Annotated in this window: 50 protein-coding genes, 2 tRNA genes, 1 other RNA gene and 1 pseudogene; 16 read left to right on the top strand and 38 right to left on the bottom strand. The window is 44.7% G+C overall.

Features of this window, described 5'->3' with window-relative positions:
• The 8 genes and pseudogenes from ABIL00_02685 to ABIL00_02650 all read right to left on the bottom strand — a co-directional run.
• Positions 1–395: DUF366 family protein (locus ABIL00_02685; protein ID MEO0109675.1), on the bottom strand; the 395-nt coding region annotated here is incomplete at its 3' end.
• Positions 396–440: 45 nt separating this feature from the next.
• Positions 441–953, bottom strand: coding sequence for a DUF4416 family protein (locus ABIL00_02680; GenBank protein ID MEO0109674.1), 513 nt, complete (start codon positions 951–953; stop codon positions 441–443).
• Complete coding sequence (scpB, locus tag ABIL00_02675; protein ID MEO0109673.1) at positions 931–1,572, bottom strand: SMC-Scp complex subunit ScpB; 642 nt, start codon at positions 1,570–1,572, stop codon at positions 931–933. Before scpB ends, ABIL00_02680 begins: the two co-directional genes overlap by 23 nt.
• Positions 1,569–2,777: an aspartate kinase gene (locus ABIL00_02670; GenBank protein ID MEO0109672.1), complete on the bottom strand. Its 1,209-nt coding sequence runs from the start codon at positions 2,775–2,777 to the stop codon at positions 1,569–1,571. The genes scpB and ABIL00_02670 overlap by 4 nt, the downstream gene beginning before the upstream one ends.
• Positions 2,774–3,910 carry an aminotransferase class I/II-fold pyridoxal phosphate-dependent enzyme gene (locus tag ABIL00_02665; GenBank protein MEO0109671.1) on the bottom strand — a complete coding sequence of 379 codons (1,137 nt, stop codon included), beginning with the start codon at positions 3,908–3,910 and terminating at the stop codon, positions 2,774–2,776. The genes ABIL00_02670 and ABIL00_02665 overlap by 4 nt, the downstream gene beginning before the upstream one ends.
• A gap of 196 nt (positions 3,911–4,106) precedes the next feature.
• A tRNA-OTHER gene (locus ABIL00_02660) sits at positions 4,107–4,188 on the bottom strand.
• A 38-nt stretch (positions 4,189–4,226) separates the two neighbouring features.
• Positions 4,227–4,316 (bottom strand) — tRNA-Ser (locus ABIL00_02655).
• Positions 4,317–4,368: 52 nt separating this feature from the next.
• Positions 4,369–4,557 (bottom strand): annotated as a pseudogene (locus ABIL00_02650) (GIY-YIG nuclease family protein).
• A 232-nt stretch (positions 4,558–4,789) separates the two neighbouring features.
• Between ABIL00_02650 and ABIL00_02645 the strand changes: the two are divergent.
• Positions 4,790–7,819, top strand: coding sequence for a M14 family zinc carboxypeptidase (locus ABIL00_02645; GenBank protein MEO0109670.1), 3,030 nt, complete (start codon positions 4,790–4,792; stop codon positions 7,817–7,819).
• Between the two features lie 35 nt (positions 7,820–7,854).
• Here ABIL00_02645 and ABIL00_02640 read toward each other — a convergent pair whose 3' ends face one another.
• From ABIL00_02640 to ABIL00_02615, 6 genes are all read right to left on the bottom strand, one after another.
• Positions 7,855–9,258: an ATP-binding protein gene (locus ABIL00_02640; GenBank protein MEO0109669.1), complete on the bottom strand. Its 1,404-nt coding sequence runs from the start codon at positions 9,256–9,258 to the stop codon at positions 7,855–7,857.
• A 187-nt stretch (positions 9,259–9,445) separates the two neighbouring features.
• Positions 9,446–10,027 carry a recombination mediator RecR gene (recR, locus tag ABIL00_02635; GenBank protein ID MEO0109668.1) on the bottom strand — a complete coding sequence of 194 codons (582 nt, stop codon included), beginning with the start codon at positions 10,025–10,027 and terminating at the stop codon, positions 9,446–9,448.
• A complete protein-coding gene (dnaX, locus tag ABIL00_02630) occupies positions 10,027–11,115 on the bottom strand; it encodes a DNA polymerase III subunit gamma/tau (GenBank protein MEO0109667.1) in 1,089 nt (362 codons plus the stop codon). The genes recR and dnaX overlap by 1 nt, the downstream gene beginning before the upstream one ends.
• A gap of 23 nt (positions 11,116–11,138) precedes the next feature.
• Positions 11,139–11,399: signal recognition particle sRNA large type (ffs, locus tag ABIL00_02625), an RNA gene on the bottom strand.
• Between the two features lie 7 nt (positions 11,400–11,406).
• Positions 11,407–12,384, bottom strand: coding sequence for an ABC transporter substrate-binding protein (locus ABIL00_02620; GenBank protein MEO0109666.1), 978 nt, complete (start codon positions 12,382–12,384; stop codon positions 11,407–11,409).
• The gene (locus ABIL00_02615) at positions 12,381–13,853 is read right to left on the bottom strand and encodes a tetratricopeptide repeat protein (protein MEO0109665.1); all 1,473 of its coding nucleotides are present in this window, start codon (positions 13,851–13,853) and stop codon (positions 12,381–12,383) included. The genes ABIL00_02620 and ABIL00_02615 overlap by 4 nt, the downstream gene beginning before the upstream one ends.
• A gap of 102 nt (positions 13,854–13,955) precedes the next feature.
• Here ABIL00_02615 and ABIL00_02610 point away from each other — a divergent pair, with 102 nt between their 5' ends.
• Both ABIL00_02610 and ABIL00_02605 read left to right on the top strand, forming a co-directional pair.
• Positions 13,956–14,432, top strand: coding sequence for a hypothetical protein (locus tag ABIL00_02610; GenBank protein MEO0109664.1), 477 nt, complete (start codon positions 13,956–13,958; stop codon positions 14,430–14,432).
• Positions 14,314–15,171, top strand: coding sequence for a hypothetical protein (locus tag ABIL00_02605; protein MEO0109663.1), 858 nt, complete (start codon positions 14,314–14,316; stop codon positions 15,169–15,171). The genes ABIL00_02610 and ABIL00_02605 overlap by 119 nt, the downstream gene beginning before the upstream one ends.
• Before the next feature lie 413 nt (positions 15,172–15,584).
• On the opposite strand, the gene ABIL00_02600 is transcribed toward ABIL00_02605, so the two are convergent.
• The gene (locus tag ABIL00_02600; protein ID MEO0109662.1) at positions 15,585–16,028 is read right to left on the bottom strand and encodes a T9SS type A sorting domain-containing protein; all 444 of its coding nucleotides are present in this window, start codon (positions 16,026–16,028) and stop codon (positions 15,585–15,587) included.
• A gap of 145 nt (positions 16,029–16,173) precedes the next feature.
• Here ABIL00_02600 and ABIL00_02595 point away from each other — a divergent pair, with 145 nt between their 5' ends.
• The 3 genes from ABIL00_02595 to ABIL00_02585 all read left to right on the top strand — a co-directional run bounded on the left by ABIL00_02595 (position 16,174) and on the right by ABIL00_02585 (position 21,547).
• Complete coding sequence (locus ABIL00_02595; protein MEO0109661.1) at positions 16,174–19,170, top strand: M14 family zinc carboxypeptidase; 2,997 nt, start codon at positions 16,174–16,176, stop codon at positions 19,168–19,170.
• Positions 19,171–19,400: 230 nt separating this feature from the next.
• Positions 19,401–20,912, top strand: a complete 1,512-nt coding sequence (locus ABIL00_02590; GenBank protein MEO0109660.1) for a tetratricopeptide repeat protein — start codon at positions 19,401–19,403, stop codon at positions 20,910–20,912.
• A complete protein-coding gene (locus ABIL00_02585; GenBank protein MEO0109659.1) occupies positions 20,909–21,547 on the top strand; it encodes a prolyl oligopeptidase family serine peptidase in 639 nt (212 codons plus the stop codon). Before ABIL00_02590 ends, ABIL00_02585 begins: the two co-directional genes overlap by 4 nt.
• A 42-nt stretch (positions 21,548–21,589) precedes the next feature.
• On the opposite strand, the gene ABIL00_02580 is transcribed toward ABIL00_02585, so the two are convergent.
• The 8 genes from ABIL00_02580 to ABIL00_02545 are packed head-to-tail and all read right to left on the bottom strand — an operon-like array spanning position 21,590 to position 30,142.
• Positions 21,590–22,360 carry a class I SAM-dependent methyltransferase gene (locus ABIL00_02580; protein MEO0109658.1) on the bottom strand — a complete coding sequence of 257 codons (771 nt, stop codon included), beginning with the start codon at positions 22,358–22,360 and terminating at the stop codon, positions 21,590–21,592.
• A 3-nt stretch (positions 22,361–22,363) separates the two neighbouring features.
• Positions 22,364–23,722 (bottom strand): MFS transporter, encoded by a 1,359-nt coding sequence (locus tag ABIL00_02575; GenBank protein ID MEO0109657.1) that lies wholly within the window; start codon positions 23,720–23,722, stop codon positions 22,364–22,366.
• 10 nt (positions 23,723–23,732) lie between these two features.
• Positions 23,733–24,860: a glycosyltransferase family 4 protein gene (locus ABIL00_02570; protein MEO0109656.1), complete on the bottom strand. Its 1,128-nt coding sequence runs from the start codon at positions 24,858–24,860 to the stop codon at positions 23,733–23,735.
• A gap of 16 nt (positions 24,861–24,876) precedes the next feature.
• Positions 24,877–25,863: an alanine dehydrogenase gene (gene ala / locus ABIL00_02565; protein ID MEO0109655.1), complete on the bottom strand. Its 987-nt coding sequence runs from the start codon at positions 25,861–25,863 to the stop codon at positions 24,877–24,879.
• Between the two features lie 19 nt (positions 25,864–25,882).
• Entirely contained in the window at positions 25,883–27,127 is a 1,245-nt protein-coding gene (locus ABIL00_02560) for a pitrilysin family protein (protein MEO0109654.1), read from the bottom strand.
• On the bottom strand, positions 27,124–29,214 hold the full coding sequence (pnp, locus tag ABIL00_02555) for a polyribonucleotide nucleotidyltransferase (protein ID MEO0109653.1): 2,091 nt from the start codon (positions 29,212–29,214) through the stop codon (positions 27,124–27,126). The genes ABIL00_02560 and pnp overlap by 4 nt, the downstream gene beginning before the upstream one ends.
• 13 nt (positions 29,215–29,227) lie before the next feature.
• The gene (gene rpsO, locus ABIL00_02550) at positions 29,228–29,497 is read right to left on the bottom strand and encodes a 30S ribosomal protein S15 (GenBank protein MEO0109652.1); all 270 of its coding nucleotides are present in this window, start codon (positions 29,495–29,497) and stop codon (positions 29,228–29,230) included.
• Positions 29,498–30,142, bottom strand: a complete 645-nt coding sequence (locus ABIL00_02545) for a hypothetical protein (protein ID MEO0109651.1) — start codon at positions 30,140–30,142, stop codon at positions 29,498–29,500.
• 76 nt (positions 30,143–30,218) lie between these two features.
• On the opposite strand from ABIL00_02545, the gene mnmA reads away from it, so the two are divergent.
• A complete protein-coding gene (gene mnmA, locus ABIL00_02540) occupies positions 30,219–31,289 on the top strand; it encodes a tRNA 2-thiouridine(34) synthase MnmA (protein ID MEO0109650.1) in 1,071 nt (356 codons plus the stop codon).
• Here mnmA and ABIL00_02535 read toward each other — a convergent pair.
• Positions 31,280–31,489: a hypothetical protein gene (locus tag ABIL00_02535; GenBank protein MEO0109649.1), complete on the bottom strand. Its 210-nt coding sequence runs from the start codon at positions 31,487–31,489 to the stop codon at positions 31,280–31,282. The two genes, mnmA and ABIL00_02535, sit on opposite strands and share 10 nt — an antisense overlap.
• 382 nt (positions 31,490–31,871) lie before the next feature.
• Here ABIL00_02535 and ABIL00_02530 point away from each other — a divergent pair, with 382 nt between their 5' ends.
• Positions 31,872–33,086, top strand: a complete 1,215-nt coding sequence (locus tag ABIL00_02530; GenBank protein ID MEO0109648.1) for an MFS transporter — start codon at positions 31,872–31,874, stop codon at positions 33,084–33,086.
• On the opposite strand, the gene ABIL00_02525 is transcribed toward ABIL00_02530, so the two are convergent.
• From ABIL00_02525 to ABIL00_02480, 10 genes are all read right to left on the bottom strand, one after another.
• Entirely contained in the window at positions 33,083–35,116 is a 2,034-nt protein-coding gene (locus tag ABIL00_02525; GenBank protein MEO0109647.1) for a clostripain-related cysteine peptidase, read from the bottom strand. The genes ABIL00_02530 and ABIL00_02525 overlap by 4 nt on opposite strands.
• Positions 35,117–35,170: 54 nt before the next feature.
• Positions 35,171–36,229: a PorV/PorQ family protein gene (locus ABIL00_02520; GenBank protein ID MEO0109646.1), complete on the bottom strand. Its 1,059-nt coding sequence runs from the start codon at positions 36,227–36,229 to the stop codon at positions 35,171–35,173.
• A 10-nt stretch (positions 36,230–36,239) separates the two neighbouring features.
• A complete protein-coding gene (locus ABIL00_02515; protein MEO0109645.1) occupies positions 36,240–39,191 on the bottom strand; it encodes a hypothetical protein in 2,952 nt (983 codons plus the stop codon).
• Between the two features lie 8 nt (positions 39,192–39,199).
• On the bottom strand, positions 39,200–41,947 hold the full coding sequence (locus tag ABIL00_02510; protein ID MEO0109644.1) for a TonB-dependent receptor: 2,748 nt from the start codon (positions 41,945–41,947) through the stop codon (positions 39,200–39,202).
• A gap of 8 nt (positions 41,948–41,955) precedes the next feature.
• Positions 41,956–42,945 (bottom strand): hypothetical protein, encoded by a 990-nt coding sequence (locus ABIL00_02505; protein ID MEO0109643.1) that lies wholly within the window; start codon positions 42,943–42,945, stop codon positions 41,956–41,958.
• A 96-nt stretch (positions 42,946–43,041) separates the two neighbouring features.
• Positions 43,042–44,310 (bottom strand): aspartate--tRNA(Asn) ligase, encoded by a 1,269-nt coding sequence (aspS, locus tag ABIL00_02500; protein ID MEO0109642.1) that lies wholly within the window; start codon positions 44,308–44,310, stop codon positions 43,042–43,044.
• Positions 44,295–44,792 carry a hypothetical protein gene (locus ABIL00_02495; GenBank protein MEO0109641.1) on the bottom strand — a complete coding sequence of 166 codons (498 nt, stop codon included), beginning with the start codon at positions 44,790–44,792 and terminating at the stop codon, positions 44,295–44,297. Before ABIL00_02495 ends, aspS begins: the two co-directional genes overlap by 16 nt.
• The gene (proS, locus tag ABIL00_02490) at positions 44,776–46,203 is read right to left on the bottom strand and encodes a proline--tRNA ligase (protein MEO0109640.1); all 1,428 of its coding nucleotides are present in this window, start codon (positions 46,201–46,203) and stop codon (positions 44,776–44,778) included. Before proS ends, ABIL00_02495 begins: the two co-directional genes overlap by 17 nt.
• Before the next feature lie 31 nt (positions 46,204–46,234).
• The gene (locus ABIL00_02485; protein MEO0109639.1) at positions 46,235–46,897 is read right to left on the bottom strand and encodes a DUF4159 domain-containing protein; all 663 of its coding nucleotides are present in this window, start codon (positions 46,895–46,897) and stop codon (positions 46,235–46,237) included.
• Positions 46,890–47,828 (bottom strand): GTPase, encoded by a 939-nt coding sequence (locus ABIL00_02480; protein MEO0109638.1) that lies wholly within the window; start codon positions 47,826–47,828, stop codon positions 46,890–46,892. The genes ABIL00_02485 and ABIL00_02480 overlap by 8 nt, the downstream gene beginning before the upstream one ends.
• A gap of 75 nt (positions 47,829–47,903) precedes the next feature.
• On the opposite strand from ABIL00_02480, the gene ABIL00_02475 reads away from it, so the two are divergent.
• Together ABIL00_02475 and ABIL00_02470 are read left to right on the top strand one after the other, a co-directional pair.
• Complete coding sequence (locus ABIL00_02475; protein MEO0109637.1) at positions 47,904–48,896, top strand: MoxR family ATPase; 993 nt, start codon at positions 47,904–47,906, stop codon at positions 48,894–48,896.
• Positions 48,893–49,321, top strand: a complete 429-nt coding sequence (locus ABIL00_02470) for a DUF177 domain-containing protein (protein ID MEO0109636.1) — start codon at positions 48,893–48,895, stop codon at positions 49,319–49,321. The genes ABIL00_02475 and ABIL00_02470 overlap by 4 nt, the downstream gene beginning before the upstream one ends.
• Here ABIL00_02470 and hisS read toward each other — a convergent pair.
• The 3 genes from hisS to ABIL00_02455 are packed head-to-tail and all read right to left on the bottom strand — an operon-like array spanning position 49,272 to position 51,456.
• Positions 49,272–50,540 carry a histidine--tRNA ligase gene (gene hisS, locus ABIL00_02465; protein ID MEO0109635.1) on the bottom strand — a complete coding sequence of 423 codons (1,269 nt, stop codon included), beginning with the start codon at positions 50,538–50,540 and terminating at the stop codon, positions 49,272–49,274. The genes ABIL00_02470 and hisS overlap by 50 nt on opposite strands.
• Entirely contained in the window at positions 50,537–50,851 is a 315-nt protein-coding gene (locus ABIL00_02460; GenBank protein ID MEO0109634.1) for a hypothetical protein, read from the bottom strand. The genes hisS and ABIL00_02460 overlap by 4 nt, the downstream gene beginning before the upstream one ends.
• Positions 50,848–51,456 (bottom strand): V-type ATP synthase subunit D, encoded by a 609-nt coding sequence (locus ABIL00_02455; GenBank protein MEO0109633.1) that lies wholly within the window; start codon positions 51,454–51,456, stop codon positions 50,848–50,850. The genes ABIL00_02460 and ABIL00_02455 overlap by 4 nt, the downstream gene beginning before the upstream one ends.
• Before the next feature lie 69 nt (positions 51,457–51,525).
• Here ABIL00_02455 and ABIL00_02450 point away from each other — a divergent pair, with 69 nt between their 5' ends.
• From ABIL00_02450 to ABIL00_02425, 6 genes are all read left to right on the top strand, one after another.
• The gene (locus ABIL00_02450; protein MEO0109632.1) at positions 51,526–51,819 is read left to right on the top strand and encodes a DUF3467 domain-containing protein; all 294 of its coding nucleotides are present in this window, start codon (positions 51,526–51,528) and stop codon (positions 51,817–51,819) included.
• Between the two features lie 33 nt (positions 51,820–51,852).
• Complete coding sequence (locus ABIL00_02445; GenBank protein ID MEO0109631.1) at positions 51,853–52,383, top strand: sigma-70 family RNA polymerase sigma factor; 531 nt, start codon at positions 51,853–51,855, stop codon at positions 52,381–52,383.
• Positions 52,380–52,907: a hypothetical protein gene (locus ABIL00_02440; GenBank protein MEO0109630.1), complete on the top strand. Its 528-nt coding sequence runs from the start codon at positions 52,380–52,382 to the stop codon at positions 52,905–52,907. Before ABIL00_02445 ends, ABIL00_02440 begins: the two co-directional genes overlap by 4 nt.
• Positions 52,904–53,410: a hypothetical protein gene (locus ABIL00_02435; GenBank protein MEO0109629.1), complete on the top strand. Its 507-nt coding sequence runs from the start codon at positions 52,904–52,906 to the stop codon at positions 53,408–53,410. The genes ABIL00_02440 and ABIL00_02435 overlap by 4 nt, the downstream gene beginning before the upstream one ends.
• Positions 53,379–55,451: a DEAD/DEAH box helicase gene (locus ABIL00_02430; GenBank protein ID MEO0109628.1), complete on the top strand. Its 2,073-nt coding sequence runs from the start codon at positions 53,379–53,381 to the stop codon at positions 55,449–55,451. Before ABIL00_02435 ends, ABIL00_02430 begins: the two co-directional genes overlap by 32 nt.
• A gap of 477 nt (positions 55,452–55,928) precedes the next feature.
• A complete protein-coding gene (locus ABIL00_02425) occupies positions 55,929–57,068 on the top strand; it encodes a hypothetical protein (protein ID MEO0109627.1) in 1,140 nt (379 codons plus the stop codon).
• 57 nt (positions 57,069–57,125) lie between these two features.
• Here ABIL00_02425 and ABIL00_02420 read toward each other — a convergent pair.
• Positions 57,126–57,479, bottom strand: a 354-nt coding sequence (locus tag ABIL00_02420) for a T9SS type A sorting domain-containing protein (GenBank protein MEO0109626.1), incomplete at its 5' end; no start/stop codon positions are given.

Below are 57,479 nucleotides of genomic sequence, written 5' to 3'. Positions count from 1 at the left end.
ATGAGGGAAGAGACCGGTGAGGAAGAAGCGAGTGAGAAACCGATTCGGGAATCGTTTTCAAAGAGTTCGGTGCCCACCCTTTTTATTATATGTCTCTCCAACTTCTCATTCACTAAATCCTTTATGATATTTAAGAGGAGGAAAGAGCGGAGGATCGCTTTCTCCATATCCACCTCAAAGTGTTCTGCCAAAAAGTGGAGCATCCTGGGACAGGAGAAAGTTTTCTTACCGCTCTTTGCCAGTTCCAAATCCACAATCTCCTTTAAGGAGACATCACAAGCGCCGATGAAGGCGATAATGGAATCGCCTAAGAGGTTAAAGTTATTGTAGGCGAAGAGGCTTGAGAACTGCTCGCCGGTAAAATTCAAATCCTCTTTAATGAACTTAGAACGCACCTTATTTATTATAGATAAATTTTTGCCAATGGCAAGTCTCTATTTTCATTTTTCCCCAACCAGTTTTTCTCTCACCTTTTGGAAGAAATTTAAGGCGGTATCGGTCCGATAATCCGGATAGGTCCAAGGAAGTGGTTCAAAATTTCCCTTCCGGTAGATAAGGGTCACCTCACAGAAAAGCCCATCGCCCAGATAGATGCGATGCGCATAATTTTTGTGTGTTAGAAGGCAGAGGTTAGAGAGGGTAAGAATCCCCGGATCAAGATTGAAAATCCTCCCCCCTTTCTCATTTAGATATCGCCTCTCCACTTCCAACGTCTTCACCTTCAACTCCTTCATTCTCTCCGCGGGAATCACCTTCTGGAAAGAGACCCAAAGACGGAATAGTTCTTTTCCCATCTCTTTTTCGTAATAGTCGGTGAAGGAGAAAGGGATAATTTCACTTTCTAAATCTATCTCCCCCCAATCCCTCTTCAATTCCTTAAATACTTCCCCAACCGCTCCCATCTCTTTGCTCAAAATCCCCAAAACGATTTTAGCGGGTAGGAAAATCTTCACTATCACTCCCCTCTTTTTTCTCCTCGGAGGGAGCCGCGGATTGGAAAAAACTATCTAACTCTTCGGCACTCGGCAGATCCTCTATTTTAGAAAGGCCAAAATACTTCAAGAACTCCTTGGTCGTCTTATAGAGAAAGGGGGCACCCAACTTCTTTGCCCGACCGGCAATTTTTATCAATTTCCGCTCTAAGAGGTAGTGGAGGGTGGAAGTGGAGTCAACCCCCCGGATCTTTTCAATCTCCGGTTTGGTGATTGGCTGTTTGAAGGCGATAATGGCTAAAATCTCCCTTGCCGCCTTTGACAATTTCGGTCTTTTGGGGGTAAAGAATAATTTAATCCATTCCGCATACTCGGGTAGGGTATAGAGTTGATAACCAGCGACAATTTTATGAATGCGGAAGGAGTGACCATCCCTCTCGTATTCCCAATTCAATTCCTCAACGATCCGTTCTACTTCCTTCTCGCTCATTTTTAAGGTGAGGGCAAGCCTCCTCGGACTTATCGGCTCGTGGGCGCAGAAGAGAATCGCCTCCAAAATCCTCTTACTATCCCTTCGGAAGACTTTCTCAAATCTTTCCTTTATCGTTAAAAACTCTTGCAGCAATTGGAGGGTCTTCACCTTCTGGTAAGATGAAAATCCCTTAAAAGTCTCTTAACACCCTTCTTCACTTCTTTCTCTTTCAGATAAAGGGTGATGTTAGTGGTGCCGGTGGCTAAGGCATCAATATGAATCCTTTCCTTCTTCAAAGAGGTAAAGACCTTTTTTAAGATCTCTGGGTCAATGCCGACATTCGGTCCGATTAAAGAGATGGAACCAATCCCCGTTTGCCGCTCCAAACCTTCTGCCTTTATCTTCTCCTTGAGGGTAAGGAATAAATCTTGGGCTCGCTTCGCCTCCTCCCCCTTTAAGATGAAGGAGAGGTCAAAGCGATTCTGATGGGGAATACCGTGGAAGAAGAAAAGGAAGGGGATCCTCTCTTCCGCCAGAGTGGCCACCACCTGCGAGAGGCATTGGGCAACTTTGGGCACGGAAACAAAGGTGAAGCGCACCAGATCGGTGCGGTGAGTTAATGCCTTGATAAATGCCTTCTCTACCCCTTCCGTTTGTCTCTTAATCATTGTTCCTCCCGAATCCTTTAAGGAGCGAACTAAGAGTTTCACATTATACTTATTGGCTAAAGCCAAAGCCCGGGGATGGATTACTTCCGAACCCGAGGCGGTTAACTCCAAACCTTCCTCATAAGTGAGTTCTTTCAACCTTTTCAAATTAAAAAATTCCTTGGGGTCTTCGGTGTAGATACCTGAGAATTTCTTATAAAATTCACAAACCTGTGCCTTTAAGAAATGGGCGAGGGCAACCGCGGTAATATCCGAACCACCGCGCCCTAAGGTTGTAATCTCTTTATTGTAAGATACCCCTTGAAAACCACAGACAATCGGCACCATCTTTTTCCTTAAAACCATCTTTAACCGACCACCCTTAATCTCAGAGATTCGGGCATCGGTATGATAGGTATCAGTGATTATTCCCACCTGAGAACCGGTGAAAGAGAGTGCCGGCACTTTCCTCTTCGCTAAGGCAATCGCCAAGAGGGCAGCGGAAATCCGCTCGCCAACGGTGATGAGCATATCCAATTCTCGGGTTGGCGGCTTCTCATTTAAGGCGAAGGCATCTTTTAAGAGTTGGTCAGTAGTCTCACCCATCGCCGAGACGACAATACATAAATCTTTAACTTTTTTCCTTCTCTTGGCGATATATTCGGCAACCTCTTCTATCTTTTTTAAGGAGGATAGGCTATCACCCCCAAATTTTAAGACAATCATCTCTTTTTTAGGCGCCGGAGTGCTTCCTCTATCTCCTCTTCTTTCACGGTGAGGGAGAAACGGAGATAACCCTCCCCAAATTTACCAAAGCCACTACCCGGGGCACAGAGGATGCCATAATTTTTTAATAAGTTGGTGGCGAAGGTGAGGGAATCTTCTTTACTAGGCACTTTGAGCCAGAGGTAGAATGTTGCCTTGGGCATCTTTGCCTCCCAACCCAAATCTTTTAGACCGGAGACAAAAAGGGAGAGACGCCTCTCATAAATTTTTCTCATCCTTTGGGCGTAGGTTTCGCTCTTATTGAGAGCAAAAATTGCTGCCTCTTGAACCGCATTAAAAGGACCAGTATCAACATTCTGTTTGAGGCGCAAAAGGGCGGAGATAATCTCCGAGTTGCCCACCACAAAACCGAGCCGCCAGCCAGGCATATTGAAGGTCTTAGAGAGAGAGTGGAATTCAATCGCCCTCTCCTTTGCCCCTTTGATTTGGAGAAGAGAAGGCGGGGGTTCTTGAAAATAGATTTCCGAATAGACATTATCATTAAAGAGAAAGAAATCTTCCTTTTGTGCCCAAGAGATGACCTCTTCATAGAATTTCTGATCGGCAAATGCCCCGGTTGGGTTATTGGGATAGTTGAGGCAGAGGAGTTTTATCTTACTCCCCTTTAATTTTTCTAACTCCGGCAGAAAATTATTCTCCTCCCTTAAAGGAAGAAATTTTACTTGGGCACCAGCCAAAATCGGTTGATTCCGGTAAATAGGAAAATACGGGTCGCAGATTGCCACCCGCTCACCCGGACCGACTAATGCCCAGAAGAGATGGGCAATCCCTTCCTTTGAACCAATCAGCATGCAGACCTCTTTTTCCGGGTCTAAAAAGACTCCAAACCTTCTCTTATACCATTGGGCAACCGCTTCTCGGGCTTTTAAGAGTCCTTCATAATTGGGATAGCGATGATTCTCTACCTTTGCCAATGCCTTGATTAAGCGATTGATAATCCCTTTTGGGGGTGGTAGATCCGGATTCCCTTCCCCAAAATCAATGAGTTTTTCCCCTTTATAATTTTTCTTTAATTCATAAAGAACCTTAAAAGGATAAGGGGGTAATTTGGTAAGTCTCTTAGCAATTAGCATAGCCTATCTTGGAAAATACGGGTTTTTTTCCCGCAAGAGGGGTGAAAACCCCTATTGTTAGCGATAGCGGTGCGAAAGCACGGCGGGGTTTGGGGAAAATGGATTTTCCCCAATGGGGTGACAGGAAAAAAACCAAGGGTTTTTTTTCCGCAAGAGGGGTGAAAACCCCTATTGAGCGGGGTTTGGGGAAAATCCACGGAGAGGGTGGGATTCGAACCCACGGTAGGGCTTTTGGCCCTACACACGATTTCTCCGCCTCTTTGAGGCGAGACCTCGCCAAAGGCGGGCAGTCGTGCTCCTTCTTAAACATATTAAACGGAGAGGGTGGGATTCGAACCCACGGTAGGGCTTTTGGCCCTACACACGATTTCCAGTCGTGCTCCTTCGACCACTCGGACACCTCTCCAGTTCTCTACGATTTCTTTGATTCTTTTTCTTCCAGCAAAACTTTTATAATATCTTTCTCTCTTGCGGGCTTCTTGATAGGTACCAACCTCTTCTTGGTACACCACTTTCCAAGGAAGATATTTCCTGGTTGATTTCACTCTTCCCGCATTATGCATCGCTAATCTTTTCGCCACATCTTGGCTACAGCCAACATAAGTTCTTCCACTAAAATTACTAATCAAAATATAAACACTCCACATAATTTACCCACGATTTCTCCGCCTCTTTGAGGCGAGACCTCGCCGAAGGCGGGCAGTCGTGCTCCTTCGACCACTCGGACACCTCTCCCAAATTAGAAAAATTTAGAAACGGCATCTCGCCAAAATCACCTTTAAGAATAAGAGAAAAATTTTCCTTGTCAATCTCCTTACTTGCTTTTTTGTAATTTCGCTTTATATTTATAATTATGAATTTTTTTAGCGGGAGGTTAGTATGAAAAGATTTTTCTTTATTTTTCTTCTCCTAATCTTCCAATTCTCTTGGGCGGAGAAGGAAAAGTTGATTAAGGTCTCAATCCCTTCCCCCAGAGAAAAGATTAAAGAATTGATGGATAAAGGGCTTTATATCTACGAAGTGGGTTCTGATTATCTCATCGGCGCAATTGGCGAAGATAAGTTTTCTGATTTCGCTAAAAGTTATCCAACGGAAGTTCTCATTTCGGATATGGGAGAGTATCACGCCCGGCAGGCACCAGGAGTAAATTTTGGTCGATTCCATTCTTACCAGGAGATTGTTGATACTTTTAACATCATCGCCTTAAATAATCCAAATTTGGTCCGCTTAGATACGATTGGCCGTTCGGTTCAGAATCGGGTTTTATTGGCGATGAAAATTACCGATAATGCCGGAGTTGACGAACACGAACCAAGAATCCTTTGGGATGCCACAACCCACGGTAATGAGAATATCGGTACTGAGGTTTGCCTATATTTAGTCCGGCACCTCTTATTAAATTACGGGGTTGACCCTTTGATTACCAATTTGGTGAATACGAGGGAAATCTGGATTATCCCGATTGTCAATCCGGATGGGATGGTGGCAAGAAGCAGAGGTAATGCCAACGGTGTTGACCTAAACCGAGATTACGGCTATCTCTGGGATACCGGTTGGGGAAGCCCGGCTCCTTTTTCCCAACCAGAGATTCTGGCAATCAGAAACTTCACCCAAAGGGCACCATTTGTCATTTATACTACTTACCATTCCGGAACCGAAGCCGCGATGTGGCCCTGGGGATATTCCACCAATGCCCCTTATGACAGTATCTTTATGGCTTTTCTCTGTCAGAGGTACAGTTCTTATACTGGCTATCCCGCCTTTCAAATCTGCCGGGGGTTATATGAGACCCACGGTTGTTCCTCGGATTATGCCTACGGCGCGGAAGGTATGTTCTGTTTGGCGGTTGAGTTGTGCTCACCCCATGTTCCAGATACCTCCCGCATTGATACCATCTGCCGAAAGAATTTAAGCGCCAACTTAGAAATATTGAGAAGATGTGCCTATGGTCTTCGGGGTCGGGTCTATGACTCTCTAACCAATCAACCGGTCAAGGCGATTGTCATCACTGACCCACCAAACTTCCCAATCTATACCGATAGTAACGGTTATTACTTCCGTTATCTCCATCAAGGTAGTTATACGGTCCGGGTTGTCGCTAATGGTTATCGGGAAAAAATTATCTCCGGCGTGAATGTGCCGGCGGATACCTATGCCATCTTAGATATCCCCTTATTCCCTGATACGACAATCCCCATCTTTGCCTACAAATGCGTCTCCTGTAATATTGAAGACCCATCTAACCATTCCAATACTTCCCTAACTGCCTTCTCCTTAGGGAGAAGGGATAACCGGCGTCTTTCCTTAGGGGTTGGTGGTTGGGCGGTCTTTGATATGCAGAATTTAATCATCAATGGTCCGGGTAGTGATTTCACAATCTTTGAAGAAGACACTGACCCAGAAGGTTGCTCGGTCTTTGTCTCAATGAACTGGAATGGACCTTGGTCTTTCTGCGGGGTTGATACCGGAACCTCTTCTTTTGATTTATCAAGAGCCGGACAAGGAAGCGCCCGCTACATTAAAATTGTTGATGACGGTGATGGCACAAACGGACCAACTGGTGGTTTTGAGATTGATGCGATTGAAGGGGTGATTACCAATGCCCCAGCCCTTATCTTCCAGGATAAAATTATCTATGACTCTTCGGGTAATAATAACCAACGTTTAGACCCGGGGGAGACAGTAAGTCTGGTTGTCATCTTAAAGAATATGGGAAGAGTCTCTGCCAATAATGTCTCAGGGATTTTAAGAACCCAAGATTCGTATCTCACAATCTCCGATTCTTTTGGCGCCTTTGGTAATATTCCACCAGATTCCCAAAGGGGAAATTATGGAGATAAGTTTATCCTCTCCGCCAATCCTCAGACACCGAGGGGAAGGGTTATCAGTTTTTCCCTTTACCTTTCCGGGACCGGTTATACCGATAGTTTGAGATTTAATTTAGAAGTTGGCGAAATCACGATTACCGACCCAATTCCTGATGGTGAGCCAGCGATCTACTGGGCATATGACAATATTGATACCCTCTATCGCCAACATCCAAAATACCGTTGGATTGAATTGCGCAACCGAGGAACCCAACTCCCGATCACCTCGGATGACCAGACAATAAGAATTCCTTTACCCTTTGTCTTTAAGTATTATGGGCAGAGATTTGCCGAATCGCTTTCTATCTGCGGTAACGGTTGGATTATGCCGGGAAGGACAACCTCCACTGCTTATTCCAACCAGCAACTCCCGGACCCAACCTCTACCAATCCCCATTCTATGATCTGTATCAACTGGGATGACTTATATCCACCTTATGGTAATAGAATTTGGTATCTCTACGAACCAGACTCCCATAGATTTATTATTGAATGGGATTCGGTTCACTATTTCAGTCCTAATAGCCAATGGGATAAGTTTGAGATAATCGTCTATGATACGACCATTCCCACGCCGACCGGTGATAACCGAATTGTCTTCCAGTATTATTCAAGTAATAACTATGTCTCCAATACTGTTGGTATTGAGAATAATACCTCCACTCGTGGTATCTGCGGGCTTTACAACGGTACCTACCATCGGGCACAGGCACCTTTAGTTTCGGGCAGGGCAATCTCTTTTGAGACCGGAGAACCACAAGTCGGTATTTGGGAAAAAGAGGTCTCTTATCGGAATCCGATAGATGAATCTTTCCGGATTTATCCGACAATTCTCAAAGGAAATTTGGAGATTGCCTATCTCCTAAAACACAAGGAAAATAAGAAGGCGATTCTTTACGATGCACTAGGGAAAAGGGTGAAAGAGTTTCTCTTGAAACCGGAATTTCGGTCTTTAGCGCTGAAGAATCTCCCTTCCGGCATTTACTTCTTAAATCTGGAAGAGAAAGAAAAGGATGCTTACAAGATAATTATCTTAAAATGAGATTCAAATAGACAAGAGAAGACTATTATTGCCCTTTAAAATCCAATCCTTTCTCGGTTTGAAAATGTCCCTTTCAGTTCTTCTGCGGCGGCTTGGATTAAATCTGCCATTTTGATTTCTCTATTTTCTTGGGCGCATCTCATTACGCTCTTGATTACCGCATTTTTGATTTTACCCCCGGGCAACGGATAATCACTCAATTCTTCAAAGGAAACATCCCGGCTCAATTGGGGACAATCTTTTAAGAAGAGTTGCCAGATTTTTATCCTCATCTCCTTAGGAGGCAAATCAAACTTCAACTTCAATAAAATCCGCCTCTCAAATGCCTTATCAATTACTACCTCCCGATTGGTTGTTAAGACGATAATCCCGGAGAAATCTTCCAGTTTCTGCATTAAGAGGTTGGTCATTAGATTGTGCATCCGCTCTACGGAACGACCTTCGTTAAACCTTTCGGCAAAAAGGGAGTCGGCTTCGTCAAATAGAAGGAGACAATCCTTTCTCTTCGCTTCGGCAAAGAGCCTGAGGATATTCTTTTCCGATTCCCCAACCCAACAATCATAGATTTGGGCGTAGTTGGCAATTCCAATCTTTTTATTGAGATGTTTGGCGATTGCCTCACTGGTTGCGGTCTTGCCCGTGCCGGATGGACCATAGAAAAGTATCACCACCGGTTGACAATAAGGAATCTTCTCTTTTAGCCCGTATCTTTCGTAGACCTTTTCTCCATTTTCGTATTGCCAAAGGGCATTATCAATCTTTTCTTTTACTTCTCGGGGTAAAACCAAATGGTTAAAGGAAATCTCGGGTTCCCGGATGATGAGTAAAGATTCTTTAGGTCTCTCTTTTTCTAAATCCTCCAATTCTCGCCAATTTTCCACCCCAGCAATCTGATAGAAGATCTCCTCAGTGAGGGAGAAGGATTCCTCAAAGAGCATCCTTTTCTCTTCCCAAGAGTAGCGGTCGGTTTCTAATTTAATTAAACCATTTCCTCGCAACTTCCCCTTTGGGGAAAGGATTTCTATTTTATTTAATGGGTTCTCGCGAAAGGAGACAAGACGGAGTAAGGTTAGTCCTTCTATCTTTTTATCACGGTGTCCTTCATTAAACCGAGCAAAGAAAAGGAAAGCCAAGATTAACCACTCCTCTTTGCTCAATCCGTATTGGGTGCGAATTTGCTCTAAGGGGATAATAAAATTTTCCTCTTTTGCCCTTTCTTTAACCTCTTCAATCTTTCCTTCTACTCTTCTCATCTCAGTCTCTATCGCCGGAGGTAAAGTTTCTGATAATGAGCGGTAGAAAAATCTTTGGTCCGGTATCTCCATCGGCACCGGATAATCAAACTTCTTCCGCCGGAATTTAAGTGAGGAATTGAGCAAAAGGTAGCAGTATCTATTAACTGCCTCCAGATACTGACTATTTATATCTCTTCTACCCATAAGGCCTCCTAATATAATAATACTGATAAGACAATAAATTTTTAAGAGAAATTTTAATTTTTTTCTAAAATTATATTTTTATAAGTCATTTAAATTGAATATCTTATAAAATAATTAAAGATTTTTTATCTCTTTCTTATAAAGATCATTGTCTTACTAATAACTTATTTTTTAAAACAACTTTTTATTAAATCTCTTTCCGCCCCTCTAAGGCTTGAGAGATGGTAATACTATCTGCCAATTCTAAGTGAGCACCAAAGGGGATACCCCGAGCGATCCGGGTGAGTTTAACCCCAAACGGCTTCAAGAGTTTTGCCAAATGGAGGGCGGTCAATTCCCCTTCGGTCGTGGGATTGGTGGCGATGATCACCTCTTTAATCTTATCCCTTTTCACCCTCTCCTCCAATTCCTTTAACCGTAAAGCCCTTTTTGTCCCTTCATCTTTTATCACGCCACCCAAAACAAAATAGAGCCCCTTATATGAATGGGTATTTTCTATGGCATACAAGTCAGAAGCATCTTCAACCACACAGAGGGTATCCCTCTCCCTCTTTGGGTCTTCACAGATTTCGCATCTCTCTCTGGTGGTGATATTAAAACAGAGGGGGCAGGGCTTTACCAATTGCCGCCAGAGGACAATAGCAGAGGAAAGTTCTTTAACCTTTCCCTCATCCATCTTTAAGATGAAAAAGGCAATCCGCTCCGCGGTTTTTCTTCCAATCCCTGGAAATTGGGAGAGAAGGGTAATAATCTTTTTTAACTCCTCCATTAAAGGTTAGGTCTGATCTTTAAGGAGATGACCTCTAAGAGAATTTCCGGAAAGAAGGTGCGCCGCATCATCTCTTCGGAATCTAAGAGAAGGGAGAGGATGCGTGTGATCTCATCCAGAGGAAGAAGATCGGCACACCTTTGAAACTTTTGGTAATCTTCCACAGAGAGACCTAAGGTCTTTGCCGGAAGTTCATTTTTAACTAAAAGGAGGGTGCGGAAAAATCTTATGATACCGGAGTAAAATTCTATCGGGTCATAAGCGGCTTCGGAAAGTTTGGAGAGGAAGGAGAAGAGGGATTTAACCTCTCCCTTTTTTAGAATATTAAAATAGGAGAAGTAGGTCTCTTCGGGAATGATATCCAATATCTCTTCCACCAGTTTCCCGGTAATCATCTTATCCGAATAGGCGGCGATCTGGTCTAAAAGTACTTCCCCGTCTCTGATCGCTCCATCACTCCTTCGGGCGATGAGATAAAGGGCGGATTCTTCAATCTTTATCCCTTCCTTCTCCGCAATCCTCTTCAGACGGTTGACAATCTCCCCTACTTCTGCCTTCCGGAAATCAAACCTTTGGCACCGCGAGAGGATGGTCTCCGGTAATTTATGGGGAGCAGTGGTGGCAAAGATGAATTTCACATGGGGTGGTGGCTCTTCTAAGGTTTTTAGTAAGGCATTGAAAGCCTCTTTCGTGAGCATATGGACTTCGTCAATGATATAAATCTTATACCGGGAAAAGACCGGAGCGTATTTCACATTCTCCCGAAGGTTTCTGATATCGTCAATCTGCCGATTGGAAGCCCCGTCAATTTCTAAGACATCAATACTACGGGAGTTTTTGATATCTTCACAGGGTGGGCATTTCCCACAAGGATTTACTGTTGGTCCGTTCCCGGCGGTGCAGTTGAGGCAACGGGCTAAGACCCGAGCGGTTGTGGTCTTTCCCACCCCTCGGGGACCGCAGAAGAGATAGGCATTAGCAATTTTATTGTTCTCAATCGCCTTTTTTAAGGTATTTTTGATATGCTCCTGCCCTTCAATCTCATCAAAAGTCTGAGGGCGATATTTGAGGGAGAGAATCTTATGCATCTCCCACTTCCCTTTTTGAGCGGCCATGCAACAGGTTGGAAGGTAAATAAAGAGTGAGAAAAAGGCATCGGCTCGGGCCAGGCAACCTAACAACTAACCCTTTTCCCTTTACCGTTGCTACCTTCCGGTCCTGGCGGGGTTCAGGGCAAGGATTATTGTTAGACCCAACCTTCATCGCCTACTTCCTTTTCCTCTCTCTCTTTATTTACCCCCGCGCCTGTCCTTCAGCCCCGCATCAGGCGGATTTCGGGAAGAGGAGACCGCCAGCCTCCCGCTTAGCATGACCGCTCTCTATGGTTGTAAATCAATCGGGGCACAAAGAAGGTTTTCTGCCTTTAACTCCTCTATCCCCGCCCGATTGATAATTCCCCTTTCAGCCAGATTTAAGAGATACGCTTGAATCTGGGGTTTATTTATTCCCGCCAGTTTCTCCACCTCGGGAAGGTTAAAATCAGCAGCGAGTTCTGGGTCTAAACCCCACCTCTTAATTAAAACTGCCCGGGCATTTTGGGGTTCTTTATCCAAGAGACTTATCGCCATATCCGTCGCAATCTTCAAACGAACCGCCACCTTCCGCTTCTCCTTTAAGAGCAGGGGATTTAAGACATAGGCGTATCCGGGAAAGGGGGCAAGGAAAGTTTTGGGTAGGGGACCGTCTAAGAGAACTACCATCCCCTCTTTTTTCAATTGGGTACGGTAAGGTTCTAAGACCAAGGCGCAATCCAATTCCCCATTTTTTAACTTCTGAACGATCTCCTTTTCGGGTATTTCGGAAAGAATTAAATCCTTAGGCGAGGTTTGATTCTCGGTAAGAATTACCTGCACCAAATCAAGAAAACCGGGGGGCAGACCAAACTTCTTCCCTTTCAAACCTTTTAAGGAAGTAATCTTTGAATTGGGATGGGTAAAGATGGCATCAACCGGTATTCCCGTCCGAAGATTTAACGAGATGAACGCCTTAACCGTCTCCCCACTAGCCACAACCCTTTTTAAGACTGTTGACCAGGGAAGGATAGCAAAATCAATCTTTTGGTCGAGGAGTTGAGAATAGATTTCTTCTGGCGAATCAAGGAAGATGTATTCCGGAATTAACTTCTGTTCTTTAAGAAAAGCCTTCTCTTCGGCAAAAAAGATGACTAAGGAAGCGAGCGAACCGTCAATTCCCATCTTCACCGTCTGAACCTTACTCTCCTGATATTGAGGGTAAAGGAGGATATACAAAAGAAGACCAATAAGAAGAACAATCAAGATATTTAAGAGTGTTTTCATTTACTTCCCCTTTTCTTTTTAATTTCCTCCATTTTGAGATACATCTTTTCCGCCATTTTTTTATCCCCCTTCTCCCGGTAGGCAACCACCAGATTTTGATAGGCGTCAACATTTTCTGGGTTTATGGTAATAACCTTCTGAAAAGCGGAGATGGCTTTGTCGTAATTCTCTTTCAGCTTTCGCAAATCCGCCACCCGGACATAGGAGGCACCCAATAAGAGATAGAGATTTTCCATCGTCTTTGGTTCAAAGGGTGAGAGGAAGGGAGAGAGGGTATCAAAGAGGTAAAGATAAGCAAAGTTCCCTTCCTTAATCTGAGAAGCGATTTCTGAAGGTAAGGGGATGGCAATTTTCCCAGCCTCTGTTTTCAAAAGGGAGGAAATCTCTTCCTTCACCTTTTCCGGGAGTTGGGTAAGATAAACCCCGTTCTCCACCAATTCCTTAAATAAGATAACCGCCTCCTCAACCTTCTCCTTGCCTAAGGAATATTTAACAAATCCCAAGTTATACTTCGCATCTAAATCCTGCGGATTATTAACCAATACCGCGGTGAAAGCACTCTCCGCCTTTAAGAGATAACCCCACTTCATACTTTCGGGTAGGGCACTGCTCTTTTGGAGATAGGAACTCCCGATTCGGAAATCAACAAAATTCTTCTCTAACACTATATTGTAAAGCTCTAAGGTGAGCCGGGCGATGGTACTCAATTTTGGTTTTAGCCGTAAAGAGTCCTCCACATAAGAACGGAATTTATCCACTTCCTTGCCCTTCTGATAAGAGATTAATTTCTCAATCACCGTTTCCGCATCTGCCCTCTTTATCTCCTTTTTTAAATCCTCTCTGTATTCAGCAATTTTCTTCTCATAAAGATTACTCGCTCTCTGATAGGTAATCGCTGCGCTATCCCAACTATTAATCGCAAAGAAATAAATGCCGAGGATATTATATCCCTGGGGAGAGAGGGAATCCCCCTTCACCAACCTTTTTCCCAAGTTATGGAGTTCCTGGAGTTTATTCAATTGGGAATAAACCTGAGCCAAAAGGGTATAGCCAAGAGGATGGGTTTCGTCAATCCTAATACTCATCTCGGCATAGGGAAGGGCATTTTCGTAATCATTTTCTAAGATGAGCCTTTGGGTTTTCTGAGATAAGGCACTCCAAACTGCCAATCTCTTATCCTCTTCCTTTCTTATCTGGTTGATGAGAGTAGTATCTATCTTGATCGCTTCTAAGAAATGGACCGCGGCGGTAGAGGCATCTCCCAATTGGAAAAGTGCCAGACCGAGCCAGAGATGGGCTTCTTCCGAATTTGGCCTCTCCTTTAAGGCGAGTTCAAATTGCTCCTTTGCCCTTTCGTATCTTCCTTCGCGATAATGGATTTTTCCCCCGTTCATCCGTGCCGCAAACGGCACTTGGCTAAATAAAAAGAAGGGAAAGAAAATTAAGAAAATTTTCATTCTTCGTTCCATAAGAATTCCCTTTATCAATAAATTTCCCTTATTTTACCAAACTTCTGATAAAAGTCAACCGTGGAGATTTGACAAAAACGATAATCAGTATATAGTTCAAGTATGAAGAAAGGTTGGGTGGTGATTTTGGTCTTGATTATTATTATCTCCTTATATTTCCTTATCAGTCTCCTCTTTGACTACCAAATTAAAACGACGCTTAACGCCCTGGAAAAAGAAGGTTATCCAAAATCAATAAAGGAAATCGCCCCGAAACGCACCCAAGAGAGTGAAGAGGCAAAAGAGATATTAAGCCTCGCCCATTCGGAGTTGAAAAATAGAGAGGAGATAAGACTGGCTGATAGTATTGAATATGAAGAAAACCCGCGCCTATTCCGAAAAGTGGCTGGCGATAATATAAAGGCGATTGGTCTATTATTAAAGGCAGCGGAATATCCTCATTTCTATTTTGGCATTGATTATGAGAAAGGGTTCCGAACCGAAATTGACGAACTCGCCATCTCCCCCCCATTTCCCTTCTCTTTTAAGGATTTATGCGAAAAAAATCTCCGAGGAAGGGAAGAGCGATTCTGCCCTTAAAATCTTGGGAAAAGCCTTAAAACTTGCCTCAATGGTAAAGGAACCCTATCTCATTTATCATTTATACAAAGTGAGGAGTCTAAGAAAGACATTAAAGGTAATCCAGGAGTTTTCCCGTAAAGGAGATCTTAATACCCTGAAAGATTTGGTGAATACGATTGAAAACCTAAAAATGAGAGAAGAGATGAGGGAGGCGCTGATTGGACAAATGCTTTCCAATAATATCTCCCTCTCCCAATCCGAAAACTTTTCTGAATATCTTCCCAAGAAAAGATTTTTTTTCTTCCTCCTCAACCTTTTACCGATAAGGAGGTATATTCAACTAAAGACCCTCCAACTGATGAAACGGGAGATTGAGATTGTTAGAGATCCCTACTTTATGGGAAGAGAGGCTTGTGACCATCTCCCAAAAGAGATAGAAAAGATGGGGATTTTTAAGCCTTTGATAATAAATTTTGTTCCCAACCCAAAAATTTTCTATCTAAATACTGAATCCTTTGAAGCGGAGAAGGAGATTACCATTCTCGGGTTAAAGATTTTTATCCATAAGAGAAAAACCGGCAAATTGCCCAAAGAGTTAAAAGAAGTTACCGATAAGGTTCTTCTTGACCCATTTACGGGAAAAGGGTATATCTATAAAGTTCTTCCGGAGGGGGTTCTAATTTATAGCGTAGGCAAAGATGGCATTGATGACAATGGAGAAATAAATAAGGATATCGTCTGGAAGATAGGAATATAGTTGGTCATTACAAGAAGAGTTTTGAAACGGAGACCAAGCGAAAAACCGGGCAGTTGACAAACTCTTATAACTACTTTATAATAGAACAAACTCAATAATTATTTAACCTACCTTTCCGAAAAAAGGAGGGGTATTTTTTTATAAAATGGGGTGTAGCATACAGGGGATGGTATCGGGGATTTAATAGAAGAGATAATAGAAGTTCTAAGAAAAGGCTTAATTTCGGATTTAATTGGAGATTTAATAAAGGGTTTAATTAAAAATTTAATAAATAGTCTAAAAGATGGTATAAAGAGAAGGATAAATAGAAGCCTAAATTAGGGTATAATCCCAAGCCTAATCAAAGGCTTAATCCAAAGCCTAAATGGGAGCCTAATTCGGCTAGGAGAAAAAGTTAACCTCTTCCTAAGTCCCTACTTTATCTTTATTATTTTTCTCCTCTCTTCCTTTCCCTCAGAAGAAATAGAAAGGAAGTAAATACCCGGAGGTAACTTTTCGGTCTCTTTAATTTTTCTCTCCGAACCAGTCACCTCCTTTTCTAAGACCAATTTCCCATATAGATTATAAAGTTTAACTTTTATTGGCTGATTAGAACTTAAAATAATTCCTTCCTTGGAGAAGGTGAAAGATTTTGGGGATCTTGATTTTTCTCCTATCCCCAGTGTTGGCTCAAGGCTTATCACAATAAAATCAACCCAGGTAGAGGTGCCTCTACTCTCCCCAGCCGCATAAATATTGCCATCAGAACCATAAACCAAACACTGTGCTACATCTACGGGAGACCCATCATATCGGTAAATCCATCTCACATTCTGGGTAAAAAGAAAAATTGGCAATAAAGTCATCACTAAATTCATCTCTTTAATTATCCACCAAATAAAGTTTTTGTCAAAATGGAGGAAAGGGACAATAGATTTCCTTAAAGGCAGGATAATAATATTTATGGTTGACCTAATAGATTTTTAATATAAAATAGTCATATTATAAATGGCGGAGGATTTTATGTTTAAGAGAACTTTTTTCTTTTCTCTCTTCCTTTTCCTTACTTCTTGGGCAGGCACTCATTATGATTTATTAAAGATAACTCCCATACCTAAGGATAAAATCTCGGCATTGGAAGATTTAGGCTGTATCATCAACGGTCCTCATAATAACGCCCTTTTAGTTGAAGTCCCAATCGGAAAAGAGAAAGAGTTAGAAAAGATGGGTTTAACCTATGAGGTCTTAATCCCCGATGTCACCTCTTTTTATGAGAAGAACTTCTCTGATGCCCGTTATCACACCTATCAGGAATTTCTTGATACCTTAGCTATCATCGCCACCAATAATCCCAATATCTGTAAGTTGGAAACCTTAGGCATTTCCGCTGGTGGCCGGCGGATTGTTGCCTTAAAGATTACCGATAATCCAACCCAAGAGGAGAACGAACCGGAAATTTTATTTGAAGGCAATACCCACGGTGATGAAAAGATCGGCTCCGAGGTCCCCTTCAACTTCATTCTGAGATTGGTCAGAAATTATGGTGTTGACCCCTTAATTACCAATCTTATCAATACCCGAGAAATCTGGGTCTCACCGGTTGTCAATCCGGATGGCCATATCTCTAATACCCGGGGAAATGCCAACGGTGTTGACTTAAATCGGGACTACGGCTATGTCTGGGATGGAGAAGGCTCTTCCCCTAATGCCTTTTCTCAACCCGAAACCAAGGCATTTCGGAACTTGGCTTTAAGAAATAATTTTTATCACTGGACCAGTTTCCACGCTGGCACCTATTTCATCTCTTATTCCTGGAGTTATTCGCCATTCCAACCAAGAGACTCTTTAGCCTTAAAATATCTGGGACAGAACTATCACAATTTCACCGGTTATCCCTATGCTCAGGGTTATCATGGAATGTATGAGATTCATGGTTCTTCAAAAGATTTCGCCTATGGTGCCTTAGGTGCCACCTCCTGGTCGGTTGAGATTTGTATCATTAAGACCCCACCCGCAGATTCTATTGACCCAATCTCCAACCGGGAGATTCCAGCGATGCTCTATATGTGCCAGATGGCAAAAAGGGGAATTGAAGGAGTAGTCTATGACTCCCTAACCGGTCATCCCTTAAAGGCGATGGTCATCCCCCTACCCATAGATTGGCCCTCTTATACCGATTCCCTTTTAGGTGATTTCCACCGTTTCCTTTTACCCGGTACCTATTCTTTAAGAGTTGTCTGTCCTGGTTATCAGACGAAGACAATTACCAATATCACTGTCCCTTCGGACACTTCGGTTTTTGTCAATATCCCCTTAGTCCCGGATACTACTTCCCCAATTGCCGGATTTTTCTGTCCGATGTGCCGATTAAAAGATGGTAATGTCATCTCTTCTTTCACCAATCTCTCCTTGGAGAGAAGGGATGGTAGGAGGTTGTCAATCGGCGTCGCGGGCTGGACAATAGTTGATATGGGAAAGATAATCACTAATGGACCGGGAAACGACTTCACGGTTTATGAGGATGACCCTGACCCCGAAGGTTATCGGGTTGAGGTCTCAATGAATATGGATGGACCTTGGACATCCCTTGGCTCCGATACCGGAACTAGTGGTTTTGACCTAGCACGCGGTGGGGTATCTTCCTGTCGGTACATCAGAATCATTGATGATGGCGATGGCACAAGTAATCCCACTGCTGGTTTTGACTTAGATGCGATTGAGGCGGTTGTTGCCAATCTACCTTCTCTCACCCTAAGCACTGTTCAAATCCTGGACCCACCCCCGGGGAATAATAACGGTCGGCTTGACCCTGGAGAGCGGGTCGGTTTAATTCTTTCGGTTGCCAACCTGGGAAGGTTAAGTGCGGATTCGGTTTATGGCTTTATCAAAGAGAATGACCCTTATATTGAACTTATTGATTCTCTTGCCTTCTTCGGCACAATCCCCCCGGAAAGTATCAGAAGGAATCTTGATTCTCTTATTTTATTTGCCCAACCCAATACGCCCCGGGGCAGAAGGGTTGATTTCCTACTAAAATTTATCGGTCGGAACTACACCGATTCTCTCACCTTCTCTTTAACTGTGGGCGAGATTACCTCCTCCGACCCAATCCCGGATTCTATCTTTCGGTATTGGGCTTATGATAATACCGATACCTTATATCCAGAATGTCCGGTCTATAGTTGGCTTGAGATTCGGGGAGTGGGCATAAGACTACCAATAAATTCTGATGACCAGACGATAAGGATTAAATTGCCCTTTGTCTTTAAGTATTATGGTCAGAGATATGTAGACTCTTTATCAATCTGTTCTAATGGCTGGATTGCTCCGGGCCGGACAACTTCCACTACTTATACCAATCAACCATTACCCGACCCCACTTCCACCAACCCCAGTGCGATGATTTGCCTAAACTGGGATGACCTAGTCCCTTCCTCTGCCCCTTATGGCATTCACTATCTTTATGATTCCTTAAATCACCGAATGATTATTGAATATGACAGTATCCGGTATTTCTCTCCCTCCACTTCCTGGGAGAGATTTGAAATTATCATCTATGATACCACCTTTACCACCCCAACCGGTGATAATCTCTTTATCGTCCAGTACGCGACCGGTAATTATTTCCAATCTTCAACCGTTGGCATAGAAGACCCAACCAATCAGATTGGGATTTGCTATCTTTATAATAATACTTACCACCGCGGTGCGGCACCGATTATTTCCCAAAGGGCAATAAAATATACCACCCAGGGTGTCACCGGGATTACTACTTCTCCTCTTGCCGAGAAAAAATCACCTCTTCAAATCTATCCCAATCCTTTCACTGCCAACCTTACCCTTCGCCTCCCCTCTTTCCTTATCAACCAACCGGTAAGTATCTACACCATTGACGGAAGGCTCCTCACTTCTTTTTATCCCGAAAGAGAAGAGATAACCTGGAATGGTAAATCCTTACCCAAGGGTGTTTATTTAGTGAAAATTGGGAAGAGAACATTAAAGGCGGTAAAGATAAGATAAAACCGAAGGGCTTTCTTTTTCCTTTAAGATTTTCTCCCTATCTTCTTATTCTCCTTTCGGGTTTAATCTATCTCCCAACATTAAAATATAATTTCGTCTGGGATGATTATCTCTTAATCGTTGAGAATGAAGACCTAAAAAATTCCCCTCTTCCCCTCTTCACCCAGAGTTTCACCAATTGGGCAGCAAAGAAAGGGATTGTCCCCCACTCTTATTACCGACCCTTAGTGATGCTCACTTTCTTCTTAGAAAGAAGACTCTTCGGTCTTATCCCCAGTTTTTACCATTTAACGAATATCCTCTTAAACCTCATCACCATTTTTCTTGCCTTCTTCCTCTTTTCTCAATTCCTTCCTCTTCTCCCCGCCTTCTTTGCCACCCTCTTCTTTTCCCTCCATCCCACCCACTTAGAATCGGTCGCCTTTATTTCCGGTCGCACTGATATTTTAATGACCATCTTCCTCTTAATCGCCTTTCTCTCCCTTCTTGCCTACAAGAAAAGGAGAAAAAGTATTTTTCTATTTACCACTTCTCTTTTCTTCTTCCTTGCCTTACTGGCGAAAGAGAATGCCCTATTCTTCCCCCTTCTTTTTCTTATTTTGTTTCCCAAGAGAGAATGGCAAAGAGAGAAAATTTTCCTTCTTTCCCTTTTCTCCCTTACCTTAATCTATCTCATCATTCGCTTCTTGGTCCTGAAAGGTTTCTCTACTCCCTGGAGCGGGGTTAGTTTCCAAGAGAGATTTTTCTTATTTCTCAATGGTTTCGGTCGTTATTCCTTCCTTGCCTTCTTCCCCTTTCTTCATAAACTGACCTATTCCGATATTGCTGACTTTACCAAAATTGGCTTTCCTACCTTCTTTGCTCTATTCTCTCTCTTTATCCTTCTCTTTTTCGGATTGAAATCTTCTCTTGCCAAAAGGACCGGTGCTATAATCTTTCTTTTTTCCCTTCTCCCTGCCTGTAATCTCTTCCCGCCTGGTGCCTCCTACCTCTCCGAAAGATTACTCTATTTGCCAACCCTTGGTCTTTCCCTTTTTCTCTTCTCTTTTTGGAACTTCCCAAAAAGGAGTTTCCTTATGCCCTTCATTCTCTTTTATCTCGGGGCGATGGCTCTTAACCTCTGGTCGCGCCTACCAATTTATCAAGACGACTTTACCTTAATGGCGGTGATGGCAAAGGAAGATCCGAAAAATTATCTCCCCCATATCCAACTGGGCGGCAAATATCTCAAAGAGGGAAAATTGGATGAAGCGATTGCCGAGTTTAAAAAGGCGGTAGAATTAAAACCAAATGATGCCGAAGGTTATGGCCGTTTGGGAAATGCCTTATTAGAGAAGGGAAGGATAAGAGAAGCGATTCAAGAATACGAGAAGGCGGTGCGTCTAAAACCGACGGATGCCATTATGCATAACAATTTAGGAGTTGCCTATCAAGAATTGGGAGATTTAATTAAGGCGGAATCCTGTTTTCGCCGGGCACTTGCCTTAAAGCCAGACCTCTCCCTTGCCCTTAATAACTTAGGAGAAATCTTCTTAAAGCAAAATAAAATTGACAGTGCGCTTATCCAATTTCAAAAGGCATTAAAAAGTGACCCGAATTATACCCTTGCCCATTATAACCTTGGTCTTGCCTATCACCGCTTGGGGGATTTTGCCCGGGCGGAATCTTCTTATCAAAGGGCACTGAAGATAATGCCCGATTTCTTACCGGCGATAAACGCCCTAAAGGAGATTAAGAGATGAAGCAAACCTTTTTATTTTTAGCCATCTTCTTTCTCAACTCCTTTGCCCAGAAGATTCACTGCGATTCTGATTCCGATTGCTTCTATCTGCCCAAGAAGGCAAAGGGAAAGTCTCCTGCCTTAATCTATCTTAGTTGCACCGGGGCAACCGAAAAGGATATGAGAGAGATGAAAAAGGTTGGTGATAGCCTCGGTTGGGTTCTCGCTACTTGCCACAAGGCAAAAAAAAGAAGGGACTTTTGGTTAAATGATAAGGATATAACGAAGACCTATGAGAAATTGATAAAAAATTATCCGGTTGATTCCTCCCGGGTCTTCCTCTACGGCTTTTCCGCAATGGGCGTTCAGGCGCTTTTAACTTTATTCCTCCATCCGGAAAAATTTCGGGGGGTTATTTCCGTGTGTGCCCATTCCCAAGCCCTGCCCTTTGCCCGCTGGCAGAGATTAAAAGATAAACTAATCTATCTTATCTCTCGGGAAAAAGATTGGAACCTTTCCGAGAATCGTTATCTCCATAAAGTCTTTCAAGAAAATGGTCTGCGTGATACCTTAGTCATTACCCCGGGGGAACATAACATTGGCGATATTAAAGAACTCTTAAAGGCAGCAGTTTGGCTAAATAAAAATTCCCGTTAACTAAAAGACCTCCTAATTAGTAAAACTTCTCTCTTTTTGAGATTAATCTCTTATCGCCACCGCCATCACCCGGGCGGTCTCAGAAGAAGGCTTTCGAAAAGTGAGGTGATGATAGAATTTTATTTCGGAGAAACCAGCTGCTTTTAGTTCCTCGGCAATCTCTTCCAATTCGTAACCCCGTTCCCGATGAATCTCCTCAAAGTCATAAAGGAAGTCGCCATTCAAACTCTTGACCCAACATCTGAGGTAAAGGGTAGAAATCCTTTTTCCCTTATCGTATTCGTTTCGCCAAAAGGTTAAAAGTTCTTTACTCTCCCGCCAGAAGGATTGATTATCCCAAATCTTTTCCAGAGAGAAGATGGTATTCATATCAAAGGTGAAAATCCCCCCCTCGTTTAAGGAGTGGAAAACAGATTGGAAGCATCCCCGCAAATCTTCCTCGGTGAGGAGATAGTTTAGGGAATCATAAAAAGAGGTGCAGGCATCAAACCGGTCTGGCAGAGAGAAATTTTTCATATCCCCCAACACTATCTTTAAACTTCCCGTTAATCCCTTATCTTTCGTCTTCTCCCGAAAGACCGCCAACATCTCCGGAGAAGAATCCAAACCGGTGACCAAAAACCCTTTTTTTGCTAAAAGGAGGGAAGGGATACCGGTGCCACAGGCAAGATCTAAAACACTCCTCACCGCTTTTCCCTCCCTCTGCCAAATTTTTATCGTGTAATTCACCCAGCGCTCGTAATCAACCAGTTCTTTCATAAAACTGTCATAGTAGAAGGCAAATTTTTCAAAAGGGCGCAATCCCTTCCCCATTTATCACCCTTTCTGTATTTCGCCGCTTGGTTTTTTGAGTAAGGGAAGTAAGAGAAAACAGAAAAAAATAACTATAAGACCTACGACTAAAAGCAAATCCCTTTTGGCAAAGAAGGTGGTTAACTGCCCAAAGATGAAGGCAAAGAGACCAAAAAAGAAGTGCAAAATCCATTCCCGGGTGGAAAAGATCCGACCGCGGATTTCTTTAGGCACACTCTCCTGCAGAATCGTATCCCAGGCGATAAGGATGGGAGAGAGGAAAATTCCGCCTAAAAAAAAGAAGAGGAAAGGTAGGAAGACCGAACGGGTGAGAGAAGAGAGGATAGCAATCACCCCTAAAAAGAAGAGGCAAATCACCACAATAATTCGCTTACTAATTTTATGCCCTAAAATGCCATAGGAGAGGGAACTGATAATTAACCCAATTGAACCAACTGCCCCCAGAAAACCAACCCCCCTCGTCCCTAAACCCAAACCCAATTCTTTACCAATTCTTAAATTGGGCGGAGGTAAGGTTTGAACGATTGGTATGTAAAGAACAAAGACGCCCGCTCCCAATAAGACAAAAGTTAATACGGAAAGGAAGGTGAAGGTGACCGGAGGAAAGGAGAAGATTAATTTATAGGTCTCTTTCAGATTAAGAAATAGTTTCTCTATATTACTACCCGCCATTGCCAAAAGGTTTTTCCCTTTGAGAAAGAGACTCTCCTTCTTCTTTTCCCGGATTAAGAGATAGCGCCGGAAGATATAGATCAGAGAGAAGGCTGAGACCCAATAACTAAAAGAATCAATATAGAAACCGGCACTCCAAGGATAGCGGATCCCAATCTTCCGCCAGAATTCAAGGTCCACAATCACCCCTCCCAAAAGGACGCCCAAAAAAGTAGCAATCCGACCGATGAGGGAAATGAAGGAATTGGCAGCCAAAAGCCGCCGGGGCGAAACTAAGGTGGGAATAACCGCTAAACGGGCGGTATTGAAGAAAAGGCCAAAGAGAAAAATTAAAAAGGCGATGAGATAAACTAAAAAGAGACTCCCCACCTCTAAGACCACAAGGGGAATGAGAAGAACTAAAAAAGCCCGGATGAGATCACAGATGACCAATACTTTCCTCTTATCCCAGCGGTCAACGAGAACGCCCGCGAAGTTACCAAAAAGGATGGTGGGTAGGGTAATGGCGACCGAGAGATAAGAGATCCCCCTGGCGGTATCCCAATTGTATTTCTGAGACAAAAAGGCAATGAGAGCCAGAAGTGCCATATAATCAAGTTTATCACCAAAAAGGGAAAAAGCCTGAGAGAAAGCAAAGATTAAAAAGTTTCTTATCTTAAAGAGATTTAAAAATTCGCCCTTCCTTTCCAAAATTTAGGTTTTACCCTCTCAAAAGCTTCTTGTAGAATTCTTCCACTTTCTTCCCAATATTCTCCCAGGAATAAGTTAAAGCCTTCCTCCTTCCCGCCTCTCCCATTTCCCTTCTTTTCTCTTCATCTTGACAAATCCTAATTATCGCCTCCGCAATCGCTTTCGGCGAACGGGGTGGGACTAAAAAACCATCTTCCCCATCACTAACCACCTCTTGGTAACCCGGGATATTAGAGGCCACTACTGGTTTACCGCAAGCCATCGCCTCCAGAAGGATTATGCCGAAACTTTCGCAGTCTACTGAGGGTGCACAAAAGATATCGCAGGTGGCGTAGTAAGAAGGGATATCCTGAGGATTGATAACCCCTAAGAACTTGACATTTTTTTGGACGCTTTCGTCAATATATTCTTTGTAAGAGTAACCAAAAAGACCCGCCCCGATAACCAAAAGGAGGCAATTCGGAAAGACCTTTTTTACTAAGGGGAGGGCTTGGAGTAGATATTTTAAGCCTTTTTTTGGCTCAAAACGTCCGACAAATAAAATCCGGGGAAAGTGATTTAAAAATTGGGATAAAGGCGGAACCTCGGGAGAGAATTGATTTGGATCAATGGCATTCGGAATGACACAGTACTCACCAGGAAAGTAACGGCGGGTCGCCCTCACTGCCGCCTGGGAAACCGCAATTACCCCATCCAATTTCTTAAAGTAAGGCAGGAGAAAAGGACGAAAGAAGGCATAACCCTTACTCCGCCGATAATAGGAATGGAGGGTGATTAAATTTTTCGCTTGGGAATGGCGTAAAGCCAAAATGGGTAAGGTGGGGGCTAAAGAACCATGGATATGAACGATGTCAAAGCCATAAGAGAGAACCTTTTTTACTTCTTTTCCCAAACGAAAGCCAAAGCAGACGGAAGCCCAAGATTTATTCGAACGGATCACCAGCGCCCGCCCAACCCGATAGACATCCTCTTCATCAGGTAGGTATTTAACACCGTCAAGAATTCTCGTCGAATAATTGGTCGTCAAAATCTTCACCTCGTGTCCAAATTTTTTTAGTTCCCGCGAGAGGTTATAGATGTGAACCGGAATGCCACCAATGTGAGGGAAATAGACATCCGAGACCATTAAGATGCGCATCTTTTAAGCACGAGGATTAGATGATCTCCCATTCCTTCCCAAATTTTTTCTCCTTTGCCTTCTTATAGACATAATCGGCGGTGACGAGATCTTGGATTCCTAAACCGGTGGAATCAAAAATGGTGATCTCCTCCTCCTTCTCTCTCCCTTTAATCTTCCCGCAGATCAGATCTCCCAATTCTCCTCTGATATCCTCTTTTTTGATCATCCCCTGGGCATAAGGGACATTTACTTCTCCGGAATGGAGCGCCTGTTCCCAATCGTCAATAAAGATTTTGGCCGCCAAAAGGATTTTTGGGTCTAATTCCTCTTTTCCTGGAGCATCCGCCCCAATGGCATTAATATGACAACCGGGTTTTATCCATTCCGATTGGATGATTGGTTTTCGTACGGGGGTGAGGGTGCAGAGGATATCACAATCCCGAACGCATTCCTCCAGAGAGGCGCTCGGAATAATTGGGATGGAAGTAAAAGTTTTCGCCTTCTTGATAAAATCCACCATCCGCTCTTCGGCAACATCAAATATCTTAACCTTCTCAATCTGAGCAACCGCTAAAATCGCCTGTAATTGGGTCTCCGCTTGGACGCCGCAACCAATTAGAGAAAGAATTTTACTCTCTTTTCGGGCAAGATATTTTGTCGCCACACCCGAAGCCGCGCCGGTGCGCATTGTTGTAATCCAAGTGCCATCCATTATCGCGTAGGGAAAGCCGCTCTTCGGGTCAATCAGAATAATCGTCGCCATCACCGTTGGTAATTTATAATTTTTCGGGTTTTCAGTATGAACATTGACAACCTTCACCCCGGAAATATCCAAAGAGGTGATATAAGAAGGCATCACCCGCAAGTCGCCGGCATACTTTTCGTAGAAGAGATACATTTTCGGAGGCATCTGGACGTTACCCAACCCCTTCTCCCGAAAGGCGGTCTCGGTTGCTTGGAGAGTGGCTTCCATATCAAGAAGCTCGTAAACTTCTTTCCTACTGATGAATAAGACCTTCATCTTCCCTCCAGAATATTTATCATTTTTCTAAAAAAGGCTCTAACTCCTTCTCTCTGATATTGCCCACCGCGGCAATCACTAAGGGCGGAGTGAGAACCTCCTTGACTAAAAAATTTACTTCCGCCAATTCTACCTTCTCGTAATTGTTAAGAATCTCCCCCAAGGTTAGAGTCTCCCCAAAGAGCAACTCGCTGCGCATCAGGGCAAAAAGTCGGTGGAGGGGACTCTCCTGGGAGAGGATAATAGAACTTTTTGTTAAATTAAGAGCCACCGCCATTTCCTTAGGCGAGAAACCATCTCGGTAATATCTTTCTCTCACCTCGCTCGTAATTTTTAATGCCTGGGGTAGATCCTTCTGGTTGGTGACAAAATAGATACCAAAAAGGACACAATCGGAATAAAAATCAATAAAGGAAGAGATTTGGTAAACCAAACCTTCCTCCTCCCGCAAGCGTTGAAAGAGGGGAGAAGAGAGGGCACCGCCAAAAGCGGTATTTAAGACCGAAAGGGCATAGCGCTGCTGGGGGTGAATGAGAACCGGTTGGGCAACCACCACATGGACACTTTCCAACTCCTTTCGCCTCTCAACCCGCACCCTTCTTTCCGGAAAACTCGGCTTCTCCCTTTTTCGGAAAGAGATATCTGCTTTGCTATCGCCATTGCCAATTTCCCATTCTTTTTGGCAAAAGGTCTTATCGCCTACCAATACTAAAATGATCCTCTCTTTTCGGTAATTACTCCCAAAATAAGAAAGAATCTTCTCCCGAGAAAATTTTTTAACCGTTTCCGAAATACCCGTAATGGGACGCCCCAGAGGGTGATCGGGAAAGAGAGTTTCAAAGAGGATGGAGAATACCTTATCCTCGGGATCTTCTTCTGCCTCCCTTATCTCCTGGAGGATAACCCTCTTTTCTTTTTCAATCTCCTCTTCGGGGAAGACCGGAGAAAAGGCAACTTCCGATAAGAGTTCTAAGACCTCTTCTGTCTTTTCTTTCAAGAACCGGGCATAAAGACCGGTCGCCTCCCGGGCGGTGAAACCATCAAGATGGGCGCCTAAGGACTCAGCAGCTAAGGAAATCTCCCGAGCCGACTTTTTTTTCGTTCCCTTAAAGAGGGTATGTTCAATAAAGTGGGTCATCCCGTTGTTTTCTTTATCTTCGTCCCGTGAACCAAAATTGAAGATAATCCCCAAAGCCGCAGAGGGAAGGAATGGGAAATCCTCCTGAATTATCCTCAGCCCATTAACCACCTCTTTCCGAATCATCGCCGGAAATTTCTTCCTTCCGCCTGTTTCTTAGAGAGGTTGATTCGTCCCATCTCATCAATCTTAATTACCTTCACCTTCACCCGATCACCAACCTTTACCACCTCCCGCACATCCCGAATTCTCCGGTCGGAGAGTTGGGAGATGTGGCAGAGCCCTTCTTTACCGGGTAAAATCTCCACAAAACAGCCGAAGGGGACAATCCGTTTCACCACCCCCAAATAAATCTTCCCCACTTCCACCTCGGCGGTGATTGCTAAAATCCGGCTTTTTGCCTCTTCCACCTGCTTTTCTGCTGGACCGGCAATCTGAACTAAGCCATCGTCCGCAATGTTAATCTCCACTCCGGTCTCTTCAATAATCTTCCGGATCACCTTTCCTCCGGGACCAATCACCTCCCCAATCTTCTCCTTTGGGATTTTGAAGGTGACAATTCTCGGGGCATATTCGGAAATTTTTTCTCGGGGTTTGGAAAGGGTCTTCTCCATAATGTCAATAATAAAATGGATCCCTTTTTCCGCCTTTTTTAAGGCTTCGGTTAAAATCTCTAAACTGACCTTCTCTGTCTTTAAGTCAAGTTGCAAACCGGTAATCCCTTTCCTAGTGCCCGCGACCTTAAAGTCCATATCCCCGTAATGGTCTTCCTGACCTAAGATATCGGAAAGTAAAACATACTTATCCTCTTCTTTTATTAAACCCATAGCGATGCCCGCACAGTGACTCTTAATCGGTACCCCGGCATCCATTAGAGCGAGACAAGCGCCACAGACCGTTGCCATAGAAGAACTCCCATTAGATTCTAAAATATCGGAAACGACCCGAATGGTGTAGGGGAAGGAATCTTTTTCCAATAAAACCTCCAAACACCTCTCCGCCAAAGCACCGTGACCAATCTCCCTTCTTGAAGGACCACGGAGTGGCTTCACCTCCCCCGTAGAAAAAGGGGGAAAGTTATAATGGAGCATAAAACTTTTGGGAATCTCACCGGTGAGGGCGTCAATAATTTGCTCGTCTTCTTTGGTTCCCAGAGTGACAACCGCCAAACATTGGGTCTCCCCTCGGGTAAAGAGACAACTGCCATGCGTCCGGGGAAGGATGGAGACGACACAAGATATCGGACGAATCTCCTCCGGAGTCCGACCGTCAATTCTTATTCCCCGGTTAAGAATCTTCTCCCTCATATTCCGGCGCAGGATCTCTTCCATCACCTGTCTTATCTGCTCTTCTAAATCTAAAAGATTAGGGAAAGAATTTGCCAATTCTTCCTTAAACCGGTGGAAGAGGGCATAAAGGTACTCCTCCCTTTCCGCTTTCTTTGGTAACTCATTAGCCTGGCAAATCTCCTCCTCCCTCTCTTTAATCCACCTTGCCAACTCCGGATTAACCTCCGGCAGAGAGAAGATCCCCTTTTCCCGGCCGGAAAGAGAGACGAACTCCTCTTCCAATTCACAAATCTCTCTTATTACCTCAGTAGCAAGCCGCAGCGCCTTCTCCAGATCGGAAATAGAAACCTCTTTTCCTTCCCCTTCCACCATCAGAATAGAATCTTTAGTGCCAGCCACTACCAAATTGAGATCCGCCGAAGGGAAGGAGGAGACCGCGGGGTTAACAACAAAATCCGAACCAAACTTACTAACCCGGCAGGCACCAACCGGCGTATTAAAAGGTAAGGAAGAGAGTAAAAGAGCCGAAGAGGCAGAAATTATCCCAAGAAAGTCCGCGGCATTTTCTTGGTCAAAAGAGAGGAGGAGAGAGATAATTTGGGTCTCGTAACAGAAATTTTTGGGAAAGAGGGGACGGAGGGGGCGGTCAATGAGGCGGGAGGTTAAAATCTCCGTATCGCGGGGTCTCCCCTCCCTTTTGAAAAATCCCCCGGGAATTTTTCCCGCGGCATAAGAAAATTCCCGATAATCAACGGTTAAGGGGAGAACCGAAACGAACTTCGTCTCCTCCCGCCGAAAATTGACGGTGGAAAGGACAATCGTATCGCCGTAGCGAATTAAACAACTCCCTTCGGATTGTTTGGCTAAATTTCCGGTCTCCAAAATAATCTTCCGACCACCAATCTCTCTTTCTACTTTAACCATTGAAAAACGTTATCTAACCCCGTAAGCCAAGTTTTTCTACAATCTTTAGGTAGCGCTCTTTATGATGCCTCTGGAGATAATTGAGGTGGCGCCTTCTCAGATTCACCATCTTTATCAAACCGATTCGGGAATGTTTATCCTTCTTGTGAACCTTTAAGTGTTCGGTCAGTTGGTTGATCCTTTCCGTAAGGACCGCAATCTGAACTTCGGGTGAGCCGGTATCACTTTCATGAAGTTTAAACTTTTCAATTATTTCCTTCTTTTTTAACTTTGAAAGCGGCATCTATCCCTCCCTTTTCCAATCAAAGATAAATTCGGTATAAGAATCCATATCTCCCTCTTTATCAACTAACTTTACTAAGCCAATCTCTTTTACTAACCAGAAGGAACCTCTAATCTCCTCTTCTTCCAAGGTGTAATCAATCCTTTGCGCGGTGTCAAACTTCTCCTCGCCAACTCTTACGGTATCATCTCCGAAAAGGTGCGCATAATAGGAATGAGGTTCATCCCGGAGGAGAAGAAGGTAAAAAGAGACCATCCGCCAAACCCTCCCTTTTTCTAAGGGTAAAGGAAGAAAGGTATCAAAAGTTACCCCTAAGGAATCATACTGGAGGATACCTGCTTCCTCTAATCCCCAGAATGAGACCCAAGAAGAAGTATCCCCCTCAACAATCAATTTCCCAAAAACCCGGTAGAGTTCCCTACCGCCTGAGGAATCTTTGGCGGTAATTAAAATTTCTACTTGACCCTTTTCTAAGGTATCAACTTCCCCTTCGCTCCACTCTGAGGCAGAATATTCATAGACCCACCGATTGCCAACCGCCAAGGGGAAATAAAAAGTTCCTCTATTCTTCTCCTTTGGGCAACTAAGGAAAAGGCAAAGTAAGAAAAGGACACCTTTTCCTATTTCAGTCTTATCTTTTTTCATATATTCTGTAATATAATTCAAAATCGGCTCTCTGTCAATCTCTTGACCTTAAAGAAACTATCCTTATCTTTTTGGGATGAAAGAAAGGGTCTATTGCCTTATGTCCGGGGGAGTTGATTCTGCTACCGCCGCCTATCTTTTGAAGGAGATGGGTTATGAGGTAGTGGGGGTCACTCTCCTCCTATGGGAAGGAGAAGCAGGGGGAAAGTCTTGCTGCGGGCAAAAGGCAATTCGGGATGCTGCGGCTTGCGCCGCGGAAATAAGAATCCCCCATCTCACCCTGGATTTAAGAGAAGAGTTCAAAAAACTGGTGGTGGAAGATTTTTTAATATCTTACCTCTCCGGAAGGACACCCAACCCTTGTATCGTCTGTAACCAAAAAATTAAGTTTGGTAAGGTATTAGAGCGTCTGGCACAACTCTTTCCGGATGAGGCGGGATACATTGCTACTGGTCACTACGCCCGGATTGAAAACTCTTTCCTAAAAAAAGGAAAGGTACTAAAATACGACCAATCCTATTTTCTCTATGCCCTACCCAAAGAGAGACTTAAAAGAATCCTCTTTCCCATTGGCGATTACGGAAAGGAAGAGGTGAGAGAGATTGCCCGAAAGGCAAATCTTGTCACGGCGGAAAAACCAAAAAGCCAAGAGATCTGTTTCATCCCCGATGACGATTATCCTCGATTTCTATTAAAATTTTACCCGAACGCGGCAAAACCGGGTCCGATTTTGGACCGAGAAGGAAAAGAGATTGGGCAGCATAAGGGGATTATCTATTACACAATTGGCCAGAGGAGAGGGGTGGGTATCGCCAGGGGGAAGAGATTATATGTGATAAAAACCGATCCGGTAAATAATACAATCGTCTTAGGGGAAGAAAAAGATACTTATGGGAAAGAGGCTCTTGTCTCCCAATTGAATCTATTTGTGGAAATTCCTGATGGTTTAAGGGCGAAGGCAAAGATTCGGCATCAAGATAAGGAGAGTTGGGCAATAGTTAACTGGTTAGGAAAAGACCAGATTCTGGTTAGATTTGAGGAGCCAAAATGGGCAATCACCCCCGGCCAATCGTTAGTCCTATACGATAACGATACAGTTCTGGGGGGAGGCGTAATTCAAGACGAGTTTGGAAGGCTTCAAAAGTGAAGGAGATTAATCACGCCAATTATAAATTCGGCTAAGCCGACATTTACACTCCCCGTTAGACTATCAATTGGACAGCCGATTGAATCTCTAATTAGATCTCCAATCATCCTTCTTATTGCCCCTACTTTTATTCCTCTTTTTAGCTTTTTGATTAAACCTGAAATTAAACCAATTATTAGACCATTATTTAGACTTTCCATTAGAACCCCGATACCATCCCCTGTATGCTACACCCCTTTTTATAAAGATAAACCCCTCCTTTCTCATAAAATTCTTCTCACTTAACTCAAGTTTTATTTTAGACCTATTTCTCCACTAATCTCTCCCTAATCTCCCATAGGACCTCCCTTTAAGAGTTTATAGACCTTTCTGCCAAAGGCATAATCGGCAAAGTGATAAATAACCGAAATCCCCTGCTCTTCAAGAATCTTTTTCATCTCATATCACGCCTCTCTTTTCGGGGTTGGGATGAGAACCCAATACCCCTACATATAAATAACGGAAATACCCCCCATTTTCTGACACGAAATTTCCCCTTAATTCCATTTTACTTTTAGAAAAAATTGGTTATAATCCTTTTTCGTGACAGCAAAGAGCATTGGAAATAGGCTTGGGGCTTTAAGTTATAAAAACTTCCGCCTCTTCTGGTTTGGACAGATAATCTCTTTAATCGGAACTTGGGTGCAGAATGTTGCCCGCAGTTGGTTAGTTTTACAATTGTCCAATTCCCCTTTTATCTTAGGCTTAGTGGCTTTTATCGGCTCTATCCCAATTCTCATCTTCTCCCTCCTCGGTGGTCTCTTTGCCGACCGGGTCTATAAACGCAACCTCCTTTTATTCACCCAAACCACCCTCACCATTTTGGCTTTCCTCCTTGCGGGATTGGTCTACCTCCAATTGATTAGAGTCTGGCACATTCTCATCTTAGAAGCACTCGCTGGGATGGTCTTTGCCTTTGATGCTCCGGGTCGTCAATCCTTTGTTAAGGAACTGGTTAATAAAGAAGACCTGATGAATGCGGTTGCTTTAAATTCTTTAATCTTCAACTTGGCAAGAATGATTGGCCCAGCCGTGGCTGGTCTTTTAATCACTACTGTGGGTATCGCTTTCTGCTTTTTAGTTAACGGTTTAAGTTTCTTACCCGTGATTTTTGGTCTCATCTTCATCCGCACAGCATTTCTACCGCCGGAGAAGAGTTCTTACAGTAAAGACCTAAAAGATGCCTTCCGTTATATTCTAAAAAATAGAGAAATTCTTTTATTAATTCTTATGGTCGGATTTTTGAGCGTCTTTGGGGTTTCATTCTTAACCTTAGTCCCGGTATTTGCTCGGGATATCTTGCGGGTTGGGGTTAAGGGTTACGGGATGATGATGTCCGCGGTTGGTTTCGGTTCTCTCTCCGGAGCCAGTCTTTTAGCCATCTTAGGAAAAGATCTAAAAAAGGGGAAAGTTATCATCATTGCCAGTTTCTCCTTTGCCCTTTTTCTTCTCATCTTCTCCTTCCAAAAGCTCTTTCTCCCCTCCCTCTTCTTACTCTTCGGTCTCGGCCTCTGGGTGATTATGCAAAATGTGACCGTCAATACCATTCTCCAAGAAGTCGTCCCGGATAACCTCCGGGGGAGGGTGATGAGTTTCTACGTGATGATGTTTATGGGGATGTTCCCGGTGGGGAGCCTTCTGGCGGGGGCGGTTGCTCAAAAGTTCGGAGCACCAGTCGCCACCGCTTTCGGCAGCATTGTGATTCTTATCTGGTCCTTGTATGTCAGCCTCGCAAAATTGTTGCCCCAAGAAATCTAAAAGCCTACTTTACATATCTTTCCCCCTCTCCCCTTTTTGCTTTTGAGAAAATAGATGCCCGGAGGAAGTCTTCTTCCATAACCGTCCCGACCATCAAAATAAATTTCCCTTTGGGAAAAAGAGAGCCGCCGTCTAACCCTGCCCAAAATGTCAACTATCACCAAATCCCCCTTCTCCTCCCCATCCAGGAATATCCCCGTTTCCGAAAAGAAAGGCGAGGGGAAAGAGAAAGGACGAGCAGGTTTTTCTACCTCCTGGGTAAGGAAATCGGAAAGGAAACCTCTATTGCCACAAGAATCTTCGGGGATGAGAAAGAAATGGTAGATTCCTTTTGGTTGATTAAAGAGGACAAAAAAGGTATCTTTAAGCACCAAACCGTACCTTCTTAATTGGGAGAGGGAAAGAACGGTAATGTCGTCAATGAAGACCCCAAGGAGATTTCGGGTGCTATCCGCTTGGTAGCGAAATCCTAAAAAGAGATTGGGGGCGGGAGGAAGGAGATAAGAGAAGAGACGCCAGGTTAAATTCCTTCCGTATAGGGAATCTATCCTTTCCCAATTCTTACCATCCCTTGAGATTTCAACATATAATATATCCCTTTTTCTTTCGCCATCAAAGTACTCCTCTTCGGTTTCGTAATACACCCAGAAGAATAAAATCCCCCCCTCGGGCAAAGAGAGTGCCTCCTTTAACCTTAAACTGCTCTCCCGATGATTACCGATCCCCGAGAAGAAGGAGAAAGGCCGGGAATGAGCCCGACCGGAAAGGGTAAAATCTCCCTCCCATCTGTTTAAGTCATTTGCGGAATCAAAGAAGATGGTTTCCGAAGCGGTAAAAGAATAGAGGTGGTAGTTAACCGGAGCGAAGTCAAAGGAAGGTTGCCAAGAGATGACAAATTCGTTCTCTTCGCCTACCTCACTTTTCGTCAGTTTACTTGGTGTCGGTTTTATATCGTCAATCCCGTAGTAATAGTAGAGGAAATGCCCCCAGAAGGACTCTTTTGAAAATTGTAAGGTGAGGTAATCCCTATACCAGCGCTTAAACTCCCCATAGGTGAAAGGAAACCAAACTCCAAGACCCGAGACTTCTTCTTTATTGGTGGCAATGAGTGTCTTTCTTAATTTGGTTTCCATCCCCAAAATTTTTAAGAAGTAAAGAAGGTCAATATGACAATCCTGGGGAGAGGGAGGAGCCTCCTGGAGGGGATAGGTGAGGCAGAGCCTCCTTTTTGCTTCTAAAAAAAGTCTCTCCTTCCTTCTCAACTTTTCAGTCAACTCTTTCAGGTTAACCTTTCTCAAAAGGGATAAATCATAAGCGGAATAAGTCCCCTCCCCCCCTTTCCTTTTAATTAGGTCAATTAAAACCCGAGCCAACTCCTCCGCTTTGATTTTTGGGTTCTTCTCCAAGGTATCCAAGAAACCTTCATAGTCCCAGGCAACGATGGGGATTAAAGAAGGAGAAGCAAGACAAATTTGGCAATAGTCCTTTATTTCGCTTAGAACTTCAATCTCTCCCATCAGGCAGGCATCAAAGAGAACGATTGTGATCTCCTTACCCAAAATCTCCTTTGCCCTTCTTAAAAAATCTTTCAAACCTCCCCCGGCTACGCCAACCGAATTTCCGGATGAGGCATCATAAAGAATTGCCCGCTGAATGAGAGGAAAAACTTCTGGATACCAGCCATTGCCGTGGTCATAGAAGATTAAAATATACTTCGGGGCGGGATAATTTTCCCGACAGAAGGTGATAAACTCAGAAAAGAAATTTATATCTGCCAAATCCCTTTCCGGGAGAGAAACTTTTAAGTGCTTCTCCCCGGAAAGAATCTCATAAACCGCAGGCGGAGAAGAAAGGTAATCAATTAGAGCCACAATCTTTACATTCGGATTCCTGCCAAAGCGACTCATACTTTCTAAAAGACTAGCCGCGGCTTGGGAGAGACCATTATCGCCATCCAAATAAAAAATTACCGTCCACTCCGTAGCCGGCAATAGACCAAAAACTAAAAGGAAAAGGAAGATTCTTGCCATTTAAAAAAAGGGCGGCCGGTTTTACCGACCGCCCTCTCCTTTTCGGGAATTAGATTAAAACCCGATATTAAGCGTGAGCCGATGAGAACCGGAAAGGAACTGGTTGTGGCGGTAGTTGTAGTTCAAAAGCCAAGAGAGATTCTCCCCGGTCTTGAAGGCTAAACCCAAACCACCCGATAAACCGGTAAGCGGACCAACCCCTTTTTCGGCACTGCGGTAGGTCTCACTGGTATTTAAGATATAACCACCGCGCAGAAAGAGGAGATTCCCGATATTATACTCCAAACCGAAATTGAAGGTCTCGTTGATATCGTTATAGTGGACAAGGTCCAAACAGGAGACCAACTTCTCCCTCTCTTTATCAATCAGGTTGTAGGCAATCCCGAAACGGAAAATGGTCGGGAGGGCAAAGGGGGTTGTCTTATACCGAACCGGAACCTCTTTACCCGTCACCGGATCCTTTTCAATCCGGTCCAATTGCCTTCCGGAAAAAGACATCTCCTGACCGAAGTTAGACATAGAAGCACCAAGCCTTAAAGAACGGAAGCCGGTATTGTAGTGTAAACCAAGGTCTAAGGCGATACTGGAAGCGACCATATCCCAAATCTTTTCGTAAATCCCCTTCACGGTTGTCCCAAAGGATAGTTTGTCGGTAATCATCCGGGCAAAAGAGATGCCAAAGGAGAAATCGGCACAAGGGAAGGTCATAAGTAAAGAGTCATCTTCCCGCACCGGTGTTCCCAAACTATCAACCCGATAGTATTCTAAATCGCCAATGTTTAAGGCGCAAACCGAAAGACCCAAAACCCCCAGCCCGGTGATCGGTGTGCAGAAAGAGAGGTAGTTATGGGTAACATCCGCAAGCCAATCAATGTAGTTAACCATTATCTCCCGCTTGGTGAGATGGGTGAGACCACTCGGGTTATAGAAGATGGCAGAAGGATCATCGGATAAGGCAACAAATGCCTCTCCCATTCCGGTAGCCCGACCAACCCCAATCTTTAAGAAAGGAGCGGCGGTCGTACCCCTTTTATCAAAGGGTTCCTTCTCCTCCTGGGCGAAGGAGAAAAGGAAAAGGGTAATTAAAATTAGAATTAGTGTTCGCTTTCTCATCTTAGCCTCCCTAATAGACAACCGCAAACTTTCCCACATATTCGCCAATCGCGGATTCCACATAGAAGATGTAAACACCAGAGGCAATCTTCTGGTCGTGGGTATTTAAAAGATTCCAGGTCGCAGTGCCACCAAAATCTTGGGATTCGTGTTCAATGATCTTCACTAGATCCCCCGCCATATTATAGATCCGAATCTTGCATTTATTCGGAAGACCGGTGAAGGCAATCTTCCGGGAAAGGGTTGTCTTCTCCCACTGGTTGGTCACAATATACGGATTGGGCACAACCTTCACCTTAAACTCTTTTTTCGTTAGGGTGTCAATTATTGCCGCCTTGGTCTTGATCTCCCATTTGGTATAAGAGAGGGCACAACCATAACTCTTATTAGAATAGACATACCAGGTATCGCCCGGTTGAATCAAGGAGTAAAGATAACGGGTCAGGGTATCACCACCACCCGGTCGGAATTTAATATAGCCACCCGGTAAATAGATCGCCTTCTCGTTAATCCTTAAAGTCGGGGAAGGGATAGCGGTTGGACCGTACTGGAATGCCCAACCATCACCATCCTTAATCCGATTTCCGGTATAACCGGAGAGCGGGGTATAATTAACCAGGGTGTCGTTTGTCAGGTCATAAACATCAAGGGTTAAGGAATCACCAACCCGTTTCCAGACTAATTTATAGTCACTACCCCGAAATGCCCACATTAAAGGTGCCACGGAAACCACTTTCAGTGTCTCTACGGGATAGAGCCCCTTCACTTTGATACTATCAAAGGGATTAATCGCCGAGTCTAACTCAAAGGTCAGTTTCGGTTCAATGCCAAAGAAATAGGGAATATTGTAAGTTCTAATTTTGCCGGTTGTATCATAGAATAACCGAATGGTATCTAATAGAAGGATGGTATCATTTTTCTTAGTTAAGAGCGCCCGGTAGATAGGACCTTTCATGATTGTATCATAAGCCGGAGAGATGAAATGTAAGAGATATTCCTCATCTCTCACTTCCTTAGGATTGGTTTTTAGAATCTCAAATTTTGCTCGGGTATTATCTTTATCACCCCTCACTTGTTCTATCTCCCCCTCCGGCGCTAAATAGTTAGCCGCTTCCTTTCTCGGAATTGCCATCTTCTCCTGAATTCCCGCTTCCAAGACCAATCTCTCGCCCCGCATAAAGTTGTAGTCAAAGGCCGTAACCGCATAGTAGTATTCCAGCCCATTTATCACATCCTTGTCTTCATAAGAGTAGAAAAGACCCTTATCATTCGCCCAGGTATAGATACTCTCTACCTTCGTTGTCTCACCACCCACAACCTTATAGGTGATTGCCGTATCCGCCCATCTTATCCCATTCTTCAAATCGCAGATGGCAACCTGCGACCAGTTAATCCCATCCGTTGACTTATAGACCTTATAACCTTCAAAGTCATACTGCCGATAGGTCGGGTCAGTTCTGGATGCGATCCGGTAGAATGGATCAGGCACCCTCTCTTTGGAATTATCCCAAACCACAGTCACCTTCTTATCCCCTGGGACAACCCAGAAATTAGGCACTAACGGTGCCGCCGGTAAGAGCCAGTTATTGTCATAAACCCTTTGCGCCTCTACTGATGCCTTAGCCAAATCCCAGGTATCCCTCTGGTTCGCCGGTTCACCTTCTTCTCCGTATTTGGCACAGATTACCGCCAGCATCAAAGTGACCGTTGATTCCGGTAGTAAGGTGAAAGGTCCGGAAGATTGTAAAAATCTCTTATCCGCAGGGGTGGCATCATCATCGTCATAAGGGTCGTATTGGGGTGGTCTTAAATAATGGGTATAGCCCGCCATCGCCAAATACCTTTCTGGGTCATTTCTCGGGTCGTTTTCAATCGGGAAGAACTTACAGGCGGTCATTCCCAACTGTTCAATCTCCGAGAAGTCACGCCAAGCCGGAATCCCATCGCCATCCGCATCAATGAGGTGCGGGAAGTTATTCGTGATATAGGCAGAGTCAAGTTCTTCCCGGTCAACTAAACCATCGCCGTCATTATCAAGACTGTCATCTAAGGCATAAGGGGTCTGTAAGAAGTCATAGGCGACCGCACCCGGTGTCCCCCTTTCCCAGAAACGACCCGGACTCTCCCGATTGTCATTGTCATAAATCCAAGCCAAGTTATCAACCCAGACGGAATCGGTCCTTGCCTTATTCCAGACGTATCTCATCGGCCTTGGTGGCGTCACCCTCCTATCCACCACCATCCCCATCATATCATCGGAATATTGCCCGACATCCGCATCCAAGACCACACCGACATAACACTTCTTCAAGGTCTCACTTGTCACATTCCTTAGGTCATACCGGATGAAGATCATATCCCGGTTCGTGGGCAAATTCCAGACATAACATGTCATACTGATATCAACCCCAATCGGTCTTGTATCACCCGGGTCGTGCTTTTTTGAATCGTGGTCGGAAAAACAGGACCAGGCATCCTGAATTGATAAGGTCTCCTGGGGACAGAAGACAATCGTATCTCCCGAAGAGGTAGTAACCGTAAACTTATCCTTTGGTGGTGGCCAATCCGTAGGGAAGATATAGATTCTATAATCCAGATCACCCTCATAACCACTAGCGAAGTCTTTTTTAATCACCGGCACCATCTCGCTTGCCCCGGAGTTCGGATTGTAGCCATAGGTGACACAGGTCTCCCCCGTTGCCGAGATATAACCAAACCAGATACCAGCCCCAAAGATATAGAAGTTTCTTAGTGGCTTAGGCCAATAGCCACCCGCCTGGTCAGTTCCAGTACCGACATCAATCCCGAACCTCCCGTCGTTATAGATGGGCATCACAAGCCGGTTGGCATTGAGCCATTTCTTATCGTAGATTTTCCGTCCTTGGCTACTCGTAACACTTCTCGCCAGGATAAATTGGCAGGCAATTAAAGAGAGAACTAATAAAATTTGCCCCTTTTTCATACTTCCTCCTAAAATCCAAATTCCAGTCCCAACCTAATCCTCCTCGGTGGTCCATAGTTGGTTGGGGAGTCAACATAATCCCGCCTTGCCTGGATATAAGAATCATACCGCTCCCACTGGTTAATGTAGCCATCATGGTTATAATCCCTTGCCGGATGATAGGTCGGATCCCCCGGGATATGGCCATAGGTAAATTCCCCAATCGTATAGACCTGACCGTCAAAGTTGGGTAAGCCGGTCGCCGCGTGGACACTGGTCACATTGATATGATTAAACACGTTCAAGATGTCGCAGACCAAAACCGGCCGGATGCCACCGAGCCGAAATTCCTTTGAAAGCCTTAAATCCGCATTCCAGGTGGCAGGCATCCTTCCGGAGTTCAAATCCCCGGTTCTTGTGCCCCGTAAATCGGTTGGGGTATAAGGGAAGCCGGTGCCGTAGGTGAACACGAAACCCGCATTAAAGTCGCGCAAGGGGAAGAAGAAGAAATCTTGCGGGAAGGCAAGACCAAAGTCAAAATTGACAAGATGCCTCTGGTCGTAGTCTAAGTAATAGTCAATCTGGGTGAAGGGAATCCCTTGGTAGTTATAACTATACCACTGCCAGGCGTCAGCCGCGGTCCCCTTGGCAATTGAGAAGGTATAATTCGCCCGCGCCTGCCAGGCGCGACTCAATCGCTTCTGGAAACCCAACTCAAAACCGAAGGTCCTTCCGTATTCCACATTGGTCAAGATGGTATAACTCATCGGCAGCGCGGAGATTGGTCTTGTCCCGACTAAGTCATAGATATCTTTATAGAAGAGGGTTAAGTCAAAGGCAAAAACATCGGAGAGTTGGGCTTCAAAACCGGTCTCATAGGCGACCGTCTTCTGCGCCTCCAAGTCCGGATCGCCAACAATGATATTGCCCCGGCGCACAATGTCCGCCTCCAAACTCTCATAGAGATTGGTAAAGGATGGGGTCTGGAAGAAATGGCCATACGAGAACCGGAACTTAATCCTTTCGGTAATCGGGAAGGCAATCCCCAACCTTGGGGAGATCTTAAACTTCGGTTTCGCCGGGATCATAGAATCGTCAATCACATTGTAAGGGGTCGCATCCTTTTTGGAACGGGGATTGATAAAATCAAACCGCAAGCCCGCCCTCACAACCAAATCCTCAAAGTTTGCCCGATCCTGTAAATAACAGGCGAGTTGATAGGGCTTCTTTCGGTAAGCATCCCAGAAGGGCATGGAGGTCCAGGGCAGAGAGTTTTCAAGGAGCCACAGGTTATAAAACTTCGTCTCAAAACCGGTCTTTACCTCATGGACCGTTCCGAGTTGCTTCGTATAATCAAGTTTCCCGATATAGGTCTTTGACTGCCGATAGTGCCAGAGCCGATAATCGCCAACCCCATAAAACATTCCATAAACACCCCAGGGGTTATTCGTGGTATAGGGAGTTCCTTCTTCCCACGCCGCCTTCTGGTCCTTAAAGAGATACAAAATCGCGGTCTCGGGTGGTGCCGGTTTATTATCATAAATCGGATGACCAGGAATCCTTTCGTTTCTAAAGACAAAGTCCTCTGACTTCATAATATACCTCTGCCAGATGCCCAACTTCTCCAAGAGATGCCCCTTATCCTTCTCTTCGTCCTCATAACTGCGCACCGATTGCATCCGGTCGTAATAGTGATAACCCAACTTCACCTCTAAGACCGTATTCTTATCCGGCATCGTATTGAGGCCAAAACCGAACTTATCCCCATAACTACGAACCGCCCCCGCCCTCTTTAACCAATACTTCCAAGAATTAGAGAAGATATCCCACTGCAAACAAGAAGTGTAGTAATCCAAAGAAACACGCGTCTTGGGCAAACGATAAGTGAACTTACCCTGACCAGTATATTCCTGCCTGGGCTTATTTAACTTATACCGGGTGGGTGAGGCATCATCGGCATTCCAGATCTCCCCGGAGAAGAAGAACCGGAAAGACTTAGAAAATAGAGGACCACCAAAATTCAATTGGGTGAGATTATACCCGAAGTCTAAATCCTCCGGTAGGAAATCATCCGTCGTATACCGGAAACCCCCGGCGAGCCTTTCGCCACCTTCCTTAGTGGAGATCTGAACTACCCCGGACATCGCCTCGCCGTATTCCGCATCAAAGCCACCAGTAATTAACTGTACTTCTTCTACCGATTGCGAAGGCGGACGGTGATAGGCGATATGATAGAATGGGTCAACCGCGGCAATGCCATCAACCAAAGTGACGATCTCATCATTCCGGCCACCCCGGATATACTGGAAGCCACCCCGGGAGACGACACCCGCCGAAAGACTAATCAACTGCGTAATCTGGGTCACCGGCAGCCGGGCGATATCCTCCGCGGAGGCGATCCGGGTGGTCTGGACCGCGCTCGGCACCACCATCGGCCGCTCGCCAATCACCTCCACCGGCTTCTGCTCAATCACCGTCGGGCGCAACTTGAAGTTGACCGTCGTCACCTGGTCAGCCATCACCCGGACGCCCTTGACAATCACCGGCTCATAACCGACCATACTCGCCTCCACATCATAAGTGCCCACCGGGACATTAATAATAGAATACCTTCCATCCTTCTCCACACTGGCACCAAGTTCCGTTCCGACGACTAAGACATCACAACCGACTAAGGGCTCGTTCGTCTGAGCGTCAACCACCTTTCCCACAATCTTGCCGGTTGGACCGGCAAAAACTATGGCGAAGAGAAGAAAAATGGGAAAAATTCGCCACATAGACCCTCCTACTTTATCCGGGAACTGACACCCCAGATTATGCCTCTCAGATTTTTCTTCTCATAAGTTAAAGCCTCACAGGTGAAGACCATGAGGTTAATCCGAAAGAAGGTGGGGAGAGAGAAGGTGGGGAGAGTAATCCCCGCCATCGCCTCCTTTCTCTCCATCACCGAGTTGTCCATAAACGAGATAAATTTTAACACCGTGTCGTCGGGATTTAACCAAGGGGTGATATTTGCCTTTAAGGTCTTGCCTCCGGTAAAGAAGAGAAGGGAATCTTTCTTAAGACAGGCGGTGTCAAGATAATAATAGAGACGGCGGTCCCCAAACTTCGTTGAATCCCGGGGCGACATATAGCCAAACGAGAATACCGAGTCTACCTTATCAGGAGAGATTAAAGCGACCGGGTAGGGGATGAGCACAGAGTTTTCCTCATCCGGGATGGAGATGACATAACAGCCGGTAATCTTTACTAACCGCCAGGTCCTTTCCGCGGTATCCTTCTTTATCGGCTCAAAATGACCCCACTGCCAAGTGGTGGCACGGAAGGACTTCTTCACGACGGAGTCAACCGGAAGAAAGAGCGTATCATACATACCGGCATTGGAATCATAGGGGGTGATGGAACAGATTCTTAAAGACAACTCTCCGGTCAATTCCCTCCTCAAGATAAGGGTGGCGGTGGTGTCTTTAATAAAGAGAAGGGTGTCATTAACTTTTTCCGAGACGATTTTTAGGCCGAAGGAAGTGGTTAAAAACTTTGCCTGGGAGCGGTCGGAAGCCTTGCGGGCGTATCGGGAGAGGATGGCGAAGGAAGAGGAGTCTAGGGGGATGAGGGAATCGGAGAAGGCGGTGATTTGGAAGGCGCGGGTGGTTTCGGCGATGGCGCGGATAGAGAGAGAGTCAAGATTAGTTCCGGAGAAGAATTCTGGGGGTGGTGGATTCCCACACCCAAAAAAGAGAAGAAAAAGAAAAAAAACTAAGAGAAATTTAAACATATATCCTCCTTCAGATGCACAATTTAGAAAAAACATATTCTAATCTTTGTATTATATTTATTTTCCTAAAAGAGTCAAGGGGGTATTCTTTCATAGTTATGGAATAAGGCGTTTTCTATCGCGGGGGAATAAACTCGCCTCCCGAATATTCCTCAACCCCAATAAACCCACCGTCAATCTCTCCAACCCAATCGCCAGTCCCCCGTGGGGCGGCATCCCATAATCAAATATCATTAAATAAAACCCGAAATCCTCCGGCCGGAGCCCAAACGCCACCAAATTATCCCTTAAAACCTTCGCCTCATGAATCCTCTGACTCCCCGTCGTCACCTCCACCCCCCGATAAAGTAAATCAAAACTCCGACAATATGGCCTCTTCTCATCCGGCATCGTATAAAAGGGACGCAAAAAATAGGGAAACTTGGTCACAAAAACAAAGTCCGAATCATACCTCTCCTTAACATACCTTGCCAAATTCCTCTCCTCCTCAAAGGTTAAATCACACCCCTTATCCCCGGAAAGAATCTCCTTCGCCTCCTCAAATGTAATCCGCGGAATCCCCTTCGGAAAAGAAATCTCGGAAATCCCAAAAACTTTAAGGTAGTCTTGTCGCTCATTAAGGCGCGAGATGATATACCTCAATAACTCCTCCTCCAGATCCATCACCTCCCCCTCATCGGAAATGAAACCCATCTCTAAGTCCAAAGAGAGATACTCGTTGAGATGGCGCGAGGTGTCATGCTCTTCCGCCCGATAAACAAAGCCCACCTCAAATACCCGCTCGTAGCCTGCCCCAACCAGCATCTGTTTATAAAACTGGGGGCTCTGGGTGAGATAAGCCTCTTGTTCAAAATACTGGATCTTGAAGAGAGCCGAACCACCTTCCGTCGCCTGGGAGATAATCTTTGAGGTAAAGACCTCCAAAAAGTCCTTTTTGGTTAAAAACTCCCGAAAGTTTTTAACAATCTCCGCCTCCACCCGAAATATCGTCCCCACCTTCGGATTTCTTAAAACCAAGGGCCGATAGTCAAGAAGGGTATCCAATTTCACATTCAGGTATCTCTCCCGCCCGATCTCAAATGGTAGTTCTTTCGCCTCCGAGATGGTCTTTATCTCTTTAATTACAAGTTCTATTCCCCCCGGTGCCTGCCTCTCCTGTTTCACTACCCCCACCACCTCCACGCAGGACTCCTTAGGAGGTAAAAAGAGACTTCTCTTCTCTAAGACCCCTTGGATCTCTCCGGTCCGGTCGCGCAAGAGAAGAAAAGTTATCCCCCCCAATTTCCTTATCTGAGCCAACCAACCCTTAAAGAGTATCTCTTTTCCGATAAATCTCTTAAAGTCGCGCCCTAAGACCCTTTCCATGTTTTGAGGTAGAGAAGGAAAAAAATTAAGAAGAGGATAAAAACTGTCTTCACCTCTAAGAGAGATCTCTTTAAGGAGAATTTCTCCTCAATAGACTTCTTCCCTTTCCGGAATACCTCCTCCAGATAGATAAACGAGAGGTATTCAATAAGAAAGAGAGAGAAAAAAAGAAAAAACAGGAAGGTTGGGGGGGAGGCATAGAGAAGGACACCCAGGGTTAAAAAGAAATTCCCCAGATAGAGGGGATGGCGGATTTTATAAATCCCGGAATTATGGACCTCTCTTATCTCCATCTTCTCGCTTGCACTTTTTTCCCCGATATAACCCCGTGCCCATGCCCGAAGGAATAGACCAACACCTAAAAGAAGAAACGTCCAGAGTAAAACCTCCTCTTTTGGGGAAAAGAAGGGATAGAGGATAAAGAAGGCAATCGCGCCAATCTCCCCCCGGTAGGAATAGACCTTTTTAATAAGCCCGAGCATAATAGACAGTAAATCTTCCCTCCCCTTGGCAAACAAGGCAGGGCCGATTACAAGAAGAGAAATCAACGGGAATGAGCCGGGGGGAAGTTTGGGTCTCCTTTCTAATTCTATTTTCACATTCCTGTTTGCCGCACCAAGAGACTTTAATAAACCCCGGACGCGTCGCCATCTCTTCCTTAAATTGGGAAAGGGAAGAGGCGGTAATAGTCCGCAAAGAGAGGAAATCCTTTGCCCGTTCGTAAAGTCTCTTTTGGACCTTTTCTAAGAAGGAGTTGGTATTTAAGAGAAAATCTTCAACTTTTACCTCCTCCCTCTCTCCGAGCCTGGTTTTTATTGTCAATTTCCCTTCTTTTAATTCCTTCTCTCCAATCTCAACCCGCAGAGGGATTCCCTTTAAGTCCCATTCGTTAAACTTCCAACCGGGCGAATATTCTTCTCTCTTATCAAAATGGGCAGAAAATCCTTGTTGGGTGAGGCAACAGAGGAGATTTTCTCCCTTCTCCCGCAACTTCTCATTCACCCTCTCTTCTTTGGTAAAAATGGGAACGATAACTATTTGGATGGGGGCGACCGTCGGGGGAAGGATAAGCCCCTTATCATCGCCGTGGGTCATAATCAAAGCCCCAATCACTCGGGTAGAAATTCCCCAGGAGGTGCCGTAGGGATATTTCTCCTGATTATCTTCCGCCAGATACTTTATCTGGAAAGCCTCACTAAAATTTGTCCCGAGGTTGTGGGATGTTCCGGCTTGGAGCGCCTGGCCATCGGGCATTAAGGCCTCTAAGGTATAGGTAGTTTTAGCCCCGGCAAATTTCTCACTGGGGGGCTTCTTACCGACGAGCACCGGGATTGATAGAAAATCGGTGAAGAAAAGGCGATAGATTTCTAAGATTTTTAAGGCAAACTCCTCGGCTTCTTTCTCTGTGCGGTGGAGGGTATGGCCCTCCTGCCAAAGGAACTCCGTCGTTCTTAAAAAGAGCCGGGTTGATTTTTCCCAGCGGATCACATTCACCCACTGATTGATTAAGACCGGTAAAAAGCGATAAGAAGAGACCCATTTGGCAAACATAGAGCAGATGATCGCCTCGGAAGTTGGTCTTAAGGCAAGCCTCTCGGAAAGACTTTCCTCTCCGCCTTTCTCCACCCAAGCGCATTGGGGGGCAAAACCAGAGATATGCTCCCTTTCCCTCTCCAATAAACTCTCGGGGATGAAGATGGGGAAGTAGCAATTCTTTACCCCCAGCAAGCGAAATTTTTCATCAAGATAACTTCTGATCTTCTCCCAGATGGCGAAGCCGTAGGGTCTAATTACCATACAGCCCCGGATTGGCGCATAATCCGCTAGTTCCGCTTTTAAGCAAACCGAGGTGTACCATTCGGAAAGATTCGCCTTTTTGGGCAATTCCTTCATAACCCGAATTATAGGGAAAAGAAGAGAAAAGTCAATAGAAAAGGGAAAAGAGGACGATATTTATCCCCATCCGGAATGCCTCTTCCCTCTTTTCTTCTGGGTCGTTGTGGGCATCCGTCCAGCCATCCGAGATATTAGTATTCCAGGTATAAAAACAACAGAGCCGGCCTTTATAAAAAATACCAAAACCTTTCGGTCGCCCTTCACGATGCTCATGGATTTTCGGCAGACCATTGGGGAAGGAATAGAAGATATGATAGATCGGATGGGAGAAAGGAACTTCCACCAGTTCGGAATTGGGGAAGACCTTCTTCATCTCCCTTCTAAAACTCTCATCCATACCGTAGTCATCATCGGCATAAAGAAAACCACCCCTTTCCAGATACAACCTAAGTCTTTTCACTTCTTCTTCGGAGAAGGAGATATTCCCGTGACCGGTGAGAAAGAGAAATGGGTAATTGAATAGATTTTCTTCCAGTAATGAAACCCGCGCCTCTTCTAAGTTAACCTGCAAACTGGTCCTTCTATTTATCTCTCTTGCCAGATTGGGTAAGGCATCCGGGTCATTATACCAATCCCCACCCCCTTGGTAACGGAGCCGGGCAAGGGTGATTTGCCCGGGGCTCGCTTGAGAACTAAAAAGATAACTTAAAGTGTAAAGGGTAAAGGTCAAGACGACAAAATTTTTATACATGGAACTCAATAATATCCCCATCCTTTAAGATAAAACTACTCTCTACCCTTTGCCCGGAAAAGACTCGGTTATCTTTTGACCAGATCCGAGCATATTTCAGATTGCGGGCGAAGTCCTTATGTAACTTCTGGGCGGCATCTAAAACCGAAGCATTCTTCTTTAAGATAATCGGCTCTGAGAAGTCGGGTTTCTCTTGCGGTGGTTTCGTGTAGACCCGGATTATTTCTAAACTAAAAAAGATCTTCTCCTTCAGCTCTTCAATCCCCAGCCCCTTTTCCGCGGCGATGGCCACTAAATTGGGGCAAATCTCTCTTAGAAATTCTCCCCCCACCTTTCCTTCTTCGGTATCAATCTTATTGCCGACGATAAGGGAAACTCTTTCCCGAGAGATTCTCCCCTTTTCTAAGATCTCAAAGCCCTTCTCGTAGTCACTCAGTAAATCGTCGGAGGCTAAATCTAAGAGGTAGATGAGAGAATCTGCCGAACGGAGGATATGGAAATACCAAGGCTCGGGCTTAGTGGTTAAGGGTGGGGTGTCAATGATTTGGATCTGGACATTCTCATAAGGCATCATCCCGTCAACTGGGATTTTCGTTGTAAAAGGATAAGGGGCGACTTCGGTATTGGCTCGGGTTAAAGTCTTCACTAATGCCGACTTTCCGGCATTGGCAAAGCCAAAGACTGCGACCTGTCCGGCTCCTTTCTTTTCAAAGTGATAGAAGATCGTGCGGCGGGTGGCTGGTCTTTTCTGTAACTCCTTCTGGTATTTGGACAATTTCGTCTTTATCTCCTTCTGGAGTTTCTCTGTCCCCTTATGCTTGGGCACTGTCGCCAGCATCTCTTTTAGGGCAAAGATCTTCTCCTCCAAAGTTTTCGCCTGGCGGAACCGTTCTTCCGCCGCCAGATACTCCGGTGTCAAGTTGGCGGGCATTTTAATTAATGATAAAAAAATTTTTCTTTTCGTCAACCATTTGACTTTCCTTCTATCTTTTGTAAAATCTAAAATATGACCATTCCCGAAGAGCACGACTTAGAAGCGATCAAAAAACTAAAAGCGGCCCGCCAGCTGATTGAGGAAGAGGTGGCGAAGGTGATTGTCGGTCAGAAGGAAGTGATCGAAAAGATTTTGATCTGCCTTCTGGCGAATGGGCATGCCTTAATCATCGGCGTTCCCGGGTTAGCGAAGACCCTGTTAGTCAATACCTTGGCTGAGGTCTTAGACCTCTCTTTCAAGAGAATCCAATTCACTCCCGATCTGATGCCTTCGGATATTACCGGAACCGAGATGGTGGAGGAGGATAAAACCACGGGCAAACGTGTCTTCCGGTTTGTGAAAGGACCGATCTTTGCCAATATCGTCCTGGCGGATGAGATTAACCGCACCCCTCCCAAGACCCAAGCCGCTTTACTCCAGGCGATGCAGGAATACCGGGTGAGTGTGGGCAGTGAGACCTATCCCCTCCCTTTGCCTTTTTTCGTGTTAGCAACTCAAAACCCGATTGAGATGGAAGGGACCTATCCCCTTCCCGAGGCCCAGTTGGACCGATTTATGTTCTCCATCTATATTGACTACCCATCCTTTAACGAGGAGAAGGAGATTGTGAAACAGACCACCTCCTCTTATCAACCCCAATTGAAAAAGGTCTTAAACGGTGAAGAGATTATCAAATTACAGAAACTTTTGAGGCGGGTTCCGGTCTCAGAAGAGGTGATTGACTATGCGGTCCGTTTTGTCGCGGCAACCAGACCTTCCGCCAATAATTCCTTTAAGTATATTAAAGATTACATCGCCTGGGGATGTGGACCGCGTGCTTCCCAGTATTTAATCTTGGGGGCGAAGACCCGGGCAATCCTTTTTGGGAGGTATACACCAACGATTGAAGACATCAAGGCGGTTGCCCATCCGGTCTTAAGACACCGGTTAGTGACTAACTTCCAGGCGGAAGCGGATGGGATAAAACCGGAGATGATAATTGACAATTTATTGCGCGACCTATGAAAAAGAGGGAAAGAAAATTTCTCGTTTTCCTTAAAGACTTAAAAGAAGGGAGAAACGATTTGGAATGGATAATCAAATCCGAGGATTTGGAAATTGAGGATCTGATAATGAAGAGTGAGATCCGAATGAAGATGACTCTTCAAAAGAGTGGGGAGAAGGTCTTAATCACAGGCTCTCTAATTTTTAGAGGGGAAGTGACCTGTGCCTATTGTGGTGAAAGGTTTCTCCGCGACTTTTCCGAGGATTTTGTCAGTTGTTATGTGAAGGGGGATGAGAAGAGATTACCTCCTAACTTAGATTTGGATGACGAAGAGATTGACCGGGTCTATTATCGTGGGGATTTTATCAACTTAGAGCCTTTGATCCGGGACACCATTATCCTCTCTTTACCCATCGCCCCCCAATGTCCCCGCCACCAAGAATAAAATCTACCACCTCCTCCCTCTTTATCTCCCACTGCTTCCCTTCAGCCATATCCTTGACGCCAATTACCCCTTTTTTCCATTCCTCCTCTCCCAAGATTAGGACCCAGCGGGCATTATAGGTATTTGCCCTCTTCAACTGCTTCTTCAACTTCTCACCCACCTCCCCCACAATCAGGGGGATATCCGAAGAACGAAGTTGGCTAATAACCTCCTTTCCCCTTCGGAAATCTTCAAACGAGAGGAAGATAAGAAAGGTTAAATTATTCTCTTCTTTCTCCTCCGCGGTGAGGAGAAGGAGTCTTTCCAAACCTAAGGCAAAACCGATCGCCGGTCTCTCTTCCCCACCCAACTGCGAGAGGAGGTTATCATAACGTCCCCCGCCGCCAAAACTATTCTGGGAGCCGAGTTTTTCGGAGACAAACTCAAATACCGTTCGGGTGTAATAGTCAATCCCCCGCACCAACCTCTCATGGATCTGATAATTCTTTATCCCCATCTCCGAAAGATAGGAGAGGAAAGAGGCAAAATGTTGAGCACAGGAAGGGCAGAGGAAATTACTGATCTTTGGTGCCGCCTCATAAATTTTTTGGCACTCTTCGTTTTTACAATCAAAGACCCGCAAGGGATTTTTCAGGAGGCGCTCTTGGCAATCGGAACAGAGCCCCTCTCTCTTCTCCCTAAGGAAACTCTTCAACTCCTCCTTGAAGGGATTACTACATCTTTGGCAGCCGAGGCTATTGACATGGACCGTGTAATCTTTAATCCCAATCTCAAAAAAGAACTCTTTGCCCAGAAGGATTAATTCCGCATCGGCATAGGGTCCTTCCTCCCCTAAAATTTCTACTCCCAACTGGGTATGCTGACGTAATCTCCCCTTTTGGGGTTTCTCATAACGGAACATCGGTCCCAGATAGAAAAGCCGGAGAGGCAATTTCAATTTCCCTTCAATTACCGCCCTTAATACCCCGGGTGTCCCTTCGGGCCGGAGCGCCAACTCCCGACCGCCTTTATCCTTAAAGAGATACATCTCCTTCTGCACAATATCGCTTCCTTCGCCAGTGGTTCTGAGGAATAGTTCACTATGTTCCAAGATCGGCGTTCGGATCTCTTGGCAACCGAAGAGGGAACAGACCTTTCGGAATTTCTCCTCCAAAGCGGTTGCCCTTTTCGCCTCCGGTGGTAAAAAGTCCTTTGTCCCCTTCGGTTTCTGGTATCTCATAACCTTCGCCTAAGAAAAATTCCGAGGGTAATCCCCAAGAGGTTGCAGAGAAAGTCAATAAAGGAAGCCTCCCGATTGGGAATGAATCTTTGTGCCGATTCGGTAATGATCCCTAAAAGAACTCCGAAGAGGAAAGAGAAGAGGCCGATTACCGGATAAGAGAAATAGCCCCAGAAGGTATAGAAGACCAAATGGCCAATCTTATCTATCTCATACCTTTTTCCCTTTTTGGGGGAGGAGAAAGGGAGGAGGGAAAAGATGAGGATTAAAAAGAGGATTAAAAAAGTGATGAGGATATCCCCCCTTCTCATTCTCTCTTAATCCTTTTCAATCGCAAAAGATCTTCCCTTTCCCGCTCTGCCAGTTTGAAGGTGACAAACTTCACCCCTTTCTCCAAGTGGGGGATTAAGATATACTCTAAGGCATTAACCCTCCTTCTTGTCTTTTCCCTCTCTTGGAGGAGAAGTTCTAAGGCTTTCTCTTCGGCGGCTAAAGAGAGAAGGAGGGGGAGGAGTTTCTTAAATCTCTCAATCCCTTCTTCCAACTCTCCTGAGGTTTGGAAGAGGCCATAATTTCTTCCTAACTCCTGCCATGTCACTTCCACCTTGGGGAGGGTGAGATTTAAGACCCGAAGAGAAGAGGTCTTCAATTGAAAGGAGAAGGAGGGTAATAAGAAGGCGGCTTCGGAGAAGAGGGGGTTTTGGTAGAGGCTCGCCATATAAAACCTCTTCTTCGCCTCCTCTAAATTTTTCTCCACCTCCTTTCTCTTCTCCCGAACCTTCTTTAATAAAGAGAGGATATGACGCATTAACTCCTCTTCCTTATCCTTTAAGAGTTTATGGCCCCGGCGGGCTAAAGCGAGTCGCCGCTTGAGGCGTAAAAGTTCCATCCGGGTAGCATTAACCGGGATGAGCATCCCTCATTTTATTAAAATTTCCCCTTTCGTCAACTCTTGATTTTTCCACTTTTCCAGTTAATATAACTTATGAACGAAGAGAAACAGGTTGGACCGATCCAAGTTGAGATTGGGGAAAAGGAGTCGGAAGGGGTCTATACCAATTTCTTTCTGATTGCCCACTCCTCCTCTGAGTTCATCATTGACTGCGCCCGGATCCTTCCCGGTCTAACGAAGGCGAAGGTCTTCGCCCGGATTGTTACCACCCCCCAGCATGCAAAATTGCTCCTCAATGCCTTAGAGGAGAATATCAAGAGATACGAGGAGCGTTTCGGAAAGATTAAAATTCCGGGTAAGGAAGAGAGTAAATCCTTCGGCTTTTAGAATAAACCTTCCCCTCCCTTTTCTTGTCTAAATGTGAGTGAGAAAGAGAAGGAACTACTTAGAAAGGCAAAGGATGGCGACGAAGGGAGTTTTGAGATTTTAATGAAAGAAAATTACCAAAGGATTTTTCAACTCGCCTACCGCTTAATGAAGAATGAAGATGATGCCTACGAGTTGACCTCCGATACCTTTCTCCGTGCCTACCAAAATTTAAATCGGTTTCGGGGAGATTCTTCTTTCTTCACCTATCTTTATCGGATCTGCCTCAATTTAGGTATCAATCGGCTCAAGAAAAAGAGATTGACACTTTCCCTTGGGGAGAGGGATTTTCCAACGGCGAGAGGGGTCTTAGAAGAAGAGCGGAATGAGAAGTTAAGGGAGGCGATTGAATTGGCGATCCAATCTCTCCCACCCCGGGAAAGGGTGGTCTTCATCCTGAAAGAGAAGGAGGATAAGAAGATAAAAGAGATCGCCCAAATCCTTAATCTGAAAGAAGGTACGGTTAAGGCAACTTACTTCCAGGCGGTGAAAAAACTGCGTCACTCTTTGAAGGAATGGCTATGAGAAGTTGTCCGAAAGAGAGGGTCTTATTCTTCTTAGAAAATCTCCTCTCGGAAAAGGAGAGGGAAGATTTCCTTTCCCACTTGAAAATCTGTGGCACCTGTCAAGAGGAATTAAGAAGATACCAAAGGTTAAAAGAATTGTTAGCGGTGGGAGAGGGAGGGATTCCGGTGCCGAACTTTTCGCGTCTCCTTTTCCACTTCCGAAAGAAGAGGTCGCAATCAAAAAAGAGACTAGCTTGGCGTTTGGTATTTTTACCGGTGGCTGCTCTGGCGGTTATCCTTCTCCTCCTTTCCCGCCCCTCCCCCGAAGTCTATCTGCCATTAGACTTATCCTACTACGAGATTATAGAAGAGATTCCCACCGAGGTTAAGGAAGAATTGGCGGTGAGGCTTCTTAAAAGTTCCGACTTAGAAAAATTGGAGGAGGAAATTTTAACCTCTTTTGACTATTTTACTCTGATTGAAAATTTGGCGGAAGAAGAAAAGGAGGTATTAGTGAAAAGATTAATCGGAGGTGAGTTATGAAAAATTTAACCGGAATTTTCTTTCTTTTCCTTTCCACCTTTCTTTTTTCCCAACCACCCGCTCCCCCACCAAAACCACCGATGCCTGAGGAAAAAATTCTCCCTCCGGAGGAGGAAGAACCGATGGAAAGGATTGAGGCGATAAGGCTCTATCAGTTAACCGAGGAATTGAAACTGACCGAGGAGCAGGCGGCAAAACTATTCCCAAAATTCCGCTCGCTAAGGGAATTGAGAAAGGAGAGAGAAAAAGAGAAGATTAAAAAAATAACCGAACTGGCAGAACTTTTAGCCCAAAAGGCAAAGGTTGAGGCTTTAAAGAAGAAGATTGAGGAGATAAAGGAATTAGAAAAGCGATTCCAGAATCAGGAGGAGGCATTGAAGAAGGAGATTGAAGCCCTCCTCTCTCCGGAGCAATTCGCCCGATTTCTAATCTTTCAGGAGCGGTTTGAGCGAAAAATTAGGGGGATGATTCGTGAGTTACGGGGGAAGGAAAAGAGAAGATGAATTAGAAGCGGTTCTTCTCATCAAGGAGAAATTAAAAAAGACCTGGTTTCCCTTCTTTGCCCGCTTTGGCAATCTGACCGAAGTCCAGAAGAAGGCGATCCCTTTAATCTTAGAAGGAGATAACTTATTGGTCATCTCCCCGGCGGCAACCGGGAAGACGGAGGCGGTTTTAGCCCCGGTGATTGAGTTAGTCTTAAAGAAGTGGGAAGGGAAGAAACCAGCCATCCTTTATCTCTCACCAACCCGGGCTTTGGTGAACGATTTATTCCGGCGTTTGGAAAATCCCTTACGGGAATTGAACCTTTCCCTAAAAAGGAAGACCGGGGACCGACCGACCGTTGATGAGAAAAATCCCCCTTTCTTACTCTTAACCACTCCGGAATCCTTTGATTCCCTCTTAGGAAGGAAACCTTCTCTCTTTAAGCATATCCGGGCGGTGATCCTTGATGAGTTGCATCTTTTAGACTCTTCTCCCCGCGGTGATCAGTTGCGATGCCTCTTGAAAAGGCTTTCCTTAATCAACCCCTCAATTCAGTATTGTGCCCTTTCCGCAACGATTGAGGATAAGAAGATGGGGGAGAGGTATTTTCCAAAACCAATCGTGTGTGAGGTGAAGGAGAGAAGGGAGATTGACTACCACCTATTTCCCATCCTCCGGGATGAGAAGGGGAAGGTTGGGGCAGAGGGTATTAAAAAATTGGTAGGAAACCTCTTCTCCTATTTCCAAGAAAACTCGTTAAAGAAAATCCTCCTCTTCTTCAATGCCCGGAGTTTAGCGGAGTTATTCTCCCGTTATCTCTCCTCTGGGATATTTGAGAAGAGGGTTTGGGTCCATCACGCCTCCTTAACGAAGGAGAAGAGGGAGGAGGTGGAAAGGATAATGAATCAAGAAAAGATTGGCATTCTCTGTGCCACCTCCACTCTGGAACTGGGGATTGATATCGGGGATATTGACTGTGTTGGCCAGTATCGCCCCCCTTTCTCAATCAGTTCCCTTTTACAGAGAATTGGTCGGGGAAATCGGCGGCGGGATAAGATTTTTGCCTTCGGCATTTATGAGAACCCTTTTGAGAGGCTTATCTTTGAGATATTTTTTGAAGGGGCAAAGGAAGGGAGATTTTACGAAAAGTCTTATCGCAAATCCCTTTCCGCCCTTCCCCAGCAGATAATCTCCTATGCCTTCCAGAGGAAGAGAATCGGCACAACCTTAGACTCCCTCTTTAATGCCTTAACCCCAACTTATACGAGAGAGGAGATAGAGAGAACTTTCTCCCATCTCTTAGAGAAGGGTTTTTTCCTCTCTCCCCGACCCGGGATTTACTTCCTCTCCCCCCAATTGGAAAAGGAGATGGAATGGGGGAAGATCCATACCAATATCCAGGAGAAGAGTTTCGGTGAATACCAGGTATTTAATCTTCTCACCGGCAAGGAGATTGGGATGATTTATTACCCAAAAGAGAGATTCATCTTAGGGGGTAGGACCTGGGAAAAGATTGAGATAAAAGAGAAAGAAAGGAAAATCTTTGCCCGACCCTTAGGGGAAGAGAAGGGAGAAGTGAAAATCTTTGAAGGGACTGGAACCGGTGGTTATTTCTATCTTCTGGCAGAGGTGATTAAGAATAGACTATTCCCCAGATTGGGAGAGATGGTCTTCCCTTATTACCGGGAAGGAGGAAGGATTTACCTCTTCCACTTCCTCGGCTCCCTCTACGGCACACTCTTCCAAGATACCCTCCAAGAGGAAGGGTTTGAGATAATTGACATTGGAGGTAAGGTATTTCAGATAGAATCCCAAGAGAAAGATTTCAATTTCCCCATTCCGAAGAGAGAGACGATTGAAGGGTGGATTAAAAAGAATTTATTCCGGTTGGAAGATGCCTTAGGGGTCAGTAGTTTCTTCCGTCTCTTACCGGACGACTTGAAGATAAAGGATTTGGCAATCACCTTAGATATTAGCGGTCTAATTGCCTTCCTCAAAAAGATCTCTTTCTTAGAAAGACCGAAGGACTTCTGTTTGACGATGGTTGAGGGATACATCTAATCTGAGATATTGTCAAATTTTATGGAAAATTTTTAAACCCTTCCCCCACTTACCCCTCTCAATCACCTCCACCACTAACTCCGGATAATCTATCCTCTCCGACTATAAAGGAGCCTCTTTCTCGGCAGTTTCTTTTATAATTACACCGGCGATTAAATTCTCAATTAGGCTTTCGGTTAAATATATAATTAGCCTCCCAATTAAGCCTTCAATTAGACCCTTAATTAGATTTCCAATTAATCTTTTTATTATCCCTACTTTTAGACCCTTATTTAGAACTCCAATTAGACCTAAGTTTAGACCGTTATTTAGACTTTCCATTAAATCCCCGATACCATCCCCTGTATGCTACACCCCTTTTTATAAAGATAAAACCCTCCTAGCCCTCTATGATAAAACGGAAATACCCCCATTTTCTGACACTAAATTTTAGAAAGTCTCCATTTGACATTAAAAGCCTATTCTCTATAATCCCAGATGAAAGTTTTAATCATCTCCTATTATGCTCCCCCCTTAGGACTCTCCGGTGTTTTAAGGGTGACCAAGTTCTGTAAATATCTCCCCCAATTTGGTATTGAACCAATTATTTTAACCTGCCAACCAATCGCCTATTACCATTACGATAAAGAACTCCTAAAAGAGATTAAGGGGATAAAAATTTATCGGGCGGAATCCTTTGACCCGGCAAGACTCTTCTTTCTATTTTTTGGTAAGAAAGTTTCCCCTCCCCGATTCCCTTCTTTCCATTTTTTCTTCCCGGATTCTAAGATTGGCTTCCTCCCTTTTGCCTACCAATTAGGGAAGAAAGTGATCCAAAAGGAGAAGGTATCTTTAATCTTTGCCACTGCCCCACCGTGGACTGTGCTCCTTTTGGGTATCTCCTTAAAGCACCATTTTTCCCTTCCCTTAATCTCCGACTTTCGCGACCCCTGGCCCCAAGGATTTATCCCTCCTCGCAACTTATTTAAGAAAAGGCTCTCCTCCCTCCTCCGATACATTGTAAAAAGTAGCGAAGCCATCACCTTAGTTCAGGAGAGGATAAAATCAATCTTAGGAATTGAAGGTTATCTCTTACCCAATGGCTATGACCTATTAGAAGAAGAAGTCTTGCCGGATCAAAATAACCTCTTTTATGCCGGAAACCTGTTGGAAAATGAAGATGCCTTCTTAAAAATTGTGGAAGGGATTAAGGAAAGTAAGATAGAAATTAGATTGGATATCTGCGGCGCGGTAAGGGAAGGTTTCCTAAAAAAGATAAAAAGATATCCCTTTGTCAATTATCTCGGCATTTTACCCCATAGAGAGGTGATGCGATTGATGCTCCGGAGTAGTCTCCTCCTTTATTTGGCTAAACCGAATCAGGAGGCGGGGATAAAACTTTACGAGTATTTAGGGGCAAAGAGGCCAATTATCTATCTGGGACCTGATGGGACCGAGGCGGAAAAGATAATCAAAAAGACCGATTCCGGTATAATCTTAAAGAAAGGGGAGAAGATAAAGGAGGCGATTGAGGAAGGATTAAGAAAAGAGTTTCAATTTTTGGGGGTTGAGGAATATTCCTTTTCTAAGAGGGCAAGGGAACTTGCGGAAATAATGGAGAAGGTGGCAAGGGTTTAAATATTTAATGAAAAACGCCCCCGGAATTTCCGGGGGCGTCTCCTTTTATCCCTAAGGCTACTTCACAAGAATTAATTTCCTCTCTTCTTTGTAGCCGGAGGCGGACTCAAACCATAAGAGATAGATTCCTGTTGGTAGTCTCTTAATTGTAAACTCACCCTTATCGCTCTTCACAGAGTAGACCAGATTTCCTAAGGTGTTATAGATTTTAAGGGTTACCATCTCTCTCTTCGGTAAGTTATAATAAACCTTAGTTAAACTATTCGTCGGATTGGAGTTAATCCGTAAGGATTTTATCAAAGGCTTGTAACTTAACTCCCGAGTTTGTTCCCCGTTTTGAGATTTGAGATTTGAAATTTGAGATTTATTCCCAGTATATTTCCAAATAGAAGTGGTATTATTCCCCTTTAA

The sequence above is a fragment of the candidate division WOR-3 bacterium genome, from assembly GCA_039801905.1.
Taxonomy (GTDB): Bacteria; Hydrothermota; Tepidihabitantia; order Tepidihabitantales; family JBDRVQ01; genus JBDRVQ01.
This window is presented reverse-complemented; position numbering and strand designations above follow the sequence as displayed.

Bases quoted from the DNA above. Each gene is read 5' to 3' on its own strand.
- ABIL00_02670 (MEO0109672.1), bottom strand. From the start codon at position 2,777: ATGATTGTCTTAAAATTTGGGGGTGATAGCCTATCCTCCTTAAAAAAG.
- ABIL00_02665 (MEO0109671.1), bottom strand. From the start codon at position 3,910: ATGCTAATTGCTAAGAGACTTACCAAATTACCCCCTTATCCTTTTAAG.
- ABIL00_02645 (MEO0109670.1), top strand. From the start codon at position 4,790: ATGAAAAGATTTTTCTTTATTTTTCTTCTCCTAATCTTCCAATTCTCT.
- ABIL00_02640 (MEO0109669.1), bottom strand. From the start codon at position 9,258: ATGGGTAGAAGAGATATAAATAGTCAGTATCTGGAGGCAGTTAATAGA.
- recR (MEO0109668.1), bottom strand. From the start codon at position 10,027: ATGGAGGAGTTAAAAAAGATTATTACCCTTCTCTCCCAATTTCCAGGG.
- dnaX (MEO0109667.1), bottom strand. From the start codon at position 11,115: ATGCATAAGATTCTCTCCCTCAAATATCGCCCTCAGACTTTTGATGAG.
- ABIL00_02620 (MEO0109666.1), bottom strand. From the start codon at position 12,384: ATGAAAACACTCTTAAATATCTTGATTGTTCTTCTTATTGGTCTTCTT.
- ABIL00_02615 (MEO0109665.1), bottom strand. From the start codon at position 13,853: ATGGAACGAAGAATGAAAATTTTCTTAATTTTCTTTCCCTTCTTTTTA.
- ABIL00_02610 (MEO0109664.1), top strand. From the start codon at position 13,956: ATGAAGAAAGGTTGGGTGGTGATTTTGGTCTTGATTATTATTATCTCC.
- ABIL00_02605 (MEO0109663.1), top strand. From the start codon at position 14,314: ATGAGAAAGGGTTCCGAACCGAAATTGACGAACTCGCCATCTCCCCCC.
- ABIL00_02600 (MEO0109662.1), bottom strand. From the start codon at position 16,028: ATGAATTTAGTGATGACTTTATTGCCAATTTTTCTTTTTACCCAGAAT.
- ABIL00_02595 (MEO0109661.1), top strand. From the start codon at position 16,174: ATGTTTAAGAGAACTTTTTTCTTTTCTCTCTTCCTTTTCCTTACTTCT.
- ABIL00_02590 (MEO0109660.1), top strand. From the start codon at position 19,401: ATGCTCACTTTCTTCTTAGAAAGAAGACTCTTCGGTCTTATCCCCAGT.
- ABIL00_02585 (MEO0109659.1), top strand. From the start codon at position 20,909: ATGAAGCAAACCTTTTTATTTTTAGCCATCTTCTTTCTCAACTCCTTT.
- ABIL00_02580 (MEO0109658.1), bottom strand. From the start codon at position 22,360: ATGGGGAAGGGATTGCGCCCTTTTGAAAAATTTGCCTTCTACTATGAC.
- ABIL00_02570 (MEO0109656.1), bottom strand. From the start codon at position 24,860: ATGCGCATCTTAATGGTCTCGGATGTCTATTTCCCTCACATTGGTGGC.
- ala (MEO0109655.1), bottom strand. From the start codon at position 25,863: ATGAAGGTCTTATTCATCAGTAGGAAAGAAGTTTACGAGCTTCTTGAT.
- ABIL00_02560 (MEO0109654.1), bottom strand. From the start codon at position 27,127: ATGATTCGGAAAGAGGTGGTTAATGGGCTGAGGATAATTCAGGAGGAT.
- pnp (MEO0109653.1), bottom strand. From the start codon at position 29,214: ATGGTTAAAGTAGAAAGAGAGATTGGTGGTCGGAAGATTATTTTGGAG.
- rpsO (MEO0109652.1), bottom strand. From the start codon at position 29,497: ATGCCGCTTTCAAAGTTAAAAAAGAAGGAAATAATTGAAAAGTTTAAA.
- ABIL00_02545 (MEO0109651.1), bottom strand. From the start codon at position 30,142: ATGAAAAAAGATAAGACTGAAATAGGAAAAGGTGTCCTTTTCTTACTT.
- mnmA (MEO0109650.1), top strand. From the start codon at position 30,219: ATGAAAGAAAGGGTCTATTGCCTTATGTCCGGGGGAGTTGATTCTGCT.
- ABIL00_02535 (MEO0109649.1), bottom strand. From the start codon at position 31,489: ATGGAAAGTCTAAATAATGGTCTAATAATTGGTTTAATTTCAGGTTTA.
- ABIL00_02525 (MEO0109647.1), bottom strand. From the start codon at position 35,116: ATGGCAAGAATCTTCCTTTTCCTTTTAGTTTTTGGTCTATTGCCGGCT.
- ABIL00_02520 (MEO0109646.1), bottom strand. From the start codon at position 36,229: ATGAGAAAGCGAACACTAATTCTAATTTTAATTACCCTTTTCCTTTTC.
- ABIL00_02515 (MEO0109645.1), bottom strand. From the start codon at position 39,191: ATGAAAAAGGGGCAAATTTTATTAGTTCTCTCTTTAATTGCCTGCCAA.
- ABIL00_02510 (MEO0109644.1), bottom strand. From the start codon at position 41,947: ATGTGGCGAATTTTTCCCATTTTTCTTCTCTTCGCCATAGTTTTTGCC.
- ABIL00_02505 (MEO0109643.1), bottom strand. From the start codon at position 42,945: ATGTTTAAATTTCTCTTAGTTTTTTTTCTTTTTCTTCTCTTTTTTGGG.
- aspS (MEO0109642.1), bottom strand. From the start codon at position 44,310: ATGGAAAGGGTCTTAGGGCGCGACTTTAAGAGATTTATCGGAAAAGAG.
- ABIL00_02495 (MEO0109641.1), bottom strand. From the start codon at position 44,792: ATGCTCGGGCTTATTAAAAAGGTCTATTCCTACCGGGGGGAGATTGGC.
- proS (MEO0109640.1), bottom strand. From the start codon at position 46,203: ATGAAGGAATTGCCCAAAAAGGCGAATCTTTCCGAATGGTACACCTCG.
- ABIL00_02485 (MEO0109639.1), bottom strand. From the start codon at position 46,897: ATGTATAAAAATTTTGTCGTCTTGACCTTTACCCTTTACACTTTAAGT.
- ABIL00_02480 (MEO0109638.1), bottom strand. From the start codon at position 47,828: ATGCCCGCCAACTTGACACCGGAGTATCTGGCGGCGGAAGAACGGTTC.
- ABIL00_02475 (MEO0109637.1), top strand. From the start codon at position 47,904: ATGACCATTCCCGAAGAGCACGACTTAGAAGCGATCAAAAAACTAAAA.
- ABIL00_02470 (MEO0109636.1), top strand. From the start codon at position 48,893: ATGAAAAAGAGGGAAAGAAAATTTCTCGTTTTCCTTAAAGACTTAAAA.
- hisS (MEO0109635.1), bottom strand. From the start codon at position 50,540: ATGAGATACCAGAAACCGAAGGGGACAAAGGACTTTTTACCACCGGAG.
- ABIL00_02460 (MEO0109634.1), bottom strand. From the start codon at position 50,851: ATGAGAAGGGGGGATATCCTCATCACTTTTTTAATCCTCTTTTTAATC.
- ABIL00_02455 (MEO0109633.1), bottom strand. From the start codon at position 51,456: ATGCTCATCCCGGTTAATGCTACCCGGATGGAACTTTTACGCCTCAAG.
- ABIL00_02450 (MEO0109632.1), top strand. From the start codon at position 51,526: ATGAACGAAGAGAAACAGGTTGGACCGATCCAAGTTGAGATTGGGGAA.
- ABIL00_02440 (MEO0109630.1), top strand. From the start codon at position 52,380: ATGAGAAGTTGTCCGAAAGAGAGGGTCTTATTCTTCTTAGAAAATCTC.
- ABIL00_02435 (MEO0109629.1), top strand. From the start codon at position 52,904: ATGAAAAATTTAACCGGAATTTTCTTTCTTTTCCTTTCCACCTTTCTT.
- ABIL00_02425 (MEO0109627.1), top strand. From the start codon at position 55,929: ATGAAAGTTTTAATCATCTCCTATTATGCTCCCCCCTTAGGACTCTCC.